This is a genomic window from Mesorhizobium sp. C089B, assembly GCF_030323125.1.
Classification (GTDB): Bacteria; Pseudomonadota; Alphaproteobacteria; order Rhizobiales; family Rhizobiaceae; genus Mesorhizobium.
The window spans coordinates 5,140,460-5,197,674 of sequence record NZ_CP100469.1 but is presented as its reverse complement, the minus strand read 5'-3'; the positions used below and the strand labels follow the sequence as shown (position 1 = coordinate 5,197,674).

At 63.7% G+C, this 57,215-nt stretch carries 48 protein-coding genes and 3 pseudogenes (2 of these 51 running past the window's edge); 30 read left to right on the top strand and 21 right to left on the bottom strand.

The features are described 5' to 3' along the window. Both NLY44_RS25610 and NLY44_RS25605 read right to left on the bottom strand, forming a co-directional pair. Positions 1–1,005 (bottom strand): annotated as a pseudogene (locus NLY44_RS25610) (IS256 family transposase); it reaches 184 nt to the left of the window's first position. A gap of 215 nt (positions 1,006–1,220) precedes the next feature. After that, positions 1,221–2,123 (bottom strand): DMT family transporter, encoded by a 903-nt coding sequence (locus NLY44_RS25605; RefSeq protein WP_023806133.1) that lies wholly within the window; start codon positions 2,121–2,123, stop codon positions 1,221–1,223. 216 nt (positions 2,124–2,339) lie between these two features. On the opposite strand from NLY44_RS25605, the gene NLY44_RS25600 reads away from it, so the two are divergent. After that, a complete protein-coding gene (locus NLY44_RS25600; protein WP_023709632.1) occupies positions 2,340–3,332 on the top strand; it encodes an adenosine kinase in 993 nt (330 codons plus the stop codon). Positions 3,333–3,482: 150 nt separating this feature from the next. Here NLY44_RS25600 and NLY44_RS25595 read toward each other — a convergent pair. Next, positions 3,483–4,375 (bottom strand): annotated as a pseudogene (locus NLY44_RS25595) (IS5 family transposase). A gap of 431 nt (positions 4,376–4,806) precedes the next feature. On the opposite strand from NLY44_RS25595, the gene NLY44_RS25590 reads away from it, so the two are divergent. Beyond that, on the top strand, positions 4,807–5,511 hold the full coding sequence (locus NLY44_RS25590) for an antitoxin Xre/MbcA/ParS-like domain-containing protein (RefSeq protein ID WP_023806134.1): 705 nt from the start codon (positions 4,807–4,809) through the stop codon (positions 5,509–5,511). Between the two features lie 358 nt (positions 5,512–5,869). Continuing rightward, positions 5,870–7,036 (top strand): porin, encoded by a 1,167-nt coding sequence (locus NLY44_RS25585; protein WP_286455645.1) that lies wholly within the window; start codon positions 5,870–5,872, stop codon positions 7,034–7,036. Positions 7,037–7,134: 98 nt separating this feature from the next. On the opposite strand, the gene NLY44_RS25580 is transcribed toward NLY44_RS25585, so the two are convergent. The 3 genes from NLY44_RS25580 to NLY44_RS25570 all read right to left on the bottom strand — a co-directional run bounded on the left by NLY44_RS25580 (position 7,135) and on the right by NLY44_RS25570 (position 11,931). Continuing rightward, a complete protein-coding gene (locus NLY44_RS25580; RefSeq protein WP_023806136.1) occupies positions 7,135–8,202 on the bottom strand; it encodes a GGDEF domain-containing protein in 1,068 nt (355 codons plus the stop codon). Positions 8,203–8,326: 124 nt separating this feature from the next. Next, positions 8,327–10,606, bottom strand: a complete 2,280-nt coding sequence (locus NLY44_RS25575; RefSeq protein ID WP_023698953.1) for an NADP-dependent malic enzyme — start codon at positions 10,604–10,606, stop codon at positions 8,327–8,329. 143 nt (positions 10,607–10,749) lie between these two features. Then, the gene (locus tag NLY44_RS25570; RefSeq protein WP_032905187.1) at positions 10,750–11,931 is read right to left on the bottom strand and encodes a glycosyltransferase family protein; all 1,182 of its coding nucleotides are present in this window, start codon (positions 11,929–11,931) and stop codon (positions 10,750–10,752) included. A gap of 165 nt (positions 11,932–12,096) precedes the next feature. Here NLY44_RS25570 and mutS point away from each other — a divergent pair, with 165 nt between their 5' ends. The 3 genes from mutS to NLY44_RS25555 all read left to right on the top strand — a co-directional run bounded on the left by mutS (position 12,097) and on the right by NLY44_RS25555 (position 15,984). Beyond that, positions 12,097–14,826, top strand: a complete 2,730-nt coding sequence (mutS, locus tag NLY44_RS25565) for a DNA mismatch repair protein MutS (RefSeq protein WP_023806138.1) — start codon at positions 12,097–12,099, stop codon at positions 14,824–14,826. A 73-nt stretch (positions 14,827–14,899) separates the two neighbouring features. Next, positions 14,900–15,364, top strand: a complete 465-nt coding sequence (locus NLY44_RS25560) for a nuclear transport factor 2 family protein (RefSeq protein WP_023806139.1) — start codon at positions 14,900–14,902, stop codon at positions 15,362–15,364. Positions 15,365–15,429: 65 nt separating this feature from the next. After that, positions 15,430–15,984 carry a TetR/AcrR family transcriptional regulator gene (locus tag NLY44_RS25555; protein WP_023806140.1) on the top strand — a complete coding sequence of 185 codons (555 nt, stop codon included), beginning with the start codon at positions 15,430–15,432 and terminating at the stop codon, positions 15,982–15,984. 4 nt (positions 15,985–15,988) lie between these two features. Here NLY44_RS25555 and NLY44_RS25550 read toward each other — a convergent pair whose 3' ends face one another. The 4 genes from NLY44_RS25550 to NLY44_RS25535 form a co-directional block, all read right to left on the bottom strand. Next, a complete protein-coding gene (locus tag NLY44_RS25550; protein WP_245263853.1) occupies positions 15,989–16,747 on the bottom strand; it encodes an MBL fold metallo-hydrolase in 759 nt (252 codons plus the stop codon). A gap of 52 nt (positions 16,748–16,799) precedes the next feature. Continuing rightward, a complete protein-coding gene (locus NLY44_RS25545; RefSeq protein ID WP_023806142.1) occupies positions 16,800–17,645 on the bottom strand; it encodes an aldo/keto reductase in 846 nt (281 codons plus the stop codon). Positions 17,646–17,737: 92 nt separating this feature from the next. Further along, positions 17,738–18,121 (bottom strand): CopM family metallochaperone, encoded by a 384-nt coding sequence (copM, locus tag NLY44_RS25540; RefSeq protein ID WP_023685134.1) that lies wholly within the window; start codon positions 18,119–18,121, stop codon positions 17,738–17,740. A gap of 43 nt (positions 18,122–18,164) precedes the next feature. Continuing rightward, positions 18,165–20,672, bottom strand: coding sequence for a heavy metal translocating P-type ATPase (locus NLY44_RS25535; RefSeq protein WP_023806143.1), 2,508 nt, complete (start codon positions 20,670–20,672; stop codon positions 18,165–18,167). A gap of 176 nt (positions 20,673–20,848) precedes the next feature. Between NLY44_RS25535 and NLY44_RS25530 the strand changes: the two genes are divergently transcribed. The 6 genes from NLY44_RS25530 (at position 20,849) to NLY44_RS25505 (ending at position 29,242) form a co-directional block, all read left to right on the top strand. Next, complete coding sequence (locus NLY44_RS25530; RefSeq protein ID WP_023690024.1) at positions 20,849–21,691, top strand: glycosyltransferase family 25 protein; 843 nt, start codon at positions 20,849–20,851, stop codon at positions 21,689–21,691. Positions 21,692–21,724: 33 nt separating this feature from the next. Beyond that, the gene (locus tag NLY44_RS25525; protein ID WP_023725836.1) at positions 21,725–24,520 is read left to right on the top strand and encodes a [protein-PII] uridylyltransferase; all 2,796 of its coding nucleotides are present in this window, start codon (positions 21,725–21,727) and stop codon (positions 24,518–24,520) included. 76 nt (positions 24,521–24,596) lie between these two features. Continuing rightward, entirely contained in the window at positions 24,597–26,195 is a 1,599-nt protein-coding gene (gene murJ, locus NLY44_RS25520; protein ID WP_023806144.1) for a murein biosynthesis integral membrane protein MurJ, read from the top strand. 616 nt (positions 26,196–26,811) lie between these two features. Then, positions 26,812–27,879: a tryptophan--tRNA ligase gene (trpS, locus tag NLY44_RS25515; protein ID WP_023738118.1), complete on the top strand. Its 1,068-nt coding sequence runs from the start codon at positions 26,812–26,814 to the stop codon at positions 27,877–27,879. A gap of 100 nt (positions 27,880–27,979) precedes the next feature. Beyond that, positions 27,980–28,471, top strand: a complete 492-nt coding sequence (locus NLY44_RS25510) for a universal stress protein (RefSeq protein ID WP_023672856.1) — start codon at positions 27,980–27,982, stop codon at positions 28,469–28,471. Positions 28,472–28,672: 201 nt separating this feature from the next. Then, positions 28,673–29,242, top strand: coding sequence for a NifU family protein (locus tag NLY44_RS25505; RefSeq protein ID WP_023685140.1), 570 nt, complete (start codon positions 28,673–28,675; stop codon positions 29,240–29,242). A 182-nt stretch (positions 29,243–29,424) separates the two neighbouring features. Here NLY44_RS25505 and NLY44_RS25500 read toward each other — a convergent pair whose 3' ends face one another. Beyond that, positions 29,425–30,042: a L,D-transpeptidase gene (locus NLY44_RS25500; protein ID WP_023692663.1), complete on the bottom strand. Its 618-nt coding sequence runs from the start codon at positions 30,040–30,042 to the stop codon at positions 29,425–29,427. A 238-nt stretch (positions 30,043–30,280) separates the two neighbouring features. On the opposite strand from NLY44_RS25500, the gene cueR reads away from it, so the two are divergent. Then, positions 30,281–30,697 (top strand): Cu(I)-responsive transcriptional regulator, encoded by a 417-nt coding sequence (cueR, locus tag NLY44_RS25495; protein WP_023672853.1) that lies wholly within the window; start codon positions 30,281–30,283, stop codon positions 30,695–30,697. 381 nt (positions 30,698–31,078) lie between these two features. On the opposite strand, the gene NLY44_RS25490 is transcribed toward cueR, so the two are convergent. Beyond that, the gene (locus tag NLY44_RS25490) at positions 31,079–31,399 is read right to left on the bottom strand and encodes a hypothetical protein (protein WP_023807719.1); all 321 of its coding nucleotides are present in this window, start codon (positions 31,397–31,399) and stop codon (positions 31,079–31,081) included. A 165-nt stretch (positions 31,400–31,564) separates the two neighbouring features. Between NLY44_RS25490 and NLY44_RS25485 the strand changes: the two genes are divergently transcribed. Both NLY44_RS25485 and NLY44_RS25480 read left to right on the top strand, forming a co-directional pair. Further along, the gene (locus NLY44_RS25485) at positions 31,565–31,735 is read left to right on the top strand and encodes a hypothetical protein (protein ID WP_023685143.1); all 171 of its coding nucleotides are present in this window, start codon (positions 31,565–31,567) and stop codon (positions 31,733–31,735) included. A 562-nt stretch (positions 31,736–32,297) separates the two neighbouring features. Further along, complete coding sequence (locus tag NLY44_RS25480; protein ID WP_023806146.1) at positions 32,298–32,798, top strand: MmcB family DNA repair protein; 501 nt, start codon at positions 32,298–32,300, stop codon at positions 32,796–32,798. A gap of 53 nt (positions 32,799–32,851) precedes the next feature. Here the strand turns inward: NLY44_RS25480 and nhaA are convergent, their stop codons facing one another. The 5 genes from nhaA to NLY44_RS25455 all read right to left on the bottom strand — a co-directional run bounded on the left by nhaA (position 32,852) and on the right by NLY44_RS25455 (position 39,813). Beyond that, complete coding sequence (nhaA, locus tag NLY44_RS25475) at positions 32,852–34,039, bottom strand: Na+/H+ antiporter NhaA (RefSeq protein WP_023732524.1); 1,188 nt, start codon at positions 34,037–34,039, stop codon at positions 32,852–32,854. A 371-nt stretch (positions 34,040–34,410) separates the two neighbouring features. Beyond that, positions 34,411–34,974 (bottom strand): ActR/PrrA/RegA family redox response regulator transcription factor, encoded by a 564-nt coding sequence (locus NLY44_RS25470; protein WP_023672848.1) that lies wholly within the window; start codon positions 34,972–34,974, stop codon positions 34,411–34,413. 86 nt (positions 34,975–35,060) lie between these two features. Beyond that, positions 35,061–36,386, bottom strand: coding sequence for an ActS/PrrB/RegB family redox-sensitive histidine kinase (locus NLY44_RS25465; RefSeq protein ID WP_023685147.1), 1,326 nt, complete (start codon positions 36,384–36,386; stop codon positions 35,061–35,063). Between the two features lie 32 nt (positions 36,387–36,418). Continuing rightward, complete coding sequence (gene hrpB / locus NLY44_RS25460; RefSeq protein WP_023806147.1) at positions 36,419–38,881, bottom strand: ATP-dependent helicase HrpB; 2,463 nt, start codon at positions 38,879–38,881, stop codon at positions 36,419–36,421. 41 nt (positions 38,882–38,922) lie between these two features. After that, positions 38,923–39,813, bottom strand: a complete 891-nt coding sequence (locus NLY44_RS25455) for a DMT family transporter (RefSeq protein WP_023694178.1) — start codon at positions 39,811–39,813, stop codon at positions 38,923–38,925. Between the two features lie 26 nt (positions 39,814–39,839). Here NLY44_RS25455 and NLY44_RS25450 point away from each other — a divergent pair. The 15 genes and pseudogenes from NLY44_RS25450 (at position 39,840) to NLY44_RS25380 (ending at position 54,362) form a co-directional block, all read left to right on the top strand. Further along, positions 39,840–40,522, top strand: a pseudogene (locus tag NLY44_RS25450) (PIG-L deacetylase family protein). 268 nt (positions 40,523–40,790) lie between these two features. Beyond that, positions 40,791–42,122, top strand: coding sequence for an ABC transporter substrate-binding protein (locus NLY44_RS25445; RefSeq protein ID WP_023684201.1), 1,332 nt, complete (start codon positions 40,791–40,793; stop codon positions 42,120–42,122). A 228-nt stretch (positions 42,123–42,350) separates the two neighbouring features. Beyond that, positions 42,351–43,298 (top strand): carbohydrate ABC transporter permease, encoded by a 948-nt coding sequence (locus NLY44_RS25440; protein ID WP_031198535.1) that lies wholly within the window; start codon positions 42,351–42,353, stop codon positions 43,296–43,298. Continuing rightward, positions 43,295–44,245, top strand: coding sequence for a carbohydrate ABC transporter permease (locus tag NLY44_RS25435; RefSeq protein ID WP_023694180.1), 951 nt, complete (start codon positions 43,295–43,297; stop codon positions 44,243–44,245). The genes NLY44_RS25440 and NLY44_RS25435 overlap by 4 nt, the downstream gene beginning before the upstream one ends. Positions 44,246–44,457: 212 nt before the next feature. Then, positions 44,458–44,661, top strand: a complete 204-nt coding sequence (locus NLY44_RS25430) for a hypothetical protein (RefSeq protein ID WP_023694181.1) — start codon at positions 44,458–44,460, stop codon at positions 44,659–44,661. Between the two features lie 2 nt (positions 44,662–44,663). Further along, positions 44,664–45,776, top strand: a complete 1,113-nt coding sequence (locus NLY44_RS25425) for an ABC transporter ATP-binding protein (RefSeq protein WP_023806150.1) — start codon at positions 44,664–44,666, stop codon at positions 45,774–45,776. Continuing rightward, positions 45,769–46,782 (top strand): ABC transporter ATP-binding protein, encoded by a 1,014-nt coding sequence (locus tag NLY44_RS25420; RefSeq protein ID WP_023806151.1) that lies wholly within the window; start codon positions 45,769–45,771, stop codon positions 46,780–46,782. Before NLY44_RS25425 ends, NLY44_RS25420 begins: the two co-directional genes overlap by 8 nt. 64 nt (positions 46,783–46,846) lie before the next feature. Beyond that, complete coding sequence (locus tag NLY44_RS25415) at positions 46,847–48,490, top strand: dihydroxyacetone kinase subunit DhaK (protein ID WP_023806152.1); 1,644 nt, start codon at positions 46,847–46,849, stop codon at positions 48,488–48,490. Between the two features lie 70 nt (positions 48,491–48,560). After that, positions 48,561–49,163: a dihydroxyacetone kinase subunit DhaL gene (gene dhaL / locus NLY44_RS25410; protein ID WP_023806153.1), complete on the top strand. Its 603-nt coding sequence runs from the start codon at positions 48,561–48,563 to the stop codon at positions 49,161–49,163. Beyond that, positions 49,160–49,549 (top strand): dihydroxyacetone kinase phosphoryl donor subunit DhaM, encoded by a 390-nt coding sequence (gene dhaM / locus NLY44_RS25405; protein WP_023725850.1) that lies wholly within the window; start codon positions 49,160–49,162, stop codon positions 49,547–49,549. The genes dhaL and dhaM overlap by 4 nt, the downstream gene beginning before the upstream one ends. A gap of 21 nt (positions 49,550–49,570) precedes the next feature. Further along, entirely contained in the window at positions 49,571–49,873 is a 303-nt protein-coding gene (locus tag NLY44_RS25400) for an HPr family phosphocarrier protein (protein ID WP_023684207.1), read from the top strand. Next, positions 49,857–51,443, top strand: coding sequence for a phosphoenolpyruvate--protein phosphotransferase (gene ptsP / locus NLY44_RS25395; RefSeq protein WP_023806154.1), 1,587 nt, complete (start codon positions 49,857–49,859; stop codon positions 51,441–51,443). The genes NLY44_RS25400 and ptsP overlap by 17 nt, the downstream gene beginning before the upstream one ends. A 10-nt stretch (positions 51,444–51,453) precedes the next feature. After that, positions 51,454–51,879 (top strand): hypothetical protein, encoded by a 426-nt coding sequence (locus NLY44_RS25390; RefSeq protein ID WP_023668784.1) that lies wholly within the window; start codon positions 51,454–51,456, stop codon positions 51,877–51,879. A 22-nt stretch (positions 51,880–51,901) separates the two neighbouring features. Beyond that, positions 51,902–52,888: a dihydroxyacetone kinase subunit DhaK gene (gene dhaK / locus NLY44_RS25385; RefSeq protein ID WP_023668785.1), complete on the top strand. Its 987-nt coding sequence runs from the start codon at positions 51,902–51,904 to the stop codon at positions 52,886–52,888. Between the two features lie 448 nt (positions 52,889–53,336). Next, the gene (locus NLY44_RS25380; RefSeq protein WP_023806155.1) at positions 53,337–54,362 is read left to right on the top strand and encodes a nucleotidyltransferase family protein; all 1,026 of its coding nucleotides are present in this window, start codon (positions 53,337–53,339) and stop codon (positions 54,360–54,362) included. 17 nt (positions 54,363–54,379) lie between these two features. Here the strand turns inward: NLY44_RS25380 and NLY44_RS25375 are convergent, their stop codons facing one another. From NLY44_RS25375 to NLY44_RS25360, 4 genes are all read right to left on the bottom strand, one after another. Further along, positions 54,380–55,375, bottom strand: coding sequence for a phosphoenolpyruvate carboxykinase (ATP) (locus tag NLY44_RS25375; RefSeq protein ID WP_023732536.1), 996 nt, complete (start codon positions 55,373–55,375; stop codon positions 54,380–54,382). Then, complete coding sequence (locus NLY44_RS25370) at positions 55,372–55,806, bottom strand: lasso peptide biosynthesis B2 protein (RefSeq protein ID WP_023668789.1); 435 nt, start codon at positions 55,804–55,806, stop codon at positions 55,372–55,374. The genes NLY44_RS25375 and NLY44_RS25370 overlap by 4 nt, the downstream gene beginning before the upstream one ends. Continuing rightward, positions 55,806–56,093: a PqqD family protein gene (locus NLY44_RS25365; RefSeq protein WP_023684213.1), complete on the bottom strand. Its 288-nt coding sequence runs from the start codon at positions 56,091–56,093 to the stop codon at positions 55,806–55,808. Before NLY44_RS25365 ends, NLY44_RS25370 begins: the two co-directional genes overlap by 1 nt. A gap of 545 nt (positions 56,094–56,638) precedes the next feature. Continuing rightward, positions 56,639–57,215: the 3' portion of a DUF2259 domain-containing protein gene (locus tag NLY44_RS25360; protein ID WP_245260737.1), read on the bottom strand. The gene runs 80 nt beyond the window's last position; only the last 577 of its 657 coding nucleotides appear in the window; its start codon lies off the right edge, out of view — the gene reads right to left on this strand; the stop codon is at positions 56,639–56,641.

The window sequence follows — 57,215 nt, the reverse complement described above, 5'->3', positions numbered from 1 at the left end:
CGCTCCAGCATGTTGGTGGATTTGAGATGCTTGTGGTGCTGTCTCGGCAGCCTGAAGAAGGTCAGGGTTTGTTCGATGGCATCCTCGGCCCAGCCTGTCAGGCGCGGATAGCGTGCCGACCATTTGGCAAGCCATGCGGCAAGATCAGCCCTGGCCTCTGCGAGATCGCGCCGGTCGTAGAGCCAGCGCAATTCCTGCAGGCAGTCGTCGCCGTGCTTCCTCGGCAGATGATCGAGCGCGTTCCTGAGGAAGTGCACGTAGCAGCGTTGCCAGGCGGCTTCGGGGATCACCTCGCCGATCGCTGCCACCAGGCCGGCGTGATCGTCGGACACTCGACGCCCTTGAGGCCGCGCGCCTTGAGGCCGACGAGGAAGTCCCTCCAGGCCGAGCGGCTCTCGCGATTGGCCATCTCCACGGCCAGGATCTGGCGCCTTCCGTCCCAGTCGATACCGACCGCGATCAGCACCGCCTGGCTCATGACAACACCGGCTTCACGCACCTTCTCGTAGCGCGCATCGAGGATGAGGTAAGGAAACGGCTCTTGAAGGGGGCGCCTGGCAAAGGCAGCGAGGCTCTCGTCCAGCCGCTTGTTGATGGCCGAGATCGACGAGGCCGAGAAGGCATGGCCGCACAGTTCTTCCGTGATCGCCTTCACCTTGCGGGTCGACACGCCCTGCACATACATCTCCGCCAGTGTCGCCACCAAGGCCCGCTCGGAACGCTGGTAGCGCTCGAACAGCTCGGTGGAGAAGCGCCCGGCCCGGTCCTGCGGAACCCGCAGCTCGAGCTTGCCGACCCGCGTCACAAGGGTACGGCCGTAATAGCCCGAGCGATAGCCAAGCCGTTCGGGCGTGCGCTCGCTCTTCGAGGCACCCAGCGCCTCGTCCATCTCGGCCTCAAGCACCTCCTGCATCACCGCACGGAGCACCTCGTGCAATCCATCCGGGTTCGAAAGCAAAATGTCTTGACGGCAGCGCTGGCGGTCTTAACTTCAGTCTTGGTCATGGTGGCGTTCCTTCGCGGGAATCAGGTGACGTGAACAATCACCAGCCTGCCATGACCGCCCCCTCTCAGCGAATTTGCAGAACTCTCAGCACACTACCCAATTCCGGACGGGAACTAGAGCATGATCCCAAAAAGTGGGTACCGGTTTTTGGAAAAGATCATACTCCAACAAAGGGTTAGATCATGATGAGATTTCAACCAAATCTCATCATGATCTAGCGCGCCAGCGCCCGGGAGCGGGCTGGGATGGTCATTGCCGCAACGCCGGCGACGACGCAGCCCATGCCCCAGAGCGCCGTCGGCCCGATGCTTTCGCCGAGAAACACGACGCCGATGCCGACGCCGATCGGCACGCGCAGATAGGCCTGCGACGTCGTGCCGACCGAACCAAGCGTGTGGATGAGGCGGAAAAAGATGCAGAAGGCCAGCGCCGTGGAGAACACCGACAATGCCAACAAGGCCAGTATCGACGCCATTGAAGGCGACAGCGTCCACGGGCGGTCGAAGGCCAGGCTCAAGGGGACGAGGATGACTGCGCCGCACAGCATCGAGCCGGCGGCCGGCAGCATCGGGTCGAGTCCCCTAAAGCCGCGGCCAAAGATGGCGGCGCCGGCATAGCAGACCGTGGCGGCAATGACGGCAAGCTGCGCCCACAATTGATGGCCGAGCCCGCCAAGCGCCTGGGTGCCGACGATCAGGCAAATACCGGCGATGCCGGCACCGACGCCGAACAGCTTGCGCGCGGTTACGGTTTCGTGGCGGGTGATGAGCGCGGTCAGCAGGAAGGTGAAGATCGGCGAGGTCGCGTTGAGAATGGTGGCGAGGCCGGCGTCGATGGAGCGCTCGGCGGCGGCGATCAGCGTGAATGGCACGACGCTGTTGAGGCAGGCCTGAACCATGAACCGCCACCAGGTCGCGCCGTCCTTGGGCATGGAAAGGCCGCGCCAGCGGATCAGCACGAGCAGGATGGCGCCGGCGATCAGGGTGCGAGCAGCGATGAAGGTTATCGGCGGGATCGTCTCGACACCGATCTTGATGAAGGTATAGGACGCGCCCCACAGGGCGGCCAGCACGCCAAGCAGCGCCAGTTCGGTGGTCATGTCGGTCTTTGCTTGCATGCAGGGTGCTTCCAGCGCTTGATCTGAGGCCAAGCTTGTAGGCGACCCGGCGGTCAGATGCTTCGGCCACGGTCGAACTGTGATGGAGCCTCGTCCCAGGCGCGCGCGCCGGCCTGGGCGGGCAAAGGGTGGAAATCGGTTGCCATTTTTCGGGGTGATGCTGTAGACCCGCCCGGGCGCGGCAGAAAGCCGGCAGGTTCCAAGGCGGAGACATTGATGCCGGATTTTGACGTGCTTTGCATCGGCAATGCCATTGTCGACATCATCGCCCAGTGCGACGACGCTTTTCTCGAGACCAACGGCATCATCAAGGGTGCGATGAACCTCATCGACACCAAGCGCGCCGAGCTGCTCTACAGCCGCATGGGGCCGGCGATCGAGGCCTCCGGCGGCAGCGCCGGCAATACCGCCGCCGGCATCGCCAGCTTCGGCGGCCGCGCCGCGTTCTTCGGCAAGGTGTCGAACGATCCGCTCGGCGAAATCTACGCGCATGACATCCATGCCCAGGGCGTCGCCTTCGACACCCGGCCGCTCGAGGGCCAGCCGCCGACGGCGCGCTCGATGATCTTCGTCACCCCCGACGGCGAGCGCTCGATGAACACCTATCTCGGCGCCTGCATCGAACTCGGGCCGGAAGATGTCGAGGCCGACAAGGCGTCGGGCGCCAAGGTGACCTATTTCGAGGGCTATCTGTGGGATCCGCCGCGCGCCAAGGAGGCGATCCGGCAGACGGCGAAGCTCGCACACGAGGCCGGACGCGAAGTGTCGATGACGTTGTCGGATTCGTTCTGCGTCGACCGCTACCGCGACGAGTTCCTCGAACTGATGCGCTCGGGCACTGTCGACATCGTCTTTGCCAACAGCCACGAGATCAAGTCGCTCTATCAGACAAAATCCTTCGACGAGGCGCTGGCGGCTATCCGCAAGGACTGCAAGATTGCCGCTGTCACCCGCTCCGAAAAAGGCTCGGTGATCGTGCGTGGCGAGGAGACCGTCACCATCCAGGCGACGACGATCCGCGAGCTGGTCGACACCACCGGCGCCGGCGACCTCTACGCCGCCGGCTTCCTCTACGGCTACACGAGCGGGCGCAGCCTGAAGGATTGCGGCGATCTCGGCTCGCTAGCCGCCGGGCTGGTGATCCAGCAGCTTGGGCCAAGGCCGCGGCAGAATTTGCGCAGCGCGGCCCAACTGGCCGGACTGCTATAGCGCCTCTTACCTCCCCCCTTGAGGGCCCGTTGCGTTATAGGCTTTGGGCGTGGAGAGAGGCAATGCGAGGTGGTTTCCGGCGCTGGTTTGTGGCCAGATGGGGTAGGAGTTGGCGTATTCGGCGGATTTCGGGCGCAGTGCGACCCTAGATCAGGTCGCCAGCGTCACCCAGCGACGCATGTTGAAGGCCATGGCGGCGATGAGAACCTGTCCTGCCGCCTTGGCCAGACCGCGATAGCGGATGGCGCAAAGTCGCATGCGGTTCTTCAAGGTGGCGAAGGTCGTCTCGACGGCAAAACGTTGCCGGGCGATCAGTTGGTTGAACTGCTTCAGGCGCGCCGGCAGGCGCGGATGATGCTTGTTGGCCCGCCGCATCAGCCGCGGCTTGATCCCGCGCTGCCTCAGCGACAGCTCGCGCGCCTTGGTGTGATAGGCCGCATCCGCCAGCACCGCGCCTTCGTCGCCACAGATCAGATGATCCGCCTCGACCGTGTCGTTGACGTTGGCTGCTGTCGTCCTCACCCGGCGGATCAGACCAGAACCCTGGTCGACGCCGACATGGGCCTTGTAGCCGTAGGAGGAGCCAGGCTTGCCCTGCCGGCGTGTAAAGCCGGCATCGGGATCGCCGGCATCGCCCGCTTCGTGCGCGGCCCCACTGGGCGGCCGTGCCGCCGCCGTCTCGATCACCGTGGCATCGAGCATCGTGCCGCGCCGCAGGATCAGCCCGGCCTTGTCCAGTTGATGGTCCAGTTCGCCAAACAGCTTCTCCAGAAGCCCGGCCTCCACGAGAAGATTGCGAAAGCGGTTGAGCGTGGTGTGGTCGGGCACCGTCTCCTCGAGCGTCAGTCCAACGAAGCGGCGGAACGACAGCCGATCGGCGAGCGCCTCCCCGCCCCAGTTGGCGAGCGCAGCCGCGCCAGGATCTTCTCGAAGCGATACCACTTCACCAGCGACGACAGCCGGTCCAGTCGTCCGCTCCGACCAAGACCCTGCGGCAGCAGAGCCTCTACAAAACTGAACTGACCGCTCGGCTTTGTCGTCATCGCAAAATCCCCGTTTCAAAAACAGGGAATCACATCCACCCAATTTTGCAACAGTCCCCTTGAGGGAGAGGTCGGATTGCCCCGATTTGTCCTTCACAAATCGGCTGGCAATCCGGGTGAGGGGTAAGCTGGCGCCAAGCTGGAACACCCCTCATCCGTCTCGGCGCTCCGCGCCGATCCACCTTCTCCCACAAGGGGAGAAGGAAGAAGCCCACCTGTCGTGCGCTTGTCACAGAGCAGACCTACACGCACAGTGAGGCGTCTCGCGACTGACATTTCGAAGCGCCCACAGACCGTTGGGGTGTCAAAATGCAAGACAGCAACCTGTCGGGTCGCTGCGTCTGTTGTCGCCGCGCTTTCAGCTCTCCGCTATAGCCGTTCAACCAACCGGCCACAGCCTGGGAGGAGCGTGTGGCCAGCAAGACAGATGCATGACCAGATTTCAGAACCAGACGGACGGGATTTCGCAGGAGGCCTTGGCAGGCCTCGTGGCCGAGGCGGTGCAGCAGGCACTGGTCCAGCACGGCATAGCCATGGACCCGCAGGCATTGGCTTCGGCCGGCGCCATTGCCGGCAGCGTTGCCGCCGCGCTGACTTTCCTTTCGCAGGCGCAGCTGCTTGCGGTCGATGCCTTCCGAGGCGAGTGGACTGCGCTCGCCACCGACTTCGTCCAGTCTATTGCCGGCAAGGCGACGCGCCGCGACGCGGCAATCGTCGCGGTTGACGAGCCGACGACGGCAGCCGAACCCGGCAAGGTGGCATCCCACCCGCCGGGCGAGCGCATGCTTCAATCGATGCTGATCGAGGACTGGGCCGGCGAAGTCGCCGGGTCGACCTATCTGGAAGAGAAATTCCGCATTCCACGCTCGACGTTGCATCGCTGGCAAAGACGGGGCGAGGTCATTGCGCTGCGCAAGGGCGGCCGCAAGCATGTCTTCCCGCTGGCCCAGTTCGTCGACGGCAGGCCAGCTACGGGAATCAGCGAGGTGCTGTCGGCGATCGCCAATCCAAGGCTTGCCTGGTTCTGGCTGAACCGCGCCGCGCCGGAACTCGGCGGCCGCATCCCGATCGACATGCTCAAACAGGACATGGTGCAGCAGGTCGTGCTGGCCGCACGCGATTTTTCGCCGGTCTGATTTTCCGTGGGGATTTCGATCGATCCCCCACCGTCGGGTAAATAAGCGTCAAAGCGAACTATAACCGGCTTCGCAGATCAAATTCTACTCCATAATTCTATATATCTCCGTCCCTTATGTACCGATTGTGCCACATGTGCCATCATGTCAGAAACATGACGTGATAATTGCGCAACAATACTTTTTGAAGAGTCGGAAAGGCGCTTTCCCGACACAATCTCTGTTGATCGCCGCCTCGGCATGGGCCATGTCGGAGGCGGGAGCACGGCGCGATGCGCGGCTTTCAGTATGGGGTGAAGCGGCAGGCCGCAGAGCCATGTCCGACCTAATTTGAACCTTTGACTGGAGATTCAAGAAAATGAACATCAAGAGCCTTCTGCTCGGCTCCGCCGCGGCACTGATCGCGGTTTCGGGCGCACGCGCCGCCGACGCGGTCGTCGTCGCCGAGCCGGAACCGGCCGAATACGTCAAGATCTGCGACGTCTACGGCTCGGGCTATTTCTACATCCCCGGCACCGAGACCTGCCTGCGCATCGGCGGCTACGTCCGTTACGACATCGGCGCCGGCGATGCCGGCTCATTCGATGGTGCCAACCATGTCCCTGACCATGAGGACGGTACGAATTCGAGTTTCTCCAAGAACGCCCGCTTCACGCTGAAGACCTGGACCGGCCAGGAAACCGAACTCGGCACCTTGAAGACCTACACCGAGACCCGCTTCAATTTCGGCAACAGCAATGGCGACTATCTTAATCAAGCCTCTTCCAATGCAAACGACTGGCAGGGCCGCAACAAGGCGCTGTCGCTGCGTTACGCCTACATTCAGCTCGGTGGCCTGCGCGTCGGTAAGGACGACACGGCTTTCGATACGTTCACCAACTATGCCGGCGCCGTCATCCAGGACACGCTGGTTCCGTATGGCGGACAGGAGAGCAACGTCGTTCAGTACTACTTCGACGCAGGCAATGGCTTCTCCGCCGTGGTCTCTCTCGAAGAAGGCGCGGGCGCGGTTGGCACCATCGACAGCTACGTTCCGCATGTCGTCGGCGGCCTGAAGTACAAGAGCGACTGGGGTTCGGTCACGGGCGTCGTCGCCTATGACAGCAACTACGAGGAAGTGGCAGGCAAGGTCCGCTTGGACGTCAATGTCAGCAAGGAGTTCACGCTCTTCGTCATGGGCGGCTACGGCACCGATGACAACCTCACCGACGACGCGGGCAACACTATCGATGCTCACGGTCGCGGCTTCTACAAGCAGTGGGGCGGCAACTGGGCAATCTGGGGTGGCGGCACCTACAAGTTCAACGACAAGACGTCGTTCAACGCTCAGGTCTCTTATGACGACTGGAAGAACCTCGGCGTCGCCGCTAACGTGGCCTATACCGTCGTGCCTGGCTTTACCGTCACGGCTGAAGTCGATTACCTCAATGCCGGAAAATTCGGCGACGCTGACTTCAACAACTGGACCAAGGCCAACAAGAAGAGCAGCCTTGGCGGCATCCTCCGCTTCCAGCGCTCGTTCTGATCTACCGACCCATCATAGGAAAAGGCCCGCAGCGCACGCTGTGGGCCTTTTTCATTCGAGCACCGGGCGTCGCTGTGTCGTCGCGATGAGCGCTTCGTTCAGGCGGACTGGCGAAGCTCGCCGGCTTCAAGCCCCAAAGCGTCGGTGGTGACCAGCCGGTCGCGACCGTTTTTCTTGCCGATGTACATGAGCCGGTCGGCGAGCGCGACCAGCGCATCCGGATCGGCAGCCTCCGTCGGATAGATCGCAACGCCGACAGTGCAGCCGACATGGATGTCGCCACCCGGAGCGGGAACCTTGATGCGCAGCCGCTCCAGCACGCGCTCCGCCACGCGCACGGCCTTCTCCCTGGCCTGCTCCGCGTTCCCCGAAAACAGGAAGGCAAACTCATCACCACCGAGCCGCGCCACGAAATCAGCGCTGCGCAGGATGGTGCGAAGCTGACCCGCCACCTCCTGCAGCAACGCGTCGCCGGCCTCGTGGCCGAGCGTGTCGTTGACCTTCTTGAACCTATCGAGGTCGATGAACAGCAGGCCGGCCGCCTGGCCGGTGCTGTCGCAGCGGTCGATCACCGACCTCAGCTCGTTGTGAAAGGCGCGCCGGTTGGGCAGGCCGGTCAATGCATCGTGGTTGGCCGAGTGGTCGCTGTGCTGCTTGGCCAGCTCGATCTTGCGCTTTTGTACGGAGAGTTCCTCATTGGCGGCCTTGAGTTCGAGCAGCAGCTCGGCGTTGAGATCCTCGACGACCTTGCGGTCGCTGATGTCGACGACGAAACCTTCGAGGAATTCGAGTTCGCCGGCACCATCCCAGACCCCGCCTCCGATCTCGCGCACCCAGAGCGGCTCGCCGACCTGTGGCACGATGCGGTAGTCGACGTTCCAGTTGCAGCGCGCCTCGAGCGCGGTATCGACGGCGGCATAGACCGCAGCGAGATCATCCGGGTGGATCGCCGAGACATAGTCGCGCACGGCATTTTGAATGAAGTCGCTCGGCCGATAACCGCTGACGGTTAAAATGCCGTCGCTGATGTAGAGCATGGTGTAGGACGCATCGTTGCGGCAACGGTAGAGATAACCGTCCATGCGGCCGGTGATGCTCAGCAGCGCATCCAGGCGCTCGTCGTGATAGACCCCCTGGCCGACCACAGATGCCGTGTCATGCTTCATGGCCGCACCCCCGTTTTGGCGGTCTGAGCGCGCCGCCAATGCCATAAGGCCATAGGGGGCGAGAACGTTCCCTATAGCAGCCGAATATTATCAATCTCTTATGCGTTGGCGATTTTGCCGCCAATCAGGCTCCCGCGCTATAGGCCGCGATCGCAGCCATGTTGACGATGTCCGAATCCTTGGCGTTGAGCGAGACGATCTGGACCGGTTTGTTCAAGCCGACCAGCAGCGGGCCGATGACGGTGGAGCCGCCGAGTTCCTGCAGCATCTTGGTCGAGATCGAGGCCGAGTGGAACGCCGGCATGATCAGCACGTTGGCCGGGCCGGTCAGCCGGATGAACGGATACTGCGCCATGGCACGGGCGTTCAACGCAACGTCGGCGGCCATCTCGCCGTCATATTCGAAATCGACGCGGCGCTTGTCGAGGATGCGCACCGCTTCCTGCACCCGCTCGGAGCGTTCGCCCTGCGGGTGGCCGAAGGTCGAATAGGCAAGCATGGCGAGCCTCGGCTCGTAGCCCATGCGGCGGGCAAATCCCGCCGCCTCTTCGGCGATGTCGGCGATCTGCTCGGCATTGGGCATGTCGTGCACGGCGGTATCGGCGACGAGGACTGTTTTGCCCCGCGCGAGCACGATGGAGACGCCGATGACACGGTGTCCGGGCTTGGCGTCGATGACGCGGCGGATATCGTCGAGCGCCGTGGAATAGTTGCGGGTGACGCCGGTGACGATGCCGTCGGCATCGCCCAGCGCCACCATGCAGGCGGCGAAATGGTTGCGGTCGTTGTTGATCAGCCGCTGGCAGTCGCGGAACAGGAAGCCTTTGCGCTGCATGCGCTCGTAGAGATAATCGGTATAGATGCCGTTGCGGCGCGACAGCCTGGCATTGATGATCTCGATGCCTTGCTTGTTGAGGTCGATGCCGGCGTGCCTGGCGTTTTCCTTGATTACATCGTCGCGGCCGAGCAGGATCGCGGTGCCGAGCTTCTGGTTCACATAGGAGACGGCGGCGCGCATCACCTGTTCTTCCTCGCCCTCGGCAAAGACGATGCGCTTGGGCTGGCGGCGGACGCGATCGTAGATGCGCTGCAAGGTCGAGGCGATCGGGTCGCGGCGGGCCGACAGCTCCTGCGCGTAGCGGTCGAGGTCGAGGATAGGCTTGCGGGCGACGCCTGACTCCATCGCCGCCTTGGCCACAGCGAGCGGGATGGCCGAGATCAGGCGCGGATCGAACGGCACCGGGATGATGTAGTTGGGGCCGAATTTCGGCCGGTTGCCCTGATAGGCGGCGGCGACATCGTCGGGCACGTCCTTGCGCGCCAGGTCGGCCAGCGCTCTCGCTGCGGCGATCTTCATGTCGTCATTGATGGTGGTGGCCCTGACATCCAGCGCACCGCGGAAGATGTAGGGGAAGCCCAGCACATTGTTGACCTGGTTCGGATAGTCGGAACGCCCGGTGGCCATGATGGCATCGGTGCGGATCTCGGCCACTTCCTCGGGTGTGATCTCCGGGTCGGGGTTGGCCATGGCGAAGATGATCGGGTTCTTGGCCATCGACTGCACCATCTTGGTGGTCAACGCACCCTTGGCCGACAGGCCGAGGAAGACATCGGCGCCGTCGAGCGCCTCGGCCAGGCTGCGCGTGTCGGTCTTGACCGCATGCGCCGACTTCCACTGGTTCATGCCTTCGGTGCGACCCTGGTAGACGACGCCCTTGGTGTCGCACAGAATGATGTTGTCGGGGGCAAAGCCCATCGCCTTCATCAGTTCGATGCAGGCAATGCCGGCGGCGCCGGCGCCGTTGCAGACCATTTTCGTGGTCTTCATGTCGCGGCCGGTGATCTCCAGCGCGTTGATCAGCCCGGCGGCCGAGATGATGGCGGTGCCGTGCTGGTCGTCGTGGAAGACCGGGATGTCCATCAGTTCGCGCAGGCGCTGCTCGATGATGAAGCATTCCGGCGCCTTGATGTCTTCCAGGTTGATGCCGCCGAAAGACGGCCCAAGAAAGCGCACGCAATTGATGAACTCGTCGGCATCCTCGGTGTCGACTTCGAGGTCGATGGAGTCGACATCGGCGAAACGCTTGAACAGCACCGCCTTGCCTTCCATAACCGGCTTGGAGGCCAGCGCGCCGAGATTGCCGAGGCCGAGAATGGCGGTGCCGTTGGATATGACGGCGACCATGTTGCCGCGCGTCGTGTAGTCGAAAGCGCGGCTGGGGTCTTCGGCAATGGCCAGCACAGGAACCGCGACACCCGGCGAATAGGCGAGGCTCAGATCGCGCTGCGTCGCCATCGGCTTGGTGGCGACGATCTCCAGCTTGCCGGGGCGGCCCATGGCGTGGAATTCCAGCGCCTCCTCGGCGCTGACGGAGGGGCCGCTATTTTCGGTTTTCTTGGCCATGATGCTTTTGATTTCCTCGCCGGTGTCGCCCCCTTGAGACGGGTGCGTGTTTTTGAAACTTCCGAATTAAGGCTACACGCCACCGCTGTAAACCGCCAAGCGATCTTCACGCCCGCAGCGAAATCCCCCAAGGTCGAACGGCGTCACGTCGGCTCTGGCTCGCTGACGAAGGCAGCGATTTCGCGCACCGTTCCCCGACGCATCATGCCGTCTGTGCCGGGGAAAGGCCACGTCTCGATGGGTGGCGCACGGCTTCCCTTGCGCCGCAGCAATGCAGTCAGGAACGCCATGAGTTCGATGCGCTGGGCGTGAACCTTCTCCAGCGTGCGGCGGCGGATGTGCTGACGCGGTATGGCACGATCTCGCAGCGTCTCGACGGCGCGGCGAATGGCAGCCGGTTCCGGATCGGCGACGATGCAATAATCCGGATCGAAATAGACGTCGCGACCGCCAAGGCTCGGCGTACTGACGATCGGCAGGCCGGCCATCAGATATTCCATCGAGGAGTACATCGCTCCTTCCACGGCCGACAGGCACAGCCCGACGGCGGCCTGGTTGTAGACGTGGTTGACCTGTTGCGCCGTCAGCTTGCCCGGCCAGCCGTCGACGAGCGGATTGGCGATCTGGTGGAGCGGCGAACGCGCCTGCAGTCGCCGAACAAAGGCGCGGGCGGCAACCGGCGGCAATTCGCCGATCGAATAGGTGATGTGGGCCAGCCGCTCTATGTCGAAGGCCAGGTGATGGCGTTTGATCGGCGAGATGCGGCCATTGTAGACCGCGTCGAATTCGACCGGCACGTCCGGCAGCGGCCGGAATATATCCTCCGACACCATCAGATTGTGGTTGGAGAAGATGGCATTGCCGCCCGCAGCTGCGATGAGACGGCGCTCTTCCTCGGTGTTGCACAGGAAGATGATTTCGTGCAGCGGAAACCGGCCGGCATACCAGGCGAGATCGCGGCCCATCCGGGCGATGACAGCCGGCCGCTCCATGGTCCAGGTCTGCATCGTCAGGAAGGTGACGCGGCGCGCCGCCAGGCGCCGGCCGAGCGCTGCCAGCGGATAGAGCGGCCGCGACCCGCCAATCGGGACATAGAGCACCAGCGGGTCGCGGCTGAGCACATGCAGCGACATGTCGATGCCGCCATCGACATCGGACAGCGGCCCGCGTGTCGGCAGGAGGAAGGGGACGCGCTTGCGCAGTGTCCCCCTGAGCTTGCCTTTGCTGCGGTGGACGCGCCGCGCCGCCAACAGCAGCAGGCGCTCAAGCGCCGATCCAGCCGGACCGACCAGCTCTTCGAACGCCTCCTGTTTGTCCTGATCCATGCCGCTTATCCCCGCCATGGCGATCATAGGGTCTGGTTGGCGCCCGAAGCAACCAACGGCTTCACCCGGCGTAGAGGGAGCACAAGCCGCCGTCGAGGCCGGTCGTCCCCTGCTTTTCGGGCCGCCGGCATTAAACCCCGCACCCACATCTGCTAGCGTGCGGGCATGAACATGCACACTTCAGCAGAAACCGACGCCCCCGAGGTGACACCGCCTGCGCCCGTCGGCAGCGTCACGCCGATGATGGAGCAATATATCGAGATCAAGGCGGCGAACCCGGATTCTCTGCTGTTCTACCGCATGGGCGATTTCTACGAGCTGTTCTTCGACGACGCCGAAAAGGCGAGCAAGGCGCTGGGCATCGTCCTGACCAAGCGCGGCAAGCACCAGGGTAACGACATTCCGATGTGCGGCGTGCCGGTGCATGCGGCCGACGACTATCTGCAAAAGCTGATCGGCCAAGGTTTTCGCGTTGCCGTCTGCGAGCAGATCGAGGACCCGGCGGAAGCCAGGAAGCGCGGCGGCAAATCGGTCGTACGCCGTGACGTGGTGCGCCTGGTGACGCCCGGCACCATCACCGAGGACAAATTGCTGGCGCCGTCGGAATCGAGTTTCCTGATGGCGCTGGGACGGGTGAAGGGCGGCAGCAGCGGTGACGCCTTCGCCCTGGCCTGGATCGAGATCTCGACCGGCGTCTTCCGCGTCGCCGAAACCACGGCCGACCGCCTGCTGGCCGATGTCTTCCGCGTCGACCCGCGCGAGCTGATCGTCGCCGAGCCGGTGTTTTACGATCCCGAGCTGAAGCCGGTGTTCGACTTCATCGGCCGCGTCGCCAGCCCGCAGCCGCCGTCGCTTTTCGATTCGGCTTCGGCAGCGGGGCGGATCGCGCGCTTCTTCGAAGTGGCGACGCCGGACAGTTTCGGCGCCTTCTCGCGCGCCGAATTGTCGGCGATCTCGGGCGCCATCGCCTATGTCGAAAAGACGCAGAAGGCCGAGCGGCCGCCTTTGTCGCGTCCCGAACGCGAGGAGCAGGGCTCGACGCTGTTCATCGATCCTGCGACACGCGGCAATCTGGAACTGTTGCGCACGCTGTCGGGCAGCCGCGACGGCTCGCTGTTCAAGGCTATAGACCGCACGGTCACCGGCGGCGGCGCCAGGCTGCTCGCCGACCGGCTGATGGCGCCGCTGACCGATCCGGCGGCGATTGCCGCCCGGCTTGATTCGGTATCGTTCTTCCGCGCCGAGACGCGGCTCTGCCAGGCGGTGCGGTCAAGCCTGAAGAGCGTCGCCGACATGCCGCGAGCGCTGTCGCGGTTGGCGCTCAACCGCGGCGGCCCGCGCGACCTCGGCGCGCTGCGTGCCGGCTTTGAAGCGGCGGGCGCCATTGCCGAAATCTTCGCCGCAACAGCGCTGCCCCATGAATTGACGGAAGCACTTGCCGCGATCAAGGCGCTGCCGCGTGCGCTGGCCGAGCATCTGACCCAGGCTCTTGGCGAGGAACTGCCGTTGCTCAGGCGCGACGGCGGCTTCGTGCGCGGCGGCTACCATGCCGAGCTCGACGAAATGCGGGCGCTGCGCGACGAATCGCGCAAGGTGATCGCCGGACTGGAGCGCTCGCTGATCGAGGAGACCGGCATCCGCTCGCTGAAAATCCGCCACAACAATGTGCTGGGCTATTACATCGAGGTGACGGCCAACCACCATTCAATCATGACCAGAAGCGACGGCGCCAAGGCGCGCTTCATCCACCGCCAGACCATGGCCAACGCCATGCGTTTCACCACGACCGAACTTGCCGAACTCGAGACCAAAATCGCCAATGCCGCCGACCGGGCGCTGAGCATCGAGCTTGCCGCTTTCGACACGCTGACGACAGAGGCGGTCGCCGAGGCGCAAAAAATTCGCGCCGGCGCCGATGCGCTTGCCGTACTTGACGTGTCGGCGGCGCTCGCGCTGTTGTCGGAGAGTGAAGCCTGGTGCCGGCCGCTGGTCGATTCCAGCCTCGCCTTCGATATCTCGGGCGGACGCCATCCTGTGGTGGAACAGGCGCTGCGGCGTTCGGGCGAAGGGCCGTTCGTCGCCAATGATTGCGATCTGTCGCCGCAAGACGGGGCCAAGGCCGGCGCGATCTGGCTGCTCACCGGTCCGAATATGGGCGGTAAGTCGACCTTCCTGCGGCAAAACGCACTGATCGCCATCCTCGCCCAAACCGGTTCCTTCGTGCCGGCGACATCGGCCCATATCGGCGTCGTCGACCGGTTGTTCTCGCGGGTCGGCGCCTCGGACGATCTGGCGCGCGGCCGTTCGACCTTCATGGTCGAGATGGTAGAGACGGCGGCGATCCTCAACCAGGCCGGCGAACGGGCGCTGGTGATCCTGGACGAGATCGGTCGCGGCACCGCCACGTTCGATGGCCTGTCGATCGCCTGGGCGGCAGTCGAGTATCTGCACGAGAAGAACCGCTGCCGGGCGATCTTTGCCACCCATTTCCACGAGATGACGGCGCTGTCCGGCAAACTGCCGCGCCTTTCCAACGTCACCATGCGGGTCAAGGAATGGGAAGGCGACGTCGTCTTCCTGCACGAGGTCGGCAAGGGTGCCGCCGATCGCTCCTATGGCGTTCAGGTCGCTCGCCTTGCCGGTCTGCCGGAAGCGGTGGTCGGCCGCGCCAAAGAGGTGCTGCATCAGCTTGAGGAAGGCGATGTCTCCGGCAAGGCCAACCGACTGGTCGACGATCTGCCGCTGTTTTCGGTGGCAATGAAGCGGGAAGCGGCAAAGCCTGCGAAGAGCGACGCATTGGGCGCAGCGCTGGGTGAGATCAATCCAGACGAGATGACGCCGCGCGAGGCGCTGGAAGCGCTCTACCGGCTGAAGGGGCTGGCGGGGAAAACCTAGCCCGATTTCGGCCTTGACCAATTGTACCGATTGGTACAATGCTCGCCATCGCCTTTGCCGATGGGAGAATGACATGAGCCGTCCGCCGCTGCCGCCCTTCACCGCCGAGACCGCCGCGCAGAAGGCGCGCATGGCCGAAGACGCCTGGAACAGCCGCGACCCAGAACGGGTTTCGCTCGCCTATACGCAGGACAGCACCTGGCGCAACCGCGCCGAGTTCGTCTCGGGCAGAAATGAGATAGTCTCCTTCCTCACACGCAAATGGGCGCGCGAGCTGGACTACCGGCTGATCAAGGAGGTCTGGACCTGGAACGACAACCGCATCGCGGTGCGCTTTGCCTATGAATGGCGCGACGACAGTGGCCACTGGTTCCGTTCCTACGGCAATGAGAATTGGGAATTTGACGCGGATGGACTGATGCCTAGGCGCGTCGCCAGCATCAACGACCTGCCGATCGCTGAGGGTGAGCGCAAATATCACTGGCCGCTCGGCCGCCGGCCGGACGACCATCCCGGCCTGACCGAACTCGGACTTTAGAGTGTGATCCCTAGAACTGTGTCGCGGTTTTCGGCAAAGATCATGCTCAAGCGGAAAACTAGCGCATGCGCAGGATCGCGCCCGATCGCGCCGATTTGCTCTCCATCATCGGCGAGGTTTTCCGCGAACACGGCTATGAAGGGGCGAGCCTGGCGCGGATCGGTGCGGCGACCGGCCTAGGCAAAGGCAGCCTTTACCACTTCTTCCCCGGCGGCAAGGAAGAGATGGCGGCGGCTGTCATTGCCCATATAGATGGCTGGTTCGAGGAGAATGTCTTCGTGCCGTTGCAGGACAGGGCCGACCCTCGTACGGGCATCGATCGGATGTTCGAAGCGACGGAGAGCTATTTCCGGTCGGGGCGCCGGGTGTGCCTGATCGGCGCCTTCGCGCTGGACGAATCCCGCGACCTCTTCGCCATCGCGATCAAAAGCTATTTCGGCCGCTGGGTGGCGCATCTTGCCGAAGCGCTGACCCGAAGCGGGCACAGCGCTGACAGGGCGGACGAACTCGCCGAAGAAGCGGTCGGCGCCATCCAGGGCGCGCTCACGCTGGCACGCGCCTTCGACGACACCGCAGTGTTTTCGCGCGCGTTGCGACGGGCGCGGGCGGCGCTCGGCTAGAGTGCTACAAGGGCTCGAAGCGGAAAGCCGTCTCGGTTCGAAAAACCCGGCCGACGCCGGGCGAATCAAGATGCGCGCCGGCGACGTAGCAGTCGTTGTTGGCCGCAAGCGCCAGCATTTGCAACCGGCTTGCCCTCGCCTGCTGCTGGTCTGCGTCGAATTCCCACGTGATCTCGGGTCGATCGAATTGAAGCGACGGCACATGTACGATGTCGCCCCAGATCAACAGTGTTTCGCCTGCGCTCACAACGCGAAAGCAAGTGTGGCCGGCTTCATGGCCAGCGGAGCCGATCGTATCGATGTCAGCGCTGACGCGCTGTCCAGCATCGAGAGGCTGGGCGCGATCGTGGAAGCGTTCCAGCCTCGCCACGTCGCGAAACATGCCGAGCTCAGCGCGCGGGACAAGCAGGCGAGAGAGCTGCGGGAAGCCGTCGTCACCATCGGCAAGGATGAGCCCGTGTATATGGTCGAGATGGGTATGGGTGAAAGCAACAGTCCGAATCCGCTCGGTGGCGATCTTCGCCTCGCGCAGCGCCTCGGGCAGGTGCCCCATTGTCGGGTGCCAGGCGTTCGAAGCCCCTGTGTCGATCAGCGTGATGTCGTCGCCGTCATCGATGGCGAAGGCGTTGACCGACAGCCTGAGCGCACCGTCGACGAGCGGTACATGCGAGGGCAGATTGTCACCGAATGTCCGGTCTCCGGGCTGGCGCAGCCGCCTGATTGGCATGTCGACGTAACCGTCGCGCAGCGACGTGACCGTCATGGCTCCGACTCTATACGCCGTATGATGATACCCGGTCGAAACCCGTTCCAATCTAGATCATCTCCAGGCCGCGTTTGCGCGTCGGCGGTGGAAAGGCGCGGTCGAGTTCGGCGAGGTCTTCGGCCGTCAGCCTGATATCGTGCGCGGCGACATTCTGGCGGACGTGCTCCTGGCTGCTGGCCTTCGGGATGGCGATGACACCGGGCTGCGCCATCACCCAGGCAAGCGCGATCTGTGCTGCCGTGGCGTTGTGGCGGGCGGCGATGGTTTCCAGCCTGGAATTGCGCGCCAGCGCGCCCTGCTCGACCGGCGAATAGGCCATCAGCGGGATGCCGCGCTGCCGGCTCCATGGCGCGAGATCGAATTCGGGGCCGCGCCGCGACAGATTGTAGAGTACCTGGTTGGTCTGGACATGATCTCCAGACGACAGACCGGTCAGTTCCTCCATTTCGTCGGTGTCGAAATTGCTGACGCCCCAGTGACGGATCTTGCCGGCCTTCTTCAACGCCTCGAAAGCGTCGACCGTTTCGCCTAGAGGCACACTGCCCGGCCAATGCAGGAGATAGAGATCGATGCGGTCGGTGCGCAGGCGCTTCAAGCTGTTTTCGCAGGCCCGCGCCACGCCGGTGCGCGAGGCATTGGACGGCAATACCTTGGAGACAAGAAAGAGTTCGTCGCGGCGCCCGGCAATGGCTTCCGCCACCACCTCCTCGGCGCCGCCGCTGGCATACATTTCAGCGGTGTCGATCAACGTCATGCCGAGGTCCAGCCCGAGCTTCAGGGCATTGACCTCCCCGGCGCGGCGGCGGGAATCTTCGCCCATCTTCCATGTGCCCTGTCCCAGCACCTGGACGGCCTCGCCCGAAGGCAGCGTGGTGGCTCTTATCGTCGATGGCATGTGGGCTCCTGGCGCCGTGTAATCGATGTGAATGGCATCACAACCACGGAGAGAAATCCAGAATGGATCTCTCCGGCATGGTCGTTGCTGCCTTACTTCGCCGGATGGGCGGCGAGCCAGGCCTGCATCTTGGCGATCTCGGCTTCCTGCGCGGCGATGACATCTTCGGCCAGCTTGCGGATTTCGGGATCCTTGCCATTGGCGAGTTCCACCTTGGCCATGTCGATCGCGCCCCGATGATGCGGGATCATGCCGCGCACGAAATCGACATCGGCATTGCCGGAATATTCGATCATCATGTCGGTGTGCATCTTGTCCATCGCCGCCTTGTAGCCGTCGGTCGAAGGACCTTGCGCGCCCATCGCGCCCATGTCGTGTTTCATCTCTTCGGATTGCGCCGGGACGCTTTCGAGGAAAACGGCAAGCAGCATTCCCGCCGCCATCATCAAAAGCACGATTTTCTTAGCCAAGGTCATCCATGATCTCCTGTTGATTGAAATTCGTATCTGGGGGCTTTGCTCAGAGTTTCAACGTCCGCAGCCGCAATGCGTTGGCGATGACCGAAACCGAAGACAGGCTCATGGCCGCCGCCGCCAGCATCGGCGACAAAAGCGTGCCGGTGAGCGGATATAGCACGCCGGCAGCAACCGGCACGCCAAGCACATTGTAGAGGAAGGCGAAAAACAGATTCTGGCGGATGTTGCGGATCGTCCCCTGCGCGAGCGTTCGCGCCCTGACGATGCCGTTGAGATCGCCCTTGACCAGCGTAATGCCGGCGCTCTCGACAGCGACATCGGCGCCGGTGCCCATGGCGATGCCGACATCGGCGCTGGCCAGGGCCGGCGCATCGTTGACGCCGTCGCCGGCCATGGCTACGCCGGCACCTTTCGCACGCAACTCCTCGACAAGGGCTGCCTTTTGTTCCGGCAGCAGGCCGGCGCGCACCTCGTCAATGCCAAGGCTTTTGGCGATGGCGCGCGCCGTGCGCTCGTTGTCGCCGGTCGCCATGATGATCCGCAAGCCTCTGTCGTGCAGCGCCCTGATCGCCTCGGCTGTCGTTGCCTTGACCGGATCGGCGACCGCGACAATGCCGGCCAGTTTTTTGTCCACCGCAACGAACATCGCCGTCTTGCCTTCTGCCTGCAGCGCCTCGGCCCTGGCCGACAGGGAAGCGGTGTCGATGCCGACATCGGCCATCATAGCGGCGTTGCCGAGCGAAACCTTCCTGCCAGACACCGTGCCGGATACGCCCTTGCCGGTGACGGCGTCGAAGCCGCTGGCCTCAACGAGCGTCAGGCCGCGTACGTCGGCGCCGCCGACAATGGCCTCGGCCAGCGGATGCTCCGAGCCTTTTTCCAGGCCGGCGGCGAGCGCCAGCAATTCATTCTCAGACAGGCCTTCGGCAGCGACGACATCGGTCAAGCGAGGCTTGCCTTCGGTCAAGGTGCCGGTCTTGTCGACGATCAACGTGTCGACCGAAGCGAAGCGCTCGAGCGCGGCCGCGTCCTTGATCAGCACGCCCGCGTGCGCCCCGCGCCCGGTGGCGGTCATGATCGACATCGGCGTCGCCAGACCGAGCGCGCAGGGGCAGGCGATGATCAGCACCGAGACCGCCGAGACGATGGCAAAGATCAAGCTGGGTTCGGGACCGAAGATCGCCCAGGCGGCAAAGGCCGCGAGCGCGACCAGCACGACGGCCGGCACGAAGTAGAAGGAGACGCGATCGGCTAGACCTTGAATCGGCGCGCGCGAACGCTGCGCCTTTGCGACCAGCTCGACGATGCGCGAAAGCGTCGTTTCGGAGCCGACCTTTTCGGCGCGCATGATCAGCGAACCGTTCTTGTTGAGCGTGCCGCCGGTCAAGGCATCGCCTTTCGTTTTTTCGACCGGCAGCGGCTCGCCCGAGATCATCGATTCGTCGATGGAGGAACGGCCTTCCGTTACGATGCCGTCGACCGGCACGGCGTCGCCTGGACGCAGGCGCAGGTGGTCGCCGGTCCTGACCGCATCGAGCGGCACGTCGGTGTCGGAGCCGTCCTCCCCGATCAGCCGTGCCGTCTTCGGCACCAGGTCGAGCAGCGCACGGATGGCCGAGCCGGTCTTTTCGCGCGCCCGCAATTCGAGCACCTGACCGAGGAATACCAGCGCGACGATGACGGAAGCTGCCTCGAAATAGACCGGGACGGTGCCGCCATGGCCACGGAACTGATGCGGAAAGATGTCCGGAAACAGTGCGGCGACGACGCTGTAGAGGTAGGCCGCACCCACACCCAGCGAAATCAGCGTCCACATGTTGGGGCTGCGGTTGACCAGCGACTCCCAGCCGCGGTGGAAGAAGGGGAAGGCCGCCCACAGCACCACTGGGCTGGCCAGCGCCAATTCCAGCCAGACCATCGTTCGCCCGTCGACAAACGCCTGGAACGTCAGGCCGAGCATCGGCGCCATGGCAACGATCAGCAGCGGCAGGGACAGCACCGCGCTGACCCAGAACCGTCTGGTGAAGTCTACCAGTTCGGGGTTCGGGCCCTCATCGCCAGTGGGAACGCCCATCGGCTCAAGCGCCATGCCGCAGATCGGGCAGGAGCCGGGCTTGTCTCTTATCACTTCGGGGTGCATCGGGCAGGTGTATTGAGTGCCTTTCGGCACTGGCGACGCCGCCGGCCTATCGCCGAGATAGTTTTGCGGCTCGGCCTCGAACTTCGCCCGGCAGCCGGCCGAGCAGAAATAGAAACCCTGGCCTTCGTGGCGGAAAAAATGCCTGGCGGTAGCGCGGTCGACACTCATGCCACAGACGGGGTCGGTGGCGGTCAGGTATTTTTCAGGCCCGGCGACGAATTTCGTACGGCAACCCTCGCTGCAGAAGTGAAAAAGACGGCCGCCATGCTCGGCCGTCGGCTTGCCGGCTGCCGGATCGACGCTCATGCCGCACACCGGATCGCGCACCACGGCTTCGGCGGCCGGCTCAGCAGCCTTTGCCGCACAACAGCTGCCATCGGCCGCGTGGTGGTGATGCTCGGAATGCGCCATCGAAAAGTGCCTTATATCTGTCTGGGTGAGGAGGTAGTGCTTCCAGTAACTGGAAGGTCAAGGGGCGATTTCCACTTTTCGATCGTGGCCGTCATCGCGCACATCGAGGGAAAATCGCTTACGCAACTTTGTTCCCATGCTATGGACGCGCGTCCCACTGCATCGATCCCACCCAAATGAAATGCCTGATTATCAATCTCGATCGGTCCCGCGATCGCCTCGCCCATGTAACGGCGGAGTTCGCCCGCATCGGCATCGCCTTCGAGCGGGTCGCCGCCATCGATGCGCGAGATCGGCCGGATCTGGCCGAAATGCCGCAGGGCAAGAAGCATTTGCGCCTGGCCGACGCCGAGATTGCCTGCCTGCTCAGCCACCAACAGTGTTGGTCGACGATCGCTGCAGGTGAGGATGCTTACGCGGCGATTTTCGAGGACGATGTCGTTTTCCCGGACAAAGCCGGCGCTTTGCTTGCCGATGCGGGCTGGATTCCCGCCGATGCGGACATCGTCAAGTTGGAAACGTTCTTCAACCGGACCGTAATTTCACGCAAGCAAGTTGCCTGCGGCCACGGTTTTTCTGCGAGCAGACTGCATGGGCTCCATATCGGTACGGCGGGATACATCCTGTCCAGACAGGCCGCGCGGGACCTTCTTGCGGCAACGAATGAGATCAGCATTCCCGTCGATCACCTCATCTTCAATCCGCGTTTTGCTACCTCGTCCGACAAGGTCATTTACCAACTCGTCCCAGCATTGTGCCTGCAGGCACAATTCCTCGGCGACAGTCCGGTGAGATTGCCAAGCCTGCTCAAGCAGGAGCGAACAGAGGAATGGGTGGCAAGCGGGATAGGTAAACGGCGCCCCAGGCCAATCACCGCCAAGGTAAGGATCGAGACCAGGCGGTTGACGCGGCAGATCGCCGATCTCTTCCGGCTCCGGCGCGAGATGATCATCCCTTTCTGGTATCGCGGCCGACGCGTCCGTCCGCCCCATACACAGCGCCGTGAAAACGCGCTATAGACGCCGCGCAAAGGCGAGGCCCACCGGCAATCCATGGCAAAAATCTCCCTCAAGCTCGACGCGCTGATCGACAGCGAGGCTTTGCGCCGCGACATGACGGCGCTGATCTCGGCGGCCAGCGGCATCGAGCCCGGCGCGCGCGTCGGTGCGCTCCGGCTGCTGAAGGATCGGCTGACCGAGGGCCGCAAGGTTGCCGAGCGCATGCTGATGGACGATGGCAGCGGCACGGCCTGCGCCGCCCGGCTGTCGCATCTGATGGACGAGATCATCCGCGCCCTCTACGAGTTCGCCGCGACCCACGTCTACCGGGTGAAAAGCCCCTCGACCGCAGAGCGCATGGCGGTCGTTGCCGTCGGCGGCTATGGCCGCGGCACGCTGGCGCCGGGCTCCGACATCGACCTGTTGTTCCTGCTGCCCTACAAGCAGACGCCGTGGGGCGAACAGATCGTCGAATATATGCTCTATATGCTGTGGGACCTCGGGTTGAAGGTTGGCCACGCCACCCGCAACATCGACGAGTGTCTCAGGCTGTCGCGCAGCGATATCACCATCCGCACCACGATCCTGGAAGCGCGGTTCCTGTGGGGCGAACAGAAGCTCTTCGACGAATTGCTCACCCGCTTCGACCATGAAGTGGTGCGCACCACCGGACCGGAATATGTGCAGGCCAAGCTCGCCGAACGCGACGATCGCCATGCCAAGGCCGGCGAAAGCCGCTATCTGGTCGAGCCCAACGTCAAGGACGGCAAGGGCGGCCTGCGCGATTTGCAGACGCTGTTCTGGATCGCCAAGTATTTTTATCGCGTGCGCACCGGCGAGGAATTGGTCGAGAAAGGTGTCTTCACCGAGGCCGAGTACCGCGAATTCCAGAAGGCCGAAGACTTCCTGTGGGCGGTGCGCTGCCACATGCATTTCCTCACCGGCAAGCCAGAGGAACGGCTGCATTTCGATATCCAGCGCGAGATCGCCGAACGGCTGGGCTACACCACCCATCCCGGTCTGTCGGCGGTCGAGCGCTTCATGAAGCATTACTTCCTCGTCGCCAAGGATGTCGGCGACCTCACCCGCATCTTCTGCGCCGCGCTCGAGGAAGAGCAGGCCAAGCATGTGCCCGGCTTCAACCGCATCTTCCTCACCTTCCAGCGCCGCAAGCGCAAGCTGGCAGGCACGTCGGACTTCATTGTCGACAATCACCGCATCAACGTCGCCGACGACAGCGTGTTCGAGCGCGACCCGGTCAATCTGCTCAGGCTGTTCTGGTTCGCCGACAAGCACGGGCTGGAGTTCCATCCCGATGCGCTGAAGCTGCTCACCCGCTCGCTCGGTCTGGTCAACAAGTCGCTGCGGCGCGACGAGGAGGCCAACCGGCTGTTCCTCGACATCCTGACCTCGGACCGCAATGCCGAGCTTAATTTGCGGCGCATGAACGAGGCCGGCCTGCTCGGCAGGCTGATCCCCGATTTCGGCAGAATAGTCGCCATGATGCAGTTCTCGATGTACCACCACTATACGGTGGACGAGCACCTGATCCGCTGCATCGGCGTCTTGGCCGAGATCGAGCGCGGCGACGGCGAAAAGGTGCATCCGCTCTCGCACACGCTGATGCCGGGGCTAGAGAAGAGCCGCGAGGCGCTCTATGTCGCGGTGCTGCTGCACGACATCGCCAAGGGCCGGCCGGAGGATCACTCAGAGGCCGGCGCCCGGATCGCGCGCCGCATCTGCCCGCATATGGGGCTGTCGGCGGCCGACACCGAGACAGTCGCCTGGCTGGTCGAGAACCATCTCGTGATGTCGATGACGGCGCAGACGCGCGACCTCAACGACCGCAAGACGATCGAGGATTTCGCCTCGATCGTGCAATCGGTCGAGCGGCTAAAAATGCTGTTGATCCTGACCGTCTGCGACATCAGGGGTGTCGGGCCGGGCGTGTGGAACGGCTGGAAGGGCCAGCTCCTGCGCACGCTCTACTACGAGACCGAACTGCTTTTGACCGGCGGCTTCTCGGAAGTGTCGCGCGCCAAGCGGACGGCGGCGGCGCGCGAGCGGCTGGCCGAGGCGCTGGCCGATTGGCCGGACAAGGCCCGCAAGCGCTATGTCGGCCTGCATTACGAGAACTATCTGCTGACGGTCGACCTCCCCGATCAGCTGCGCCATGCCGAATTCATCCGCGAAGCCGACGCGGCAGGCAAGAAGCTCGCCACCGTGGTCAGGACGCACCAATTCGAGGCGGTGACCGAGATCACCGTGCTGGCGCAGGATCATCCGCGCCTGCTTTCAGTTATTGCCGGCGCCTGTGCCGGCGCCGGCGGCAACATCGTCGACGCGCAGATATTCACCACGTCCGACGGCCGCGCGCTGGACATCATCCTGATCTCACGGGAATTCGACCGCGACGAGGATGAGCGCCGTCGCGCCGAGCGCGTCGGCCGGCTGATCGAGGACGTGCTGTCGGGCAAGAGCTGGTTGCCGGAGATGATCGAGAAGCGCACCCGGCCGCGTCGCGGCGCCAAGGTGTTCAAGATTCCGCCGCGCGCCGAAATCCGCAACACGCTGTCGAACCGGTTTTCGGTGATCGAGGTCGAGGGACTGGACCGGCCTGGGCTGTTGTCGGAAATCACCAGTGCGTTGTCCGATCTCTCGCTCGACATCGCCTCGGCCCACATCACCACCTTCGGCGAGAAGGTGATCGACACTTTCTATGTCACCGACCTGACGGGGCAGAAGATCGACAATCCGGCGCGCACCGCCGCCATCCACACAAGGCTGATCGCGGCACTTGAAGGCGTTGTCCCGGAGCGCGGCGGCAAGGCCAAGGCGGCGGCCGAGTGACCATCACTTTGTCCCAATCACCCCCTTTGTCCCAATCATCCCCTTTGTCCCAATCATCCAGGCAATCTCCCCGCGCATGAGCCTCGTCAAGAAATTCGCCACGGTTGCGTCCGGCACGCTGATGAGCCGCGCCCTTGGCTTTGGCCGCGAAATGCTGATGGCGGCCGCACTCGGCACCGGGCCGGTGGCGGACGCCTTCAACGCCGCCTTTCAGTTTCCCAACACGTTTCGCCGGCTGTTTGCAGAAGGCGCCTTCAACGCCGCTTTCGTGCCGCTGTTTGCCAAGGAGATCGAGACTCACGGCACCGAGGGCGCCAAGCGTTTTTCGGAGGAAGTGTTCGGCGTCCTGTTCACCGCACTTCTGGCGCTGACCATCGTCATGGAATTGGCGATGCCGCTGATCGTGCGCTATCTCGTGGCGCCGGGCTTTGCCGACACGCCGGGTAAGTTCGAGACGACCGTCCTGCTGGCGACGATCATGTTCCCGTATCTCATCTGCATGTCGCTCGCAGCGATGATGGCCGGCATGCTGAATTCGCTGCGCCGCTATTTCGCGGCTGCCGTGGCGCCGGCTTTCCTCAACATCATCCTGATCAGCGTGCTCGGCTACGCCTGGTACCACGGCATGGATGCCCGTGAGGTTGGTTTCAGCCTGTCCTGGGGCGTGCTGGCGGCGGGGCTGGTGCAGCTTGCCATCGTCTGGGTGGCGGTGCGCAATGCCGGCATCGCCATCGGCTTTCGCCGGCCGAAGATGACGCCCAACGTCAAGCGCCTGCTGATCCTGGCGCTGCCGGCGGCGATCACCGGCGGCATCACCCAGATCAACCAGCTGATCGGCACGGCGATCGCGTCGGCGCAGGACAGCGCCGTGTCGTCGCTTGCTTACGCCGACCGCATCTACCAGCTGCCGCTCGGCGTCGTCGGCGTTGCCGTCGCCATCGTGCTGTTGCCGGAACTGTCGCGGGCGCTGAAATCGGGCAATCTGGTCGAGGCGGCCAATCTGCAGAACCGCTCGGTCGAGTTCACCCTGTTCATGACCTTGCCGGCGGCGGCGGCCCTTTGGGTAATGGCGGAGCCGATCGTGCGGCTGGTCTATGAGCGCGGCGCCTTCGCCGCCAACGGCTCGACGCCGACGGTGGCCGCGATCCTGGCGATTTTCGGCCTCGGCCTGCCGGCCTTCGTGCTGATCAAGGCCTTCACTCCCGGCTATTTCGCCCGCGAGGACACGCGCACGCCGATGATGTTCGCCGCCATCTCGGTCGGCGTGAACGTGATCACCGCGCTGACGCTGTTCCCGAAAATGGGCGCGCCCGGCATTGCGGTGGCCTCGGCCGTCGCCGGCTGGGTCAACGCGGTGATGCTGCTTGCGGTGCTGATCCGACGTGGCCATTGGGGCCGCGACGTGCCGCTGTTGAAGCGCATTCCGCGTCTTGTGCTGTCGGCGGCGGTGATGGCGGTGGCGCTCTATTTCGCCGAGCATTGGCTGGCCGTCAGGCTCGGCCCCGGCTCGCCACTGGTGATCAAGGCAACGACGCTGCTGGCTCTCGTGGCCGGCGGCGCTCTGCTCTACTTCATCACGGCCTTTGCCACCGGCGGCGCCGATTTCGGCATGATCCGGCGCAATATTGGACGGAAGGGCACACCGCCGGTCACGGAACAGTCTCCAGATCCGTAAGCCTAACCGTAGAACCTGGTTAAACTTCGGCAGACAATTTGTCGTAAACCGAGCGTGGCAGCGGTTCGGGTGCCTGTTTGCTAAGCTCGACCCCGAATTCGGCCCGAAGCCGCGCCGCTGTTTCAAGCGGCGTCTCGTGGTCCTGTCGGGGCTTTGGGGCTTCCTCGTTGTTGACAGCGGGCATCGATTTCTCATCCGATGATATGCAATGCAGGTTCAAATATATCATAAATGTCGATGTCAGCGCGGCCCCTCATTCCCCTGCCGGGCATTTCTCCCCGTGAACGAACGGGGAGAAAGAGGCTGAACATGGCGCCAGCGCTTTCTCTGGCGATTGGCGAAAGCGGGCGATGACGGCGTTTTTCTCCCCCTCTCTATACGGGAAGAAATGTCCGCAGGACAATGAGGGGCGGCGCCAGCCTGTCAGGTCAATATACAGGGGCATCAGACGCGACCGCGCCATCCCCGCCTCTTGATCCTCTCCGCCCCTTCGTCCATAAGCGCGCCGTCGCAAGACTTTCGCCGCGCGTGGTTTCCAGCCGCGTGATTGGCTCCGAAAAGTCTGCAACTTTTCGGAATCACGCTTATACGGCCCTCCACAAGCCATGAGGACATCATGACCGCCTTCAAACAGCTCGTCTTTTCCGGGGTACAGCCGACCGGCAATCTGCATCTCGGCAACTATCTCGGCGCCATCAAGAAATTCGTCGCCCTGCAGGACACGTCAGACTGCATCTATTGCGTCGTCGACCTGCATTCGCTGACGGCACAGCTCGTCCATGATGACCTCGCAGACCAGACCCGCTCGATCACCGCGGCCTTCCTTGCCTCCGGCATCGACCCGAAGAAGCACATCGTCTTCAACCAGTCGCGGGTGATGCAGCATGCCGAGCTTGCCTGGATCTTCAATTGCGTGGCGCGCATCGGCTGGATGAACAAGATGACGCAGTTCAAGGACAAGGCCGGCAAGGACCGCGAGAACGCCTCGCTGGGCCTGCTTGCCTATCCCTCGCTGATGGCGGCCGACATCCTGCTCTACCGCGCCACCCATGTGCCGGTGGGCGAGGACCAAAAGCAGCATCTGGAGCTGACCCGCGACATCGCGCAAAAGTTCAATAATGATTTTTCGAGCCGCATCGCCAGTCTTGGCGTCGGCGTCGAGATGCAGGTCGGCGAAGAGACGGTAAACGGGTTCTTCCCGATAACCGAACCGGTGATCGGCGGGCCGGCGGCGCGCATCATGAGCCTGCGCGACGGTTCGAAGAAAATGTCGAAGTCGGACCCGTCCGACCTGTCGCGCATCAATTTGACCGACGATGCCGACACCATCTCGAAGAAGATCCGCAAGGCCAAGACCGACCCGGAAGCGTTGCCAAGCGAAGCCGACGGACTGGAAAGCCGCCCGGAAGCGGAAAACCTGGTCGGCATCTATGCCGGGCTGGCCGAGATGTCGAAGGCGGACGTGCTGAAGGAATTCGGCGGCCAGCAGTTTTCCGTGTTCAAGCCGGCGCTCGCCGACCTTGCCGTGGAAAAACTGGCGCCGATCGCCGGCGAGATGCGCCGTATCGAGGGAGACCGCGCCTATGTCGACGCGGTGCTGAGAGACGGCGGCGAACGCGCCGGCGCGCTGGCTGGGACCACCATGAAGACGGTACGCGACATTATCGGCCTGTTGCAGGGCTGATCCTACCGTCAGTGCACCGCACCATTCTGGCCCAAGGCCGGCGGCTTGCCGCCGGTCTGTCGCGGTGGCAGATTGCGGCCGAAACATCGAGTAGATAGACATGGTCTCCAAACGCCTCAGTCGCGAAGCCGGCCATCGCAGGAAATTCCTGACGATCATCGACGACACGCCCGAGTGCGAGCGCGCCGTCGCCTACGCCTCCAAGCGGGCGCAGAGCACCAGCGGCACGCTGGTGCTGCTCTACATCATCACACCGGACGACTTTCAGCACTGGCTGGGCGTCGAGAAGATCATGCGCGAGGAAGCCAACGCCACGGCGCGCGCGGCACTCGACGGCTACGCCAACAAGGTGCGCCAGAAGCTCGGCATCGAGCCCGAGATGGTGGTGCGCGAAGGCAAGCCGACCGAAGAGATCCACAAGCTGATCGAGGAAGACCAGGACATCGCCATCCTGGTGCTGGCGGCAGGTGCCGGCAAGGAAGGACCCGGGCCGCTGGTCGGGGCTGTTGCCGGCAAGGGCGCCGCCTTCCCTATTCCCGTCACGGTGGTGCCGCAGAACCTTTCGGACGAGGAGATTGACAGCCTCGCGTAGAGAGTGATGCGGGAAAGTGTGAAGCGGTTCGGATAACATCACGATCCTGGATTTATAGCCCGCGCGGGATTCCTTCCCAGCCAGCAAAAACATTCCGCCAGCCAGCCATTTTGAGCGATGCGTTTCGCTTGAATGTACAGCCGATTGAGCCTATTTAGAACTATTCCAAACTAGCTGCCCGACTGGGGCACGGAGACGGCCATGTTCATCCAGACCGAATCGACGCCGAACCCGGCAACGCTGAAGTTCCTGCCCGGCAAGGAAGTGCTTGTCGAAGGCACCGCCGATTTCCGCGACGCCGACAGTGCAGCCAGCGCCTCGCCGCTGGCCGGCCGCCTGTTCGAGATCCCCGGCGTGACCGGCGTCTTCTTCGGCTATGACTTCATCACCGTGACCAAGGACGGCCCGGACTGGCAGCACCTGAAGCCGGCGATCCTGGGCGCCATCATGGAGCATTTCATGTCGGGCGCGCCCGTCATGGTCAACGCCGGCCCCGCCGCCGAGACCAGCCAGACCGGCGAATTCTACGACAAGGCCGATGAGCAACTGGTCATCACCATCAAGGAATTGCTCGACACCAGGGTGCGCCCGGCGGTTGCCCAGGATGGCGGCGACATCACCTTCCGCGGCTTCGAGAACGGCACCGTGTTCCTGCACATGAAGGGCGCCTGCGCCGGCTGCCCGTCCTCGACGGCGACGCTGAAGCACGGCATCCAGAACCTGCTCCGCCACTTCGTGCCGGAAGTACAGCAGGTCGAGCAGGTCTCCTAAGACCCCTTCACGCATTCGAGCGAGCAACAAAAAACCGGGCCAGATTGCCCGGTTTTCTGTTTTGGACGTCCGTTGTTGCCTAGACGGTCCGCGTACGAAGGGTAACGCCTTCTTTGACCATGATCTTCCCGAAAACCGGTTCCACTTTTCGCTTTCGTGGACCTCGGTTCCGGATCATGGTCCTACATCACGATGACCTTGGCGCCGACCGACGTGCGGTCGTAGAGGTCGATGATGTCCTGGTTCATCAGCCGGATGCAGCCTGACGACATCGCCTTGCCGATCGAATTCCATTCCGGACTGCCGTGTAGGCGGTAGCCCATATCACCGCCCTTGTTGAACAGATACATGGCGCGCGCGCCGAGCGGGTTCTTCAGGCCCGGCTCCATGCCGCTCGCGAACTTCGCTAGCTCCGGCTGGCGCTGGATCATCTGCCGCGGCGGCGTCCAGGTAGGCCATTCGCGCTTCAGCGCGATATGGGCGGTGCCGTGCCATTCAAAGCCTTCGCGGCCGACGCCGATCCCGTAGCGGATCGCCCGGCCGTCGCCTTCGACGAAGTAGAGAAACTTGTTCTGAGTATCGACGACAATGGTGCCCGGCTTTTCCGAGGTGTCGTAGTTTACCTCTTGCCGGTGGTACTTCAGCGGCACCCTCTCGATCGGGATGCGCGGCAGTTGGTAGCCTGCATCGTTCACCGAACCGTAGTTGTTGGTGAACAGCTGCGAGCCGATCGTGCTGCAACCCGAGATCGCGGCCGACAACGCAAGTGCGGCGACGATTGCAAATGACTTCATGCGCATGAAATGGTCCGATGCCCCGCCAAGATGTCGCGACACGTTACGGCCGCTTTTCCTGAAATCATTCATGCTGGCATTTGCTTTGCTTGCCAAGCGCGCGATGCCTATATGCAGGAGCTTACGTGCCGGTAAGCCGTCAACTATGGCATTTCGGCAACAGGACTCACGGGATTGTGAAGGAAAAACAATGGTCGGTCCTGTCGGATAGCCTAGAATCAGGGAACCACATCGAGGAATCACAATGAATGTAGGCGACGCCGCGGCGCGGTCCGGCCTGCCGGCCAAGACCATCCGCTACTATGAAGAGATCGGCCTGATCGCCCCGGCGCGCGCCGGCAATGGCTATCGCGATTATTCCAGCGACGACATCCATCGGCTGGCCTTCCTGCGCCGCGCTCGCAACCTCGGCTTTTCAATCGACGATTGCCGGCAGCTGATGGCGCTCTACCGGGACCGCAGCCGCGCCAGCCACGATGTGCGCGAGATTGCCGCCGCCCATGTGAGCGCCATCGAGGAAAAGGTGCGCGAGCTGCAGTCGATGCGCACGACCTTGCAGACGCTGATCCAGGCCTGCCATGGTGACGACCGGCCGGATTGCCCGATTTTGGATGACATTGCGGGGGCTGCGCAGGCCGCAGACAGGCGGGCCACGGTTTGAAGCACGGGCGCCGGGATAGACTGGGCGCCGGACGCGCAAGAAAAACCTCCAAATGTCTATATCTCATTTGGCTAAAATTACGGAACGTCCAATGGACAAGAACGGAACCAAAGCGGTTACATCAGACCTTTGCGCTCACGACGTAAGACTTTAGTCCGGCAGATTTATAGCTAAGAACGGAAGTCGATCGGCACGACATAGGGCCGCTGCGGATCAATACCAGACTGCACCCAGACGAATATGGTGCGATCGCGGAAGACGCTCGGACCAAGCCGTCACCCAGGTTTGTCAACCGAATAATCGTCTGATGAGGCGCGCGGATGCTGGGGTCAAAATCCGAAAGCGACCGCCACCTTCAGACCGAACGAGTAAGAAGCAGACCTAGCTTGAGGTAGGTTCAAACTCTTCTCTGACTTCCTTCCAGAGCAAAAACTTGAATGGCCACGCTCTGAGATAGGGGATCAGCTTCTCTCGCGGCAGAGCCGCAAAAAGAAGGGTGGTCAGAACTGAAAACATACAGGACAGAAACGCCACAAAAGCTATCGGCATCATCAATACCGCAGTGAAGCCACCGACAATATGCGGCCAAGTACCCTTCTCAGCTACGATTCCCGCGCTAGCAAGAAGGCCAATCCCCAGCAAGATTAGGCCTATCGTGCCCAACGATACGAGCAGCGCGGTGAGTGCGGTTCTACGCTTCATATGCTTTGCCTCCCGGTAGCTTATCTCAAGCATAGCGGGGATCAATCCGCAGGGCGCGTTGTAAAGTATATAGTCGCCCTGCGAAAGGCGATTGTATGGTTGACAAACCCATTTGCTCACGACCTTGGCCCTGCTAGTCTCGCGCTTGGGTTTGGGGGTCAAGACATGAATGCCGTTGAGTTTATCGACAAGGTTCTAACGCCGCTCGGTGGCGGGCTTGGGGTCCTGCTGGCATGCCGGTTTTCACCGCAACTTCGTGCGCAGGTCAGGCCTGGTCTGGAATTAGTGATGGCAGTTATTGTCGTGCTGATCCTGGGAGCCATCAAATGGCTCTAGGAGCTACCCAGCCGTAGGGAAGTAACCAATTCGGAACCAAATTCCGCCTAACGCTTACGAGTCGTCGTTTCGTATACGGCTTGGTCATTTACAAGGTTTCGTATGCATCCGCCCTGATAGCCGCCAGTCGGAACGCGCTATGCTGGTGCGGCGTGGCGTGCAACGGCTGTTGCGGGACATGGGCCCTCTGCATAACTGGCCCACGCTTGCCGCGGCGATAACAGGCCCTGACTGCCTCGATTTTTGATGATATGGCGGGCTTAGGCCGGGCGAAGACAAGGCCGCTTCGGGCAGTGACATAAGCGGCCGGACCTCGCTCATCCGAGACTTCAGGACCTTTTCGGCCATCCCGCTTCTCACAAACGCGGAGATGACACCGATCAGAGATTCGATCCAACGCAGTATTGTCCGCAGTACTTCCCGTAGCGCCTGGCCCATGACGTGACATGCCTCTCGGATCATCAACCGTAGCAGGATTATATTCCTATCCGGCCGAATTTGTCAATCGGATTTTGCCCAACATGGGTTCAAACCGTGAACAAAATCTGGCATGGTGGGTGCCATGCCGATCATTTCGCCGATTCTCCTCAATCCCCTGATCGATGGCCGCCAGTCGGAACGCGCCATGCTGGTGCGGCGTGGCGTGCAGCGGCTGTTGATGCAAATGGGCATGCATGTGCTGCCCGAACTGTCGCTGGCCACCGGGCGGCGCGCCGACCTTGTGGCGCTGACCAGGCAGGGCGACATCTGGATCATCGAGATCAAATCCTCGATCGAGGATTTTCGCGTCGACCGCAAATGGCCTGATTACCGGCTGCACTCCGACCGCTTCTTCTTCGCCACGCATCCCGGCGTGCCCTCGGATATTTTTCCGGAGGAATGCGGCTTCATCCTCTCCGACGGCTACGGCGCCGAGATTCTGCGCGATGCGCCCGAGCACCGGATGGCGGCGGCAACGCGCAAGGCGCTGATGCTGCGCATCGCACGGGCGGGTGCGGCGCGGCTGCTGGCGGCGGAACTGGCGGGTGTGGCGGTGCCGGCGCTGGCGGGAGAGAGCGAGTAGACGAAGCTCAAGTTCCTCGCCCCGCTTTGCGGGGGCGAGGAACCCAAGAACACCTACTCCACCACCTCCTCCACCCCTGCCGCCGGCGCCATCAGGAGCACGGCGGCACCCAGCAGCGCTGCAACGAAGGACCCCGCCAGGATGCCGACCTTGACGGCGTCCTGCAGCGCCATGTCGTTGGCGAAGGCGAGCAGGCCGATGAACAGGCTCATGGTGAAGCCGATGCCGCAGAGCAGCGAAATGCCGATCATGTGCAGCCAGCCGGCATTGACCGGCAGGTCGGCGAAGCCGAGCCGGATCGCCAGCGCCGAGGAGCCGAAGACGCCGGCCAGCTTGCCCAGCACCAGGCCGGCGGCAACGCCGAGCGTCAGCGGCTCGACCAGGGCAGAGGCGCTGAGGCCGGCCAGCGACACGCCGGCATTGGCAAAGCCGAAAATCGGGATGACGAAGAACGGCACGATCTTGTGCAGGCCGTGCTCCAACCGGTGCAGCGGCGAATGGTCGAGATCGTGCCCGCTGCCGGGAGAAGTTTTCAGCGGAATGGTGAGCGCCAGCGCCACGCCGGCCAGCGTCGCATGCACACCCGATTTCAGCACGAGCACCCACAGCACGGCGCCGAGCACGAGGTAAGGCGTCAGCCTCGTCACCCGCATGCGGTTGAGCACGATGAGCACCGCGATGACGGCGAAGGCCGCACCGAGATAGGCCAGCGACAGGCCGCTTGTGTAGAAGATGGCGATGATGATGACGGCGCCGAGATCGTCGATGATGGCGAGCGCGGTGAGAAATATCTTGAGCGACGCCGGCACGCGGTTGCCGAGCAGCGACAGTACGCCGAGCGCAAAGGCGATATCGGTGGCGGTCGGGATCGCCCAGCCGGAGAGCGCGGCGGCGTTGTTGCGGTTGATGGCGACATAGACCAGCGCGGGAACCAGCATGCCGCCGGCGGCGGCGACGCCCGGCAGCACGCGGCGCGGCCAGGTCGAGAGCTGACCGTCGAGCATCTCGCGCTTGATCTCGAGGCCGACCAGCAGGAAGAACACCGCCATCAGCCCATCATTGATCCAGTGCGACACGCTGAGCGGGCCGAGATAGGCGTGGAGAGCGGCGAAATAGGTTTCGGCCAATGGTGAATTGGCGACGATCAGCGCAAGGGCTGCCGCAACCATCAGGATGATGCCGCCCGCCGCCTCGCCATCGAGGAATTCGCGAAGGATGGATTTCGGCTGCTTGTCGCGCATCTGTGCTCCGTTGCCGGGTTTTCCGGCGGCGTTATTGCCGATGATGGGCAAAGGTCGATGGCACGGCAAGCGCAACTGTTTCCAGCGTTGGCGCCGCCCCTCATTGTCCTGCCGGACGTTCGTCATTCGAAAAGCCAAGCAGTTGGCTTTTCGTCCGCTTCGCGGACCATTCCTCAACTCCCCACATAGCGACGGGGAGAAAGAGGCAGCTTCAGCCTCGCCGTCGTCTCCTGCAACGCCGGCGATTGGCGAAACCGGCGATGAGAGCGCCCCTCTCCCCCGTCTCTATACGGGGAGAGGATGCCGGCAGGCAGGTGAGGGGCAGCGCTGAGGTTCGGCAATTGGCCGCCGGCGCCACCGGCGCGTGAACCTCAGCGTGGTGCGCGCTTGGCGAGTATGCGCTGCAGCGTGCGGCGATGCATGTTGAGCCGGCGCGCGGTTTCCGACACGTTGCGGTCGCACATTTCGTAGACGCGCTGGATGTGTTCCCAGCGCACGCGGTCGGCCGACATCGGATTTTCCGGGGGGGCGGCGCGCTCGCCGGCGGTGCGGGTGAGCGCTGCAAACACGTCGTCGGCGTCAGCCGGCTTCGACAGATAGTCGATGGCGCCGAGCTTCACCGCGGTCACCGCGGTGGCAATGTTGCCGTAGCCGGTGAGGATGACGGTGCGGGCATCGTCGCGCTTCTCGCGGATGGCGGCGACGACGTCGAGGCCGTTGCCGTCGCCAAGCCGCATGTCGACCACCGCATAGGCCGGCGGGTGGGCGCGCGCCTTGGCCACTGCCTCCTCGACGCTCTCGGCCGTCTCGACCACGAAACCCCTGGTTTCCATGGCGCGGGCCAGCCGCGTCAGGAACGGCTTGTCGTCGTCGACGATGAGCAGCGAGGTGTCCTCGCCTTCGACCATTGCGCCAATTGCTTCTTCGCCAGTCATTATCTCAAAAAATCCTGCTGCCTTAATTTTACGCAGATATAGTTCCTGAACGCCATTGTCCAATTTTGCCGCCTCCGCCAAGGCTTTTACGCGGTGTCGAACATCGAGATCCCCACCGATTCCGGGTTGAGGAAGACCGTGCGCGGCCACGATATCTGCACGATCGCGCCTTCGCCCAGTCCGCTCGAATTGCGGAAATCGAGCGTGGCGCCGGAGCGTTCGAGCAAGGTCTTGGCGATGAACAGCCCGAGACCCAGGCCACCGCCGGCCTCGTTGCCCTGGCGTGTCGACATATAGGGCTCGCCGATGCGATCGATGATTTCGGGCGGAAAGCCCGGCCCGTCGTCGATGATCGAGAAGGTGACGTCGAGCTCGTCCCAGCTCCAGCGCACGGTGACGGTCTTGCGGGCGAAGTCGACGGCGTTCTCGACCAGATTGCCGAGGCCGTAGATGACGCCGGGGTTGCGCCGTCCCACCGGTTCGGGGCCGACGCGCTCGCCCGGCCGAAGCTTGATCGAGATGCCGAAATCGCGGTGCGGCGCCGTCACCTCCTCGACCAGCGAGGTCAGCGGCAGACGCGACAGATGCGCCTCGCCCTCGGAGGACAGGCTGGTCAGCCGCTTCAGGATCTCGCGGCAGCGCTCGCTCTGCGACCGCAACAGCTTCACATCCTCACCATATTTCGGATCGTTACCCAGCGCCTTCTCCATTTCCTTGGAGACAAGGGCGATGGTGGCGAGCGGCGTGCCGAGTTCGTGCGCGGCGGCGGCGGCGAGGCCATCGAGCGCCGACAGATGCTGCTCGCGCTGCAACACCAGTTCGGTGGCGGCAAGCGCATTGGCGAGCAGGCGAGCTTCCTCGGCGACGCGGAAGGCATAGATGGCGGTGAAGGCGATCGAGGAAAACACCGCCATCCATATCCCGGCGACATAGATGAACGGCATGGGCAGCGGCGCGCCCTCATACCATGGCAGCGGCTGGTGGAAGAAGACCAGCAACGTGGCCGCCGCCATGACCAGCGCGCCGAGCACCGCAGTCAGCCGGAGCGGCAGCGACGCCGCCGAGATGACGACGGGCACGGTCATCAGCACCGAGAACGGGTTGGTGAGGCCGCCGGTCAAATAGAGCAGGCCGGCAAGCTGCAGGCTGTCGAAGGTCAGGATGAAAAAGGCTGAGAACGGGGTCAGCCGGTGCGCTGCCGGATAGCGGAAGGTCAGCACCAGGTTGAGCCAGGCCGAGCAGGCGACCAGCGCGAAGCAGAGGCTGACCGGCAGCGGGAATTTGAGCCCATAGGCGACGACCAGCACCGTCAGGCTCTGGCCGACAATGGCCAGCCAGCGCAGCCGGATCAGCGTGTTGAGGCGCAGCCGCTGGCTTTGCTGGAAGTCTGGCGCGTGCAGGATGTTGATCATGGCCAAGGATTATAGCCGGGAAAGGACGAGCGCTAGGTCCCTCGCGGTTTGGCGCGGGCGGTGGCCGCAGCGAGCAGCGGATTTTCCGGCCAGACATGGCGGGGATAGCGGCCGCGCATGTCGGTGCGCACATCGGCCCAGGAGCCGCGCCAGAAGCCGGGCAGGTCGCGCGTCGTCTGGATCGGCCGGTGCGCCGGCGACAACAGCTCGAGCGTCAGCGGCACGGTGCCGTTGGCGATTGCTGGATGGCGGTCAAGGCCGAACAGCTCCTGCACGCGGATCGCCAGCACCGGCCATTCGCCGTCATAGCGGATCGGCACATCGCTGCCGGACGGCGCGTCGAAATGGGTCGGCGCCAGTGTGCCGATCTTGCGCTGCAAATCATGCGGCACCAGCGCCATCAGGCCCGACGACAGCGTGCCGGGATCGATGGCGGCGAAGGACGCCTTGCCCGACAGGAACGGCAGCAGCCAGTCGTCGAGGCGTTCGAGCAGGGCGGCTTCCGAAACATCGGGCCAAGGCGCGCCTAGGCCGCGATGCAGCCAGCCAAGCCGTTGGCGCAGCGTCTCGCCGTCCTTGCTCCATTCCAGCAGCGACAGGCCGTGCTCGCGCAAGGCATCCAGGATGGCGCGGTCGGCGTCTGTTCCAGTTGGTGCGGGCAGCATGCGCTCCGACAAAGTGATGGCGCCGAGCCTGGCGGTCTCGCGCACGCGCACCGCGCGCCGCTCGCGGTCGAAGCTTGTCTCGCGGCGCGTCTCGATCCTGTCGGCGAGAGCGGCACGGATGTCGGTCTCGTGGACCGCGGCCGCGGCGGTTATACGGGCGTTTTGCGCCTTGCCTTGCAGATCGGCGATGACCAGCCAGGTCTCGCCGGCCAGCGGATCGGCGGCATCGAGCATGGCGCCGGAGCCGTTGGCGAGCACGAAACGCCCGCGCTCGCCGCGCGCTCTGGCGACACGGTCCGGCCAGGCGTGGATGAGGAGAAGACCGGCAGAAGCGGCTTCGCTGCTCTTGGCGCCGCCCGCCTGCTTCGCCAATCGCCCGGCAAGCTGCCTTGCCGCAACGGCGCGCGGTGACTTTTCCGTGCGGAAGCGCATCAGGCGCCGTTCGAGGTCGGCGCCGTCGCCGCCAAGGCCACGCTCGGTGAGCAGGACGGCTAGCATCGCAGCTTCGAGCGCGTGGCCGCCGCCAGCGGCTTCAGCGACCATGTGTGCGAGCCGCACGGGCAGGGCCAGCTTGCGCATCGCGCCGCCCGCCTCCGTCAGCCGGCCAGCCGCATCGATGGCGTGCAGCGCCAGGAGCAGGGCCCGCGCCTCGTTGAGCGCGGGAATGGGCGGCGGATCGAGGAAGGACAGGCTTGCGGGATCGGCGACGCCGAAGGCGGCGCAATCGAGCAGTAGGCCGGACAGGTCGGCTTCCAGAATCTCGGGTGGGGTGAAGGCGGGAAGGGCCGCCGTCTGCTCGGCCCGCCACAGGCGGATGGCGACGCCTGGCTGTGTACGCCCGGCGCGGCCGGCGCGCTGGTCGGCGGACGCCCTGGAGACACGCACCGTCTCCAGCCGCGTCAGGCCGCTCGCCGGTTCGTATCGTGGCAGCCGCGACAGGCCGGAATCGATGACGACGCGCACGCCGTCGATGGTGATCGAGGTCTCGGCGATCGACGTCGCCAGCACCACCTTGCGGCGGCCGGGCGGCGCCGGTTTGATGGCGGCATCCTGCGCCCTGTTGTCGAGCTGGCCGTAGAGCGGCACGATGTCGGTGTCGGCGCCGAGCCGGCCCTGCAGCCGCTCGGCGGTGCGCTCGATCTCGCGCTGTCCCGGCAGGAAGGCGAGCACGCTGCCGCTCTCCTCGGCAAGGGTGGAGCGGATAGCCTTGGCCATGGCGTCTTCGACGGGAACGCCGGCCGGCCGTTCGTCGTAACGGATGTCGACGGGAAAGGCGCGGCCTTGACTTTCGATCACTGGCGCGCCGGACAGGAGTTTCGCGACGCGCGCGCCATCGAGCGTTGCCGACATCACCAGCAGCCGCAAATCCGGCCGCAGCGCGCCCTGCACGTCGAGCGCCAGCGCCAGGCCGAAATCGCCGTCGAGCGAGCGCTCGTGGAATTCGTCGAAAATCACCGCCGAGACGCCGGGCAGCTCGGGATCGTCTAGGATCATGCGCGCCAGGACGCCTTCGGTGACGACCAGGATTTTTGTCCGGGCCGATGTGCGGTTTTCCATGCGCATGGCATAGCCGACAGTGGCGCCGGGCTCTTCATCAAGCAATTCGGCCATGCGGCGGGCGGCGGCGCGGGCGGCGAGGCGGCGCGGTTCGAGCAGGACGATCTTGCCGGCGACCAGCCAGGGCGCATCGAGCAGCGCCAGCGGCACCAGCGTCGTCTTGCCGGCGCCGGGCGGCGCCACCAGGACGGCGCTGTTGCCGGAGCCGAGCGCCTCGCTCAGGGCCGGCAGCACGGCGGATACCGGAAGCTCCGGCAAGGATCTCGTCGTCATTGCGTCCGCATATCAGCGGTCACTATGGCCATGCAACCGGATCAAAGCCTCGTGCGCGCAAACGGGTTCCAGCGCACCGTGCCCAGCCGGACCTCCTCGCGCACCATGGTGAGCAGGCCAGACGCGCCAACGACGGCCAAGCCGACCAGCGATATCCAGTCCGGATACTCCTGGAAGAACAACGCGCCGAGGATCACCGCCCAGACGATCTGCGAATAATGCGTCGGCGCGATGCGGTTGGCCGGTGCGTATTTGGCGGCCAGCAGCTGCAGCAATTGGCCGCCGGCGGTAAAGGCGCCGCCCAGCACCAGCCACAGCAGCTGCATGGCGTTGGGGAGGGTGAACGATGTGGCGATGGTGCCGGCCCCGTTGAACAGCAGCCCGTAACCGATGAGCACGCCGAGCATGGTGGTGCGCTTTTCCTGCTGGGCGAGCGACCGCATCAGGATGACGCTGGCCGCGGCAAGGAAGGCCACCGTGAAGGCGGCAAGGTGTCCGAGATGCAACTCGCGAAAACCTGGCCTTACCACCAGCATGACACCTGCAAAGCCGGCAACCACCGCTAGCCAGCGCCATGGACCGACCTTTTCTTTCAGGATGACGGTCGAGAGAATGGTAACGCAAAGCGGCGCCAGGAAGATCAGTGCATAGGTCTCGGCCAGCGGAATGGTGGTGAAGGCGTAGACGCTGAGCACGCCCGAGGCGATGCCGGCCCAGGCGCGGGCCTGCACCGCCCATGGCCGCCCGGTGCGCCAGAAGTCGCGCCAGCGCTCATCGACTGGGCGGCTGAAAAACAGGAAGCAGCCGGCAAACAGCGTGATGAAGAAGCCGATCTCGAAGACGGTGAACTGTCCGCCAAGGCTCTTGATAACGGCATCGCTGCACGAATAGCTTGCATAGGCGATGAGGGCGAGCAGGATTCCGTTCGTCACGTTTTTCCATTTCCGGGGAGAGTGCAGTGAAGGTATTGGCGCTCGGCGCGCATCCCGACGACATCGAGATATTCATGTTCGGTACGCTGGCTGCCTATGCCACGCAAGGCGCAGAACTGACTTTTGCCGTGGCCACGGATGGCGCCAGGGCGGCATGGGCGACCCGAGCGTTTTGGCTCGTGTCCGCCGCGACGAGGCGGCGGCCGCTGCGGCGCTGCTCGGCGCAACCCTTCGCTTTCTCGACTTTCCCGACGGCGAACTGGTGGCTGATGCGGCACTGATCGCTTCGCTGAAAGCGCTGATACGCGAGACCGCGGCGGATCTGGTTATCACGCATGCCCCCAACGACTATCACGCCGACCATCGTGCTTTGTCGGACGGCGTGCGCATCGCGGCCTCGTTCGGCGTCCCCGTGCTGCATGCCGACACGATGGGCGGCACCGGCTTTGCGCCGACGCATTACGTCGACATTTCCGCCTACGGCGATATCAAGACGCAGGCGATCCGAGCGCACCAGTCGCAGTGGCCGGAGCAATATGTCGACAGAGCGCGCGTCCAGAATGAGTTTCGCGCCGGGCAATGCAACAGCATTCCCGGCTCCCTGGCCGAGGCCTTCCGATTCGAGCCGACATTTCCCTTCGCCGACATCCGCGCGCTGCTGCCGCCCGCGCCCCCCCTTCGGCCGGTGATGCCGCAGACGAAATTATAGGCGGCCCCGGCTAAGCAACTTCCGGGCGAGCCGTCCGGCAATCATTTCCCAACGATTTCAATCGCCGTTTCGCCATGTTGCGGCGCAGCGACGAATTCGCTTGCCTTGTTTAGTAAAAATTGCATCACTAAACAAATTACTAAACATCTGCGGCGCACCGCGCCGCCCTGGCAACGCATAGCGCGCCGTGTTTAGCCCCTCGGAGGAGCGAGGGTTGAGGGGTTCTTGAAACGGCCATCCGGGCGCGTTTCGCAAATGGGAGGAAGGCATGAAATCGAGCTTGAAACTGGCGTTGGGGCTGGCCTCGGCGATTACCGCGTCGACAGCCGTCTCGAACGCCGCGCACGCTGAAGACCTGACGCTTTGCTGGGCCGCCTGGGATCCGGCAAACGCGCTGGTCGAACTGTCCAAGGATTTTACCAAGGAAACCGGCATCGGCATGAAATTCGAATTCGTGCCGTGGACCAACTATGCCGACCGCTTCCTCAACGAGCTCAACTCGCACGGCAAACTGTGCGACCTGATCATCGGCGACAGCCAGTGGATCGGCGGCTCGGCCGAGAACGGCCACTACGTCAAGCTGAACGACTTCTTCGACAAGGAGAAGATCAGCATGGACGACTTCGTGCCGGCAACAGTCGTCGGCTATTCCGAATGGCCGAAGAACACGCCGAACTACTGGGCGCTGCCGGCCATGGGCGACGTCGTCGGCTGGACCTACCGCAAGGACTGGTTCTCCAAGCCGGAACTGCAGAAGGAATTCAAGGAAAAGTATGGTTGGGACCTCGGCCCACCGACCACCTTCGACCAGCTGAAGCAGGTCGCCGAGTTCTTCCAGAAGCGCGAGATCGACGGCAAGACCGTCTATGGCGCTTCGATCTACACCGAGCGTGGCTCGGAAGGCATCACCATGGGCGCCATGGACGTGCTCTACAGCTACGGCTTCCAGTATGAAAACCCCAAGAAGCCCTACGAGATGGAAGGCTTCGTCAATTCGCCAGACGCGGTCAAAGGCCTGGAGTTCTACAAGTCGCTCTACGATTGCTGCACGCCTCCGGGTGCCTCGAACAGCTATATGGGCGAAGGCGTCGACGCCTTCAAATCCGGTCAGGTGGCCATGCACATGAACTTCGCCTTCACCTGGCCCGGCCTGCAGAAGGACGAGAATGTCGGCGGCGACAAGATCGGCTACTTCGTCAATCCGAAGGGTCCCGGCGGCGCCCAGTTCGCGCAGCTTGGCGGCCAGGGCATTTCGGTGGTGTCCTATTCAGACAAGCAGGAATCGGCGCTGAAATACATCAAGTGGTTCGCCAACAAGGATGTGCAGGCCAAATGGTGGTCGCTCGGCGGCTATTCCTGCCTGAACGCGGTGGTCAAGGACCCGGCCTTCCCGTCCAGCCAGCCTTATGCGCAGACCTTCCTCGACTCGATGGCGATCGTGAAGGACTTCTGGGCCGAGCCGAGCTACGCACCGCTGCTGCAGGCGTCGCAGAAGCGCTTCCACGACTATGTCGTTGCCGGCCAGGGTTCGGCCAAGGACGCGCTTGACGGCCTGGTCAAGGACTGGACGCAAGTGTTCCAGGACGACGGCAAGATGTAACCGGACCAACGGCTCCTCCCGAGCCTGACCCCAGAGGCGGATGATTTTCAGGCCGAATCGACCAGAAATCATCCGCCTCGGGCTAAAAAGAGAGAGAGCATGATGTCGTCCGAAAACCGCTTCACACTTTTCGGCTTCATGCTCTTGGTCCCGTGCCGCCCTTGGCACGGGACGCAGTTCAGATAAATTCCAGTGTCGAGACTTGACGTGACCGAAGCAGGACTCACCATGCTCAATCGGACTGCGGAGAACGTTGCCCGGGCGACCCCGGAGCCGTTGGCCCGCAAGGTCCGGGGCATCAGCGACAAGGGCCTCGCCTGGCTGTTCATCTCGCCGACGATCCTGTTGCTCTTGGCCATCAACATCTTCCCGCTGTTCTGGGCGATCTACCTGTCCTTCACCAACTTCCGGGCGAACCGCCCGAACGAGGTGGTGAAGAACCTCGGCTTCGCCAATTACCAGCGCATCCTCGGCGACCAGGACATCTGGATCGCCATGCAGACGACGGCGCATTTCGTGTTCTGGACGATCCTGCTGCAGACGCTGATCGGTTTCACGCTGGCATGGCTGATCGACAGGAAGTTTCGCGGCCACGCCTTCTGGACGACCATCATCCTGGTGCCGATGATGCTGTCGCCGGCGGTGGTCGGCAATTTCTGGCGTTTCCTCTACGAGCCGCAGATCGGCCTGTTCGCCTACGCCATCTCGTTCGTCACCCGGATACCACCGACCGACATCCAGATGCTGTCCAACGTGTCGCTGGCGCCGTGGTCGATCATCATCGTCGACACCTGGATGTGGACGCCCTATGTCATGCTGATCTGTCTCGCCGGCCTGCGCTCCATCCCCGAATACATCTATGAAGCCGCCGAGGTCGACCGCGCGTCCAACTGGCGGCAGTTCTGGTCGATCACGCTGCCCATGGCGCTGCCCTTCATCATGCTGGCGGTGCTGTTTCGCGGCATCGAGAACTTCAAGATGTTCGACATGGTCAACCTGCTGACCGGTGGCGGGCCGGGCTCGACCACCGAGGTCGCCTCGATCACGCTGAAGCGGCAGGCCTTCGAGAGCTGGCGCACCGGATATTCCTCGGCCTTCGCCATCATCCTGTTCGTCGCGGTGTTTGGGCTGGCCAACATCTACGTCAAGGCGCTGAACAAGGTGAAGCAGAGATGAGCCTGACCACCGCCCACTCCGTCGTCGCCCCCTCGGCCAATTCGAAGCGGATCGCCGGCACGATCATCGTGCTCTACGCGCTGATCTCGATCGTGCCGCTGCTGTGGATCTTCGCCACCAGCTTCAAGACGCCGCCGGATTCGATCGCCTATCCGCCCAAGATTCTGTTCCAGCCGAGCATCGAGGGCTATTGCAACCTGTTCACGACGCGCACCAGGCAAACGCCCGACTACATCAACTCGCTCGGACCCGCGACCGGTTTCTGCGACGAGACCTCGCGCAAGCGCAACATGGTGATAGCCGGCCCGTCCAATTTCCTGCCGCGCTTCGTCAATTCGCTGATAATCGCCTTCGGCTCGACCTTCTGCGCGGTCTTCCTCGGCACGCTGTCTGCCTATGGTTTCTCGCGCTTCAAGGTGCCGCTGGCCGATGACCTTCTGTTCTTCATCCTGTCGACGCGCTTCATGCCGCCGATCGCGGTCGCGATTCCCATCTACCTGATGTACCGCGAGCTCGGCCTGTCCGACACCGCGCTGGGCATGATCCTGCTCTACACGGCGGTAAACGTGTCGCTGGCGGTGTGGCTGCTGAAAGGCTTCATCGACGAGATCCCGCGCGAGTATGAGGAAGCGGCGATGATTGACGGCTACACCAGGCTGCAGGCCTTCTGGCGCACCGTGCTGCCGCAAGCCACCACCGGCATCGCCGCGACCGCCATCTTCTGCCTGATCTTCGCCTGGAACGAATATGCCTTCGCGGCACTACTCACCTCCGGCACGGCGCAAACCGCACCGCCCTTCATCCCGACTATCATCGGCGAAGGCGGCCAGGACTGGCCGGCGGTGGCGGCCGGCACGACGATCTTCCTGGTGCCGATCCTGGTCTTCACCATCCTGCTTCGCAAACAATTGCTGCGCGGCATCACCTTCGGCGCGGTACGCAAATGATTGGTGTGTCAAGTCGACCCCCACTCCGTCGAGCTTCGCTCGACACCTCTCCCCGATCGACGGGGTAGAGGAAGGACGCGAACTTCATTCAGGCAGGCTGCCTTCCTCTCCCTCCGGAGGGGGAGAGGTGGCGCTGCGAAGCAGCGACGGAGTGGGGGAACCACCTGGCAACCGTCTCGCCCCGTTGCCGGGCAGAAGGAAGGCAGCTACGCATGACGCGCCCAGCCATCTCCAAAAAGTCATCCTGGCCTCGCTGGGCCCGGCGCGGCCTCATGGAAAACATTGCGACGGCGCTCATCGCCGTCGGCTTCCTGATGCTGTTCCAGCCTTTCGCGCTGGCGCTCTACACCTATTCCTTCATCACCATGCTCGCCGGCACGGTGATGTTCATCATCGTCTCGAAATTCCCGGAATAATCATGGCCGAAATCCGCGTCCAACATTTGAGAAAGGCCTTCGGCGATTTCGTCGCGGTGCAGGATTCCAGCTTTGTCGTCGAGGATGGCGAGTTCTTCGTGATGCTTGGTCCCTCGGGCTGCGGCAAGACGACGACGCTGCGCATGATCGCCGGCCTCGAATTGCCGACCGGGGGCCAGATCCTGCTCGGCGGCGAGGACGTCTCCATGCGCCGGGCGCGGGAACGCGACATAGCCTTTGTCTTCCAGCTGTTCGCGCTCTATCCGCATATGAATGTGCGCAAGAACATCGGCTTCCCGCTTCTCGCGCAAGGAATGCCGTCGGCCGAAATCCGCCAACGCGTCGACGAGACGGCCAAGCTTTTGCGCATCGACCACCTGCTCAACAAATCGGTCTCAGGGCTTGCCGGCGGCGACCGCCAGCGGGTCGCGCTCGGCCGTGCCATCGTGCGGCGGCCAAAGTGTTTTCTGATGGACGAGCCGCTCGGCACGCTCGACACCGAATTCCGCGATCTGATGGTGCATGAGCTGCGCGAGCTGCACAACCGCATCCACGCCACCACGGTCTATGTCACCCACGACCAGATGGAAGCAATGTCGATGGCCGACAAGATCGCGGTGATGAACCATGGCGTCATCGAACAGTTCGGCACTCCGCGCGAGATCTACGACCGCCCGGCAACCATGTTCGTCGCCGATTTCATTGGCTCGCCGCCAATGAACTTTCTCGGCTTTGGCGGCGGATTGGCGAAGGGGGCGAAGGAGATCGTAGTGCAAGGCGCCAAGGTGGCGGTGCCGGAAGTGCGCGAGGATATCGCGCCGGCCGACATGGCGCTCGGCATCCGCCCCGAGCACATTCGCTTCGACGACGCCTCAAAGCTGCGCGGCGCCATCTACGGCACCGAATATCTCGGCACGACGCAGATCGTGGCGGTGGAGACGGCGGACGGCATCATCAAGGCGCGGGTGCCGGCTGAAATCCGGCTGTCCACAGGCGATCATGTCGGCCTGATGTTGAACAGCGCGCGGCTGTCACTCTTCGACAAGGGATCGGGCCGCGCCGTGCGCACCGCTGTTCACGATACCGCCTCTCAAGGGAGAGCGCAGCATGGCTGACGTGCACATCAAGGGCGTGACCAAAAGCTTCGGCGACCATGTCGCCGTCGATGGCCTCGACCTTAACATCGCCGATGGCGAATTCGTCGTGCTGCTCGGCCCGACCGGCGCAGGCAAGACGACGACGCTGAGATTGATCGCCGGACTGGAGCGGCCGGATGGCGGCACGATCCATATTGGCGACCACGATGCGACGACGCTGTCGCCGGCCGAGCGCGACACCGCTTTCGTCTTCCAGCAATATTCGCTCTACCCGCATCTGTCAGTCTACGACAACCTCGCCTTCCCGCTGCGCTCGCCGGCGCGGAAAGTACCGGAGGACCAGATTCGCCGCCGCGTCGAAGAGGTGGCAAAGATGGTGCGCATCCACCACAAGCTCGCCAACCGCTCGACCAAGCTTTCGGGTGGCGAAATGCAGCGCGTCGCCATTGGGCGCGCGCTGGTGCGCAAGCCGTCGATCTATTTGATGGACGAGCCGCTGTCGTCGCTCGACGCCAAATTGCGCGCCGATCTCAGGCTCGAACTCAAGCGCATCCAAGCCGAGCTCGGCGCCACCATGCTCTATGTCACGCACGACCAGATCGAGGCGATGACCATGGCGGACCGCATCGGCATCCTCAACAATGGCGTGCTGGTGCAGATCGGCACGCCGCGCACCATCTATTCCGAGCCGGCAAACCTTCATGTCGCCGCACGGCTCGGCCAGCCGGCGATCAATCTGCTGCCAGCGGGACTGCTGCCTGATGGTGGGGCGCCGACCGGAACCAAGACCATCGGCGCGCGCACCGAGCATCTGTCGATCGAGAAGACCGCAAACGGCCATGCCGACGGCGTCGTCGACTGGGTCGAACATCTCGGGGACCAGAACCATCTGCATGTTACGGTCGGCCCGAAGAAACTGGTGACGCTCACCGACCCCGATACGGATCTGGCCGAGGGCGACAAAGTGGTGATCCGCTACCGCTCGCCACTTTATTTCGGCGCCGACGGACAAAGACTGATGTGAGGTTTTCGGTGTCTCGCCAAGGGCACGGCACCGGCTTCTGATTGACGAATACAGGACGAATTCGATGAAGCACTTTTTCAACCGCAGGGAAACGATCGTCACCGAGGCGCTGGACGGGCTGTTGCGGACTATCGGTTCCGGCGATCTCGCGCGCCTCGACGGTTACCCCGAGATCAAGGTCGTGCTGCGCGCCGACTGGGACAAGGCGAAAGTTGCCGTCGTCTCCGGTGGCGGCGCCGGACACGAACCGTCCCATGCCGGCTTTGTCGGCAAGGGCATGCTGACGGCGGCGGTTTCGGGCGAGATCTTTGCCTCGCCCAGCGTCGAGGCGGTGCTGGCGGCCATCCGCGCGGTGACCGGCCCCGCCGGCTGCCTGCTGATCGTCAAGAACTACACCGGCGACCGGCTCAATTTCGGCCTGGCGGCCGAGAAGGCGCGCGCCGAGGGGTTTCGCGTCGAGATGGCGATCGTTGCCGACGACATCGCCCTACCGGGTATCAACCAGCCGCGCGGCGTCGCCGGCACCTTGTTCGTGCACAAGATCGCCGGCCATTTGTCGGAGACCGGTCAGGACTTGGCAGCCGTTGCTACAGCCGCTCGCGCGGCGGCGAAGGACATCGTCTCGCTCGGCATGTCGCTGTCGTCCTGCTCGATCCCCGGCCAGCCACATGAAGAGCGGTTCGGCGAAAATGACGGCGAACTCGGCCTCGGCATCCATGGCGAGCCGGGCGTCGAGCGCATCGCGGTGCAAAGCGCCGACAGACTTGTGGCGATCATGGCGGAGCGGCTGGCCGCGCGGCTCGACCCGAACGCCAGCCACGCGTTGCTCATCAACAATCTCGGCTCGGTGCCGCCGCTTGAGATGTCGCTGGTCGCCAATGCCGTGCTGGCCTCGCCGCTGGCCAAGACCGTCAAACTTGCGATCGGCCCCGGACCGCTGATGACGGCGCTCAACATGAACGGCTTTTCGCTGTCGCTGATCAAGCTCGATGCGGCGCGCGAGGCAGCCTTGCTGGCGCCTGTCGGCCCACATGCCTGGATGCCGGCCAAAACCGTCGTCGCGCCGGCTATCGTGCCTATGGCGAAAGCGGCTGGAAACAGCGCAGCCCAAAAGGCCAGTCAGGGTCCCGGTACCAGGCGTTTGATCGTCACGGTCTGCGAACGGCTGATCGAGCTCGAAGAGACACTGAACGGGCTCGACGCCAAGGCGGGCGACGGCGATACCGGTTCGACGGTGGCGACCGGCGCGCGCAGCGTGCTGGAGAAGCTCGACACGCTTCCGCTTGCCGATCCCGCCGCCACGCTTGCGGCGGTGGGCGATGCTCTGGGCGTGGCCATGGGCGGCTCCTCAGGCGTGCTGCTGTCGATCTTCTTCACCGCGGCGGCGCAGGCTTCGAATACTGGTGCGACCCTGTCCAGGGCGCTGCTGGCCGGGCTTGACCGGATGACCTTCTACGGCGGCGCCAGGGTCGGCGACCGCACCATGGTCGATGCCCTTGAGCCGGCGCTGAAGGCGCTCGACGCCAAGGGGCTGGATGCCGCGGCGACCGCGGCGAGGCACGGCGCCGAGGCGACCGCGGCCATGGAGAAGGCGAAGGCCGGCCGCTCCGCCTATGTCGGCACCAAATTGCAAGGCGTGGCCGACCCTGGCGCCCATGCCGTGGCCGAAGTGTTCGCGGCCGCCGCCGCGCTGCATGCAGCGGCCTGACGGCATGCTTCGATTGTCGAATGAGAATTCTTTCGATACTGCCGGCAGGATCGAAACCGGGAATCTGGACATGGCAGCGTTCGACCTTGCCAGGCTGATCACCGCCGCCGCGGACACGATCGCCGCTCACTCGGAAGAGTTGACCGCGCTCGACCAGGCGATCGGCGACGGTGACCATGGACTGAACATGAAGCGCGGCTTCGAGGCTGTGCGCGCCGATGCCGGGGCGTTCGCTGCAAAGCCGCTGCCCGAGGCGCTGAAGGCGATCGGCACCAAGCTGGTGATGACGGTCGGCGGCGCGTCCGGGCCGCTGTTCGGCACATTGTTCCTGGCGCTGGGCAAGGAGATTTCAGGAGAGCCGGATCGCCCCAAGCTGACGGCTGCTTTCGGCAAGGCAATCGAAGCTGTGGCCGCCAGAGGCAAATCCCAGGTTGGTCAAAAGACCATGCTCGATGTGCTGCAACCTGTGCAGGACGCGTTGGTCGAAGGAAAGACGGCCATGGAAATTGCAGATATCGCCGACGTGGCTGCCGAGGCGACCGTGCCGATGAAGGCAACACGCGGTCGCGCCTCATTCCTCGGCGACCGCTCAATCGGTCATATGGATGCCGGCGGACGCTCTGTGGCGCTGCTGGTGCGGACCGTCGCCGAAACCGTCGAGGGCCAAGCATGAGCAATGTCGGCATCGTCATCGTCTCGCATTCGCCGCTGGTTGCCGAAGGCACGGCCGACATGGTGCGGCAGATGGTGGGCGACGAAGTGCCGCTTGCATGGTGCGGCGGAAACGGCCATGGCGGGCTCGGCACCAGCGTCGAAGCGATCATGGGCGCCATCGACAAGGCGTGGTCGGAGGCGGGCGTCGCCATACTGGTCGATCTCGGCGGCGCCGAGACCAATTCGGAAATGGCGGTGGAAATGATCGGCGAGCCGCGGGCGCTCAGGATTATCGTCTGCAACGCGCCGATCGTCGAAGGCGCGGTGATGGCTGCGACGGAGGCGTCCGGCGGGGCCTCGCTGAAGGAAGTGGTGGCGACGGCGCATGAATTGTCGCCGTCGTGAGCGAACGGGAATTTTGACCTGATGTCCGCATTTGCCGAGGCCACCGTCCTGATCACCCACGAGGTAGGTCTGCACGCGCGCCCTTCGGTGAAGTTCACCAAGCTTGCCAAGAGCTTTGCCGCCGAGGTGGAGATTGCGCTTGCCGCCAACGGCCCATGGTTCGACGCCAAGAGCATCGTCAAGGTGATGGCGGCCAGGGCGCCGAAAGGCACCATGCTGCACATCCGGGCCACAGGCGACGGCGCCGATGATGCCGTGAGAGCGCTGGCCGAGCTGGTGCGACGCGGTTTCGACGAGGATGCGGGCCATGCCCGAACCGCTTAGGCTGCAAGGCATTTCGGCCTCGGCCGGCTATGCCGAGGGGCCGTTGTTCAACCTCGACAACGGCACCGCGCACTACACGGGCAAGGCGAGCGCCGCGGACGAGAAGGCCGCATTGGAAGCAGCTATCGCCAGCGCGACGGACCGGCTCGCGACCCTGATCGAAACCGCCGATGACGAGGCCGCCGGCATTCTCGAATTCCAGCTCGCCATGCTTGGGGACGAGGCACTGACCGGCCCGGCTTTTGCCGCGATCGCGTCCGGCATGCCGGCTGACATGGCCTGGCGACAGGCGCTGGACGCCGAGATCTCCGGCTACGAAACGTCAGACCAGGACTATTTCCGGGCTCGCGCCGCCGATATCAGCGATATCCGCGACCGCGTGCTGCGCGCCCTTACTGAGGAGCAGGAGAGCGCTCCACCAGCCGGCGCCATTCTCTATGGCGAGGACATCGCGCCGACGCGCTTTCTCGAGACCGACTGGAGCACCGGCGGCGGCATCGCGCTGAGGGCCGGCAGCGCCGCCAGCCACGTCGCCATGCTGGCGCGCTCGCGCGGCGTGCCGATGGTGGTGGGGCTTGGCGCTTCGCCGGCTAATCCCGTCGGTCTGGCTCTGCTCGATGCGGAGCATGGCGGTATCGTGCTTTCGCCGACCACGACCGAGATCGAAGCGTTCCACCGGTCCTCGTCCTCGTTTGTGGCACATCGAGACAAGGCCGGAGTCTATCTCGCGAAACCGGCGGTAACCCGGGCCGGGACGACAGTGCGCGTGCAGGTCAACATCGCCGATCCGTCCGAGGTCGACGGCATCGACATTTCGACCTGCGACGGGGTCGGGCTGATGCGCACCGAATTCCTGTTCGGCAAGGCGCCGCCGGACGAGGAGACGCAATACCAGGCCTATCGCAAGGTGCTGGAATGGGCAGGCGACAAGCCGGTGACCATCCGTACCGTCGACGCCGGCGGCGACAAGCCGGTGCCGGGCTTCACCGTCGAGGAGAGCAACCCGTTCCTCGGGCTGCGTGGCATCAGGCTGTCGCTGGCAAGGCCGGAGGTGTTTCGCGTACAGATCCGGGCGCTGCTGCGCGCGGCGGTGCACGGCAATCTGAAGGTGATGTTTCCGATGATCGCCGTCGCGGAGGAATACCAACGCGCCGCCGCTCTGTTCGTGGAGGAGCAGGCCGGGCTTGCCGCGCGCGGCATCGCGCAAAAAATGCCGCCGCTCGGCATCATGGTCGAGGTGCCTTCGGTGGCGATCGCGCCGGAGGCGTTCGCCGATGTCGCCTTCTTCTCGATCGGTTCGAACGATCTGACCCAATATGTAATGGCGGCTGCCCGCGATAACGCAGCCGTGGCGCTTCTTAATTCTGTCCGCCATCCCGCCGTGTTGCGGCTGATCGGCTCGGTTGCCGCTTTTGGCCTGCGCGCGAAAATCCCAGTCAGCCTGTGCGGCGATGCCGGCGGCGATCCGGCATCGATCCCGGCACTGCTCGAGGCCGGCCTGCGGGATCTCTCGGTGGCTCCCGCCCAACTCGCCATGGCCAAGGCGGCCATCTCGGATGCATCGGTCTAGGATGACTGAGATGGCCGACAAGACACCAGAAGCCGGCTCGGAAGAGGCGATCCGCGCCTACAAGACGATCCTGTCGCAGGTCATCGACCAGCGACCGTCGGGTATGCGACAACGCCTTGCCGACGCGCTTGGCAAGCACCGCAGCTTCGTCACCCAGATTTCCAGCGCGGCCTATTCGACCCCGATCCCGTCAAAACATCTGCCGGCTATTTTTTCGGTCTGCCATTTCAGTCCGGCCGAGCGCGATCAGTTTCTGGCTGCCTATCATCTGGCGCATCCCGGCAAGATGTCGGTTGCGGCAGGCATGCGCAAGACCCGGCATGTCTCGCTGATCGTGCCCGATTTCGGCGACGACAAGCAGAATGCAGCGCTCGACAAGGCGATCAACGAATTCATCCAGAAGATCACCAGCATCACCGGCAGGAGTGGCGGCTGATCGTGTTGTGTCGGGAGGACACATGAAGAAGTTTATGAATTCCGTCGACACGGTGCTGACCGAAAGCCTCAACGGCTTCGTTGCAGCTCATGCCGACATCCTGGTGCTGGGCGAGGAGCACAAATTCATTCGCCGCAAGGTGATGAAGCCGGGGAAGGTGGCGCTGATCTCGGGCGGCGGTTCCGGCCACGAGCCGTTGCATGCCGGCTTTGTCGGTCACGGCATGCTGGACGCCGCCTGCCCCGGCCAGGTCTTCACCTCGCCAACGCCGGACCAGATACTGGCGGCGGCCGCCGCCGTCGATACCGGCGCCGGCTGCCTGTTCATCGTCAAGAACTATGAAGGCGACGTGATGAATTTCGACATGGCCGGCGAAATGGCCGACGGCGTCCTGCAGGTGGTGATCAATGATGACGTCGCCGTCGAGAATTCGTCCTTTACGACCGGCCGGCGCGGCGTCGCCGGCACGCTGGTGGTGGAGAAGATCGTCGGCGCCGCCGCCGAGCAAGGCATGGCGCTGGCGGATCTCAAGGCGCTCGGCGGTCGCATCAACAGCGCGACGCGTTCGATGGGCGTGGCGCTGACCAGTTGCACGGTGCCGGCGGCCGGCAGGCCGACCTTCGAGATTGGTGATGGCGAGATGGAATTCGGCGTCGGCATTCATGGCGAGCCCGGCCGGCGTCGCGACACGTTGAAAAGCGCCGATGCGATCGCCGAAGAGATTTGCGCCGCGATCCTGGGCGATCTCGGCGACAGGGCGAAAGGCCCGGCACTGTTGTTCATCAACGGCTTTGGCGGCACGCCGCTGATGGAGCTCTATCTGATGTACAACAGCGCCCGAAACATCTTCGAAAAACAGGGCGTGACGGTGACCCGCTCGCTGGTCGGGTCCTACGTGACATCGCTCGACATGGCCGGCTGCTCGATCACGCTGACCATGCTGGATGACGAGGCAACGTCAATGTGGGACGCGCCGGTGCACACAGCCGCGCTGCGCTGGGGACTGTAACGGAGGGGCCTTGCCCATATCCCGAACAGGCGGCTTATGAACTTGCCTTAGCCTGCGGGACCGGACGGACCGTTACCCGCAGTCACGCCGACAGATTGCCCGCCTGCAGCGCGGCTTGCCTTGCGGCCGACCGCTCCGGCTTCATCCAAACCGAAGCCGTAGAAGTCTTATCGCGGTATCGGCAGCGACGGCCCGGCCACCACGCTGGACAACTTTCCTGCCTTGCGCAGCACGGGCGCTTCATACTTTTTCTTGGCCATTCCAAACACCCTTTTCAGTCCAGTGCAAAAGAATGGACCGAAACCGTGGAAAGTCAATTCATGAGCTGGTTCTGCCACCACACGCTGGCTTCATGCATGCTTTTCTGCAACATACGCTCCTCTGAGTTGGTTGTTTGACGCAATTCCGGACGGGAATTGCTGATGTGGGCGAACGCAATCCGGGTTTGATGCTGCCATATCTTGCGCCTGCCGATGAAAAACTGCTGCTGACCTTCGCCGACCCGGAGGCGCCGGCTGCCATTGGCCGTGACGTTGCTGCCGAAAGCTTGCTGGCACTGCTCGTCAATGCCGAGTTCCACGGCGTGCTTCCCATCATGCTGCGCAAGCTCAGCGAGATCGGCGACGCCCGACTGCCTGCGGACGCGGCCTTGCGGCAAAAGCTGTCGGAACTGCGTGATCAGTCGACGCTGGCGACCGGCCAGTCGATGCTGCTGCAATATCATGGCGACCGCATCATCAAGGGGCTCGCCGCCGCCAGCGTGCCGGCGCGCATCGTCAAGGGGCCTGTCTTCGCCCGCAAACTTTACCGCCACGCCGCCGACCGGCCTTTCACCGACATCGACATTCTGGTCGAGCCGGCCAGCATCGCCGCAGCCAACGCTGTGATTGCCGGATGCGGCTTTGAACTCTGGAGCGAGGAGACGCAGTCGCAGGACCTGCAGGAGTTCAAGTGGCTGGAGAAGGAGAATACCAGCCTGCTGATCGAACTGCACGGCAACCTGGTGCATGATTCCGGCATGCGGCGGCGGCTGTCGCTCGGCTTTCGCGAATTGCAGATCATCGACGGCAGCGAGGCCGACACGCCGGCTGCGCTGCTGACCATCGCCATTGTTCACGCCGCCGGCGGGCACAAGTTCCACCGGCTGCAGCTTTGCGTCGACGTGCTGCAGGGCGTGCGCGCGCTGCGGTCGCCCGCGGATGAAGACCGGCTTTTCGAGGCGGCGCGCATCAGCGGCATCGAGCTCGAACTGGCGACGGTTCTCAATGTGACGGGGCGGCTGTTTGATGCACCGCGCGCGATCGAACTGGCCGACCGCATCAAGCCCGACCTCTCGATATTTTTGGCCAAATGGCTGATCACCGGCGATACGCTGCTCGGCGTCAATTCCAGGGACAAGATGCATTCGCGCCTGCGCCGCGACGCCTTCCGCTGGATCCAGCGGCTCGCCAGGCCAAAGTCACGTTTTGCCTGAACTTGCCGCGCCGGCCGTCAGTCCGGCGCCGGCAGCGCGGCGCGGATCAACGGTGACGCCTCGGCCGGTTTTTCGCCGACTTCCAGGGTAAAGGTCGGGACGGCTTTGACCAGCGTTGCGATAGTTGCCATGCGGCGCCTCTGCGCCGGCAAAAGGCCGGTCATGCCGGTCCTGACATTGTCGGTGGCAAGCGCCACCAGGGCGTCTGTCCTGGTCATGGGCACGAGCCGGGTTTGCGCGTCCGCCGAGCGGGCGAGATGAAGCAGTGCCGCAACCGGTCTGCCGACAGTCTCCTCGATGCGGATGATCTCGGCGAGACGTTCCAGCGAGACGGCCTGCTCGCCATTGGCGTCCCATTTGTCGCCAAGGCAAGGCGCCACGAAGGGCAGCATTGCCGCCGTGTGGCGGTGGACCTTCACCTTGCGCGGCAAGCCCCAGGCCGTGATGCCGCCGCCGGCCAAAATCTTGAGGATCATGGCGTCATCAGAGCACAGGCCGAAGCCTTGCGACGCCAGCGCCAGCGACGTCGTCGACTTGCCGGTGCCGCTCGGCGCATGGATCAGCACCAGCGCCTCTCGGCCGGGCAATGTCAGGCCGGCGGTGTGCAGCATGTGCTGGTCGCCGGCATCAAGTGCTGCATCCAGCACCATCATCAGCACCGTCCATTTGACCTTGGCATCGGGATGGACTCGTATCTCGGCCCAGCCTCCATCGGCATTGATCGAGACGGTCTGCAGGCCGGGAAAGACCAGATGAACGGTGCCGCCACCGTCGATCAGCCGGCAATGGCCGTCCTCCGGCACGTCGCCGTCGAAAGCGAGTTTTCCGGCAGGCGATTCCGGTAACTCCCGCGTCTCGACGATGTCGACGCGGAAATCGGGCTCGGCCGGCCCGCTCACGCGCAACGTGCCGAGCATGAGGTCGAAGCTCGGCCAGAGATCGGCCCGCGAGGCCGATATGCTGATGACCTGGCCCTGGAGATCGTAGCAGAAGGTGGTCGCCGGACCGGTCAAGCAGCGTGTGCCTTTCCGGCATCGGCGTGATGGCGATAGATCTGGACCATGCCGGGGAGGCTGTCCGAGACCACTGGGCGGCCATCGAGACAGACCCAGCAATGAGCAGACATACGCGGCGCCTGCATCGACTTCGGATCGACGCCGAAGCGCAGATCCGGATCGAAGCCGGCAAAGCGCAGGAAGCGGTGGGCGAGCAGGCCCTCGCGCAGGCATCTGCGGTCGCGCATCAGCCAGGGGTGCCGGACGGTCCGGTTGACGGCAGCGACGATGTAGGCTGACGACAGGCCGCGATAAGGGGTGGGTGCGCTGAGCGGCGCCCATTTCAGCACCGATTCGAAGCTGCGGCGGCCGATCAGGGTCGGCATCAGCCGCGCGCTTGCCCATAAATGGACACGAAACAAAGCGCGCAGGAGAACGCCGTCCACCATCAGGGAGCCGGGTCGGCGAGAATGCCTTCGCTCACCAGTTCGGCGGCCAGCGCCGCCATGTCCTGGTCGAGCGTGCCCTTGTCGACCTCGAACTCGTCAGACAACAGGACGACGATCTGGTCAAGGCTGCGGGCGCCGTCCACCTTGTCGAGAAAGGCTTCGGTGGTGCCGTTGCAGGTGTAAAGCTGGCCGCTGCGCGCCAAGAGAACGACTGCGCCATCGCCGACATGCTGGACCGAGGCGTCGTCCGCGAGCCGCAGAACCATTTCAGAACCGATTTGGGCCATGGAGCCCCTCCACCATTTTCCTGGAGAGCAGATAGCGCGGCGATGCGGGTCTGTCCATTGCGCGGACGAGAGTGAGAACAGGCAGGCCTGACCGTTCTGTGGCAATCCGGCAACGCCACCATCCTCACGACACAGGCAACCGAAGCCTAATGGAGACATCCAACTTCAGATTGTGGTAACTTCCACATCGTTCAGAGCCTGAGAACAGGGAAGCACCCCAGAAATAGTCGGTGATTGCAGCTGGGAATCACCGCCGCAAACTGTCAAGCCAGCTATCTCGCAGGGTCAAGGTCTTGCTTTTCTTACCTAAAGTAAGCTATGGAGTCGCGGGGTTTTGGGAGAGCATTGGGTATGCGTTACAATTGGGAGCGGGCTCCGACCGCGTTCGAACGTCATCGAAAAGCATTGGCAGCCGCCATATTGATTGCGGGTGGCGTCGGGCTGATGCTGGCGGCCTTGCCGCTTTAAGAGCTTATATCCGACACGAACGCCCTGCTTTTCCGGGCGCATGAGCTTTTTCTGCCTGCCACAAGGGGGGCCGCAGCTTAGCGTGCCTGGCCGGTTACGGCGATGAAGCGGCGGTCGCGTCCTTCGAAGCCCTGGCTGAAGCGCTGCACCAGCACCGCCACTACCGCGGGCCTGCCGGGCGGGGTGTATTCGTAGGATTCCGACAGGCTGTAGGAAGTCGGGCAGTTGCGCGAGCCCGGCACGGCCTTGTCCTCGTGCAGCACCTTGAACGGCTTGCCGTCCTGCCCCTGCAGCGACAGGCGGAAGCCGCGGGCCTTGCCCGTCTTGTCCCCTTCAAGTGTCTTGTCGCCTTGAAGTGTCTTGTCGCCCGGAAGAACTTGGTCGCTTGGCTTCGCGTCATCAAAGCTTGCCGAGCAATCCTCCTTGCTGTCGGCAAGGATCTCATCGAGTTGGATGGTCGAAATCTGTGTTTCGCCATAGAACGGCGACAGCCATTTCTGCGCGGCCTGATCGAGGCGACGGATGTCGTTGTAGTCGACCGTGTCGTCCGGGAAGGTGAACCTGTCGGAGGCCGTGCGCGTGCCGCGCTCGGCGATGGCATATTTGGCCAGGATTGGCGCGGCCTGCTTTGCGGCCTGCGCCCGTGCCTGCTCC

What these genes read in the sequence shown, in the direction of transcription:
- NLY44_RS25605 (WP_023806133.1), bottom strand. Translation starts at nt 2,123, where the DNA reads ATGCAAGCAAAGACCGACATGACCACCGAACTGGCGCTGCTTGGCGTG.
- NLY44_RS25600 (WP_023709632.1), top strand. Translation starts at nt 2,340, where the DNA reads ATGCCGGATTTTGACGTGCTTTGCATCGGCAATGCCATTGTCGACATC.
- NLY44_RS25590 (WP_023806134.1), top strand. Translation starts at nt 4,807, where the DNA reads ATGACCAGATTTCAGAACCAGACGGACGGGATTTCGCAGGAGGCCTTG.
- NLY44_RS25585 (WP_286455645.1), top strand. Translation starts at nt 5,870, where the DNA reads ATGAACATCAAGAGCCTTCTGCTCGGCTCCGCCGCGGCACTGATCGCG.
- NLY44_RS25580 (WP_023806136.1), bottom strand. Translation starts at nt 8,202, where the DNA reads ATGAAGCATGACACGGCATCTGTGGTCGGCCAGGGGGTCTATCACGAC.
- NLY44_RS25575 (WP_023698953.1), bottom strand. Translation starts at nt 10,606, where the DNA reads ATGGCCAAGAAAACCGAAAATAGCGGCCCCTCCGTCAGCGCCGAGGAG.
- NLY44_RS25570 (WP_032905187.1), bottom strand. Translation starts at nt 11,931, where the DNA reads ATGGATCAGGACAAACAGGAGGCGTTCGAAGAGCTGGTCGGTCCGGCT.
- mutS (WP_023806138.1), top strand. Translation starts at nt 12,097, where the DNA reads ATGAACATGCACACTTCAGCAGAAACCGACGCCCCCGAGGTGACACCG.
- NLY44_RS25560 (WP_023806139.1), top strand. Translation starts at nt 14,900, where the DNA reads ATGAGCCGTCCGCCGCTGCCGCCCTTCACCGCCGAGACCGCCGCGCAG.
- NLY44_RS25555 (WP_023806140.1), top strand. Translation starts at nt 15,430, where the DNA reads ATGCGCAGGATCGCGCCCGATCGCGCCGATTTGCTCTCCATCATCGGC.
- NLY44_RS25550 (WP_245263853.1), bottom strand. Translation starts at nt 16,747, where the DNA reads ATGACGGTCACGTCGCTGCGCGACGGTTACGTCGACATGCCAATCAGG.
- NLY44_RS25545 (WP_023806142.1), bottom strand. Translation starts at nt 17,645, where the DNA reads ATGCCATCGACGATAAGAGCCACCACGCTGCCTTCGGGCGAGGCCGTC.
- copM (WP_023685134.1), bottom strand. Translation starts at nt 18,121, where the DNA reads ATGACCTTGGCTAAGAAAATCGTGCTTTTGATGATGGCGGCGGGAATG.
- NLY44_RS25535 (WP_023806143.1), bottom strand. Translation starts at nt 20,672, where the DNA reads ATGGCGCATTCCGAGCATCACCACCACGCGGCCGATGGCAGCTGTTGT.
- NLY44_RS25530 (WP_023690024.1), top strand. Translation starts at nt 20,849, where the DNA reads ATGAAATGCCTGATTATCAATCTCGATCGGTCCCGCGATCGCCTCGCC.
- NLY44_RS25525 (WP_023725836.1), top strand. Translation starts at nt 21,725, where the DNA reads ATGGCAAAAATCTCCCTCAAGCTCGACGCGCTGATCGACAGCGAGGCT.
- murJ (WP_023806144.1), top strand. Translation starts at nt 24,597, where the DNA reads ATGAGCCTCGTCAAGAAATTCGCCACGGTTGCGTCCGGCACGCTGATG.
- trpS (WP_023738118.1), top strand. Translation starts at nt 26,812, where the DNA reads ATGACCGCCTTCAAACAGCTCGTCTTTTCCGGGGTACAGCCGACCGGC.
- NLY44_RS25510 (WP_023672856.1), top strand. Translation starts at nt 27,980, where the DNA reads ATGGTCTCCAAACGCCTCAGTCGCGAAGCCGGCCATCGCAGGAAATTC.
- NLY44_RS25505 (WP_023685140.1), top strand. Translation starts at nt 28,673, where the DNA reads ATGTTCATCCAGACCGAATCGACGCCGAACCCGGCAACGCTGAAGTTC.
- NLY44_RS25500 (WP_023692663.1), bottom strand. Translation starts at nt 30,042, where the DNA reads ATGCGCATGAAGTCATTTGCAATCGTCGCCGCACTTGCGTTGTCGGCC.
- cueR (WP_023672853.1), top strand. Translation starts at nt 30,281, where the DNA reads ATGAATGTAGGCGACGCCGCGGCGCGGTCCGGCCTGCCGGCCAAGACC.
- NLY44_RS25490 (WP_023807719.1), bottom strand. Translation starts at nt 31,399, where the DNA reads ATGAAGCGTAGAACCGCACTCACCGCGCTGCTCGTATCGTTGGGCACG.
- NLY44_RS25485 (WP_023685143.1), top strand. Translation starts at nt 31,565, where the DNA reads ATGAATGCCGTTGAGTTTATCGACAAGGTTCTAACGCCGCTCGGTGGC.
- NLY44_RS25480 (WP_023806146.1), top strand. Translation starts at nt 32,298, where the DNA reads ATGCCGATCATTTCGCCGATTCTCCTCAATCCCCTGATCGATGGCCGC.
- nhaA (WP_023732524.1), bottom strand. Translation starts at nt 34,039, where the DNA reads ATGCGCGACAAGCAGCCGAAATCCATCCTTCGCGAATTCCTCGATGGC.
- NLY44_RS25470 (WP_023672848.1), bottom strand. Translation starts at nt 34,974, where the DNA reads ATGACTGGCGAAGAAGCAATTGGCGCAATGGTCGAAGGCGAGGACACC.
- NLY44_RS25465 (WP_023685147.1), bottom strand. Translation starts at nt 36,386, where the DNA reads ATGATCAACATCCTGCACGCGCCAGACTTCCAGCAAAGCCAGCGGCTG.
- hrpB (WP_023806147.1), bottom strand. Translation starts at nt 38,881, where the DNA reads ATGACGACGAGATCCTTGCCGGAGCTTCCGGTATCCGCCGTGCTGCCG.
- NLY44_RS25445 (WP_023684201.1), top strand. Translation starts at nt 40,791, where the DNA reads ATGAAATCGAGCTTGAAACTGGCGTTGGGGCTGGCCTCGGCGATTACC.
- NLY44_RS25440 (WP_031198535.1), top strand. Translation starts at nt 42,351, where the DNA reads ATGCTCAATCGGACTGCGGAGAACGTTGCCCGGGCGACCCCGGAGCCG.
- NLY44_RS25435 (WP_023694180.1), top strand. Translation starts at nt 43,295, where the DNA reads ATGAGCCTGACCACCGCCCACTCCGTCGTCGCCCCCTCGGCCAATTCG.
- NLY44_RS25430 (WP_023694181.1), top strand. Translation starts at nt 44,458, where the DNA reads ATGACGCGCCCAGCCATCTCCAAAAAGTCATCCTGGCCTCGCTGGGCC.
- NLY44_RS25425 (WP_023806150.1), top strand. Translation starts at nt 44,664, where the DNA reads ATGGCCGAAATCCGCGTCCAACATTTGAGAAAGGCCTTCGGCGATTTC.
- NLY44_RS25420 (WP_023806151.1), top strand. Translation starts at nt 45,769, where the DNA reads ATGGCTGACGTGCACATCAAGGGCGTGACCAAAAGCTTCGGCGACCAT.
- NLY44_RS25415 (WP_023806152.1), top strand. Translation starts at nt 46,847, where the DNA reads ATGAAGCACTTTTTCAACCGCAGGGAAACGATCGTCACCGAGGCGCTG.
- dhaL (WP_023806153.1), top strand. Translation starts at nt 48,561, where the DNA reads ATGGCAGCGTTCGACCTTGCCAGGCTGATCACCGCCGCCGCGGACACG.
- dhaM (WP_023725850.1), top strand. Translation starts at nt 49,160, where the DNA reads ATGAGCAATGTCGGCATCGTCATCGTCTCGCATTCGCCGCTGGTTGCC.
- NLY44_RS25400 (WP_023684207.1), top strand. Translation starts at nt 49,571, where the DNA reads ATGTCCGCATTTGCCGAGGCCACCGTCCTGATCACCCACGAGGTAGGT.
- ptsP (WP_023806154.1), top strand. Translation starts at nt 49,857, where the DNA reads ATGCCCGAACCGCTTAGGCTGCAAGGCATTTCGGCCTCGGCCGGCTAT.
- NLY44_RS25390 (WP_023668784.1), top strand. Translation starts at nt 51,454, where the DNA reads ATGGCCGACAAGACACCAGAAGCCGGCTCGGAAGAGGCGATCCGCGCC.
- dhaK (WP_023668785.1), top strand. Translation starts at nt 51,902, where the DNA reads ATGAAGAAGTTTATGAATTCCGTCGACACGGTGCTGACCGAAAGCCTC.
- NLY44_RS25380 (WP_023806155.1), top strand. Translation starts at nt 53,337, where the DNA reads ATGCTGCCATATCTTGCGCCTGCCGATGAAAAACTGCTGCTGACCTTC.
- NLY44_RS25370 (WP_023668789.1), bottom strand. Translation starts at nt 55,806, where the DNA reads ATGGTGGACGGCGTTCTCCTGCGCGCTTTGTTTCGTGTCCATTTATGG.
- NLY44_RS25365 (WP_023684213.1), bottom strand. Translation starts at nt 56,093, where the DNA reads ATGGCCCAAATCGGTTCTGAAATGGTTCTGCGGCTCGCGGACGACGCC.